Here is a 52,448-nt window from a genome sequence, read left to right as displayed (position 1 = left end):
AAGTCCTGTTTGTGCCATGTCTGCTACAACGGCAATGAATCGAGTTGTTGTCTGAGGGACGGCAGAATGGCGTCAGGTTGAAAACACAGAGAGAACCCGACGATGAAACCAGATTTGTTTACCGCAGTAATGAAAACCATCGGCAGCACGCAGGATGAGAACATCCGTACGGCCATTGACAGCGCACTGGACAGCCTTAACGAGAAAGCAAACCAGAACGCAGAAGCCACGATAAATAATGCGCTTGATGCGTTCAGCAGGGCCAAATCCGCGCACACGGAAAATATGCTGAAACTGAATGATATTGATGCGGCCATTGCCCGCAGTGAGAAAGAGCGTCAGAACGCCCTGAATGAAAGTGCCGAAGCCGAACAGAACTGGCGTACCCGTTTTCGCGAACTGCGCGGCATGATGACCCCGGAACTGAAAGCCGAGCACAGTCAGCAAGTGGCCGGTCGGGAGCTGGCGGAGGAATTCACCGCCCTGATTGATGAACTCAACGATGATAAAGCCAGTACCATGCTGTCCGCCTGTACATCAGGAGATAAGTACGTCGGCACGCATTTTACGGTGTTCTCTGTCTACTCCCGGAATGAGTGGGCGACCGTGATGAAAGACATCCCTCCCTCACTGGTGCGCGCATTTGCGTTACGTCTGCGTGAACTCGAAATGAAAGGAGAAGAACACCCTCACAACGTTCTCATTCAGGAGCTGGGGGAGAATGTACTGGCGCAAAGCAGATACTACACATTCAACATGGCGCAGGAGCCGGTAATTTCAAAAATTGGGCTTCACCGTCCGGCACTCACCGGCGTGGATATGAAGCTCTTTAAAAGCCCTGTTCTCAGAATGGCGCGGGCTAAAGAGCTGGCACAGAAGAAAAAAACGCAGGGGGCTAAGCCATGATGCGCTGCCCGTACTGCAAACAGGCTGCCCATGTCCGTACCAGCCGTTACCTGTCGGATAACGTCAAACAGAGTTACCTCCAGTGCGTGAATGTCTTTTGCTCCGCAACCTTTCGCACCACCGAGTCTATCGACGAGGTGATACGGCCACCGGCAGAAGACAAGCCCGAACCACCACAAACAGTTCCAGAAACACCGCCCCGAATTCTGGACTGTGCCCGCTCATCGCTGCGCCACTGATTCAGGAGAAAAGACAATGGCACGAGCACTACTGGAACAGGCCTTTGAAACCTGTCAGAAGAATAAATCGGACTGGATGAGCAGCAAGTCAGCACTGGCGCGGGCTGAAATGGCGCTGAAGGAGCTGGAGCTGACCTGTACCTGTTATGAACCGGAGGCCGCACAGGCGCTGCGGGATGATATTGACCTGAAAAAATGGGCGGTAAATCAGTCGGCCGGGCAGTACATCCGGTCACATGAGGCCGTGCAGCGTATCAGTATCCGGCGTCAGCTCCACGCCTTTATGCAGGTAAGCGGCGACGCGCTGGCCGCCGCACTGGCACCGGAATTAATGCACCTCAGCGAACAACCTGACATCGTCAGAGAACGGGCTCTCGACCGGGCGGCCGCCAGTGTTCGCGAAGCGCTGTCCGTTCATGTAACCCGCGGAGGAAATATTGATTACGCAGAGGAAGATCGCGACATTCTGACAACCATCGGTTTCCGGCCTGACAGAGCATCGAGAGACGACAACCGGGCAAAATATACGCCTGAACAGAGTCAGATTTTCATGCGCCGACAGGCCGCGCAGACCCGCAAAAAATCCGCATAAAACGCCCCGAAAATACCCGTCTTTTTAATAAAAATAGCCATGCATGCCTACGCTGCATGGCTTTGCATGCAAAAACCTGAATTTTCCACACCCTGCCGCACCAGCACTGGCGCGGCCTGAGCCCCTTCATGCACCTGCATTAAAAGCGCCCCAGGAAGCGGGCAGGCGTGGCGGGGAGAGCATTGCGCGCCAATATTAGATATATATTTATTTTTTTATAGCTTGAGCATGTCGCTATGCTACTCAGATTCACAGGGGGCGATGGATGCCGCAGGGGCTTTTTAAGTTGTAGTGAGGTATTGATGTGGCGAGGGATGGGTGTAAAAAAGACGGGGAATACGTAGTAAATCAGATCCTTTCGATTTCGAGCTACAGTTGTGCCCCCAGCTCCTGCCCGGCTAAGCATCCATCTGACTCATTTGCTCTTCACACGGCTTGATCCATGAATACACACGCATTAAACCCATTCTACGAATCGAACAAGCATGGAGGAAAAGGCATAAAACGTTACATTAGCTCATAACTAATTGACTTGAAGCCCTTATAAGTATATGAACTAACTAAAAAATGAAACTCTTGGGAGAAAAAAATGCGGTTGAAAGCATTTCGTATAAATCACTATCGCTCTATCAACGCTGAAATAAAACTAGACACACTTAAAGGGCTTTCTATCGTTGGCCCTAACAATTGTGGGAAAACAAACATACTAAAAGCTATTAAAACTTTTTTCTCTGCAAAAGATGATGATGATGCATACTCTTATAAAAGAGACATCCCATTTGGTAGTAAGACAGGGCAATCAAGTTTTGTAGCAACATTTGAATTTGATGAAAACGATCCACTTAAAGAGTCCTTTGATGAAATTTTTGAAATGGTAGAAATAACATCTCAAGATTTAAATGAAGTTAATTTATACTTAACCTTTTCAAGCAAAGGTAATCCTTCATATGGTTTTTTTAAAGGCGTAAAAAGAAAAGAAGGAATAAAATCTAACGCCTATACATATATTGAGAGGAAATTAGTTGAAAAACTTTTAAGTTCTTTTGAGTGCGTTTATGTCCCGTCAGCAAAAAGTGTAGAACAACTTTATAATACATTAGTTATACCATACCTCAGAAAAGTGGCTTCAGAGAAGCTTAGCAACTCGCTTTCTGTATTAAAATCAGGATTGAAGGAAATATCTGAAAGTGTTGATACTGAATTGAATTCATGTGGAATTAGTGGATATACAACTGATTTTAAAGTGCCTGAAAATCAGTTGGAAAAGATAATAAGTGGATTTGATTTCACGATTACAGACACAGAAGAAACAGACATATTCAATAAAGGCATGGGAATACAATGCACTGCTTTATTTTCAACATTTTCCTGGATATCAAAAAAGAAAAGAGAAGAACAAAAAGAACTGATATGGCTTATAGAAGAGCCAGAATCATTCTTACATCCGGAGCTTACTAGAAGCTGCAATCAAATTCTTGATAATTTAAAAGATCATGCTTATGTAGTAATCACAACCCACTCACTTTCTTTTGTACATCAGGACACAAAAAAAGTAATAGGGGTTGAGAAAATCGAAGGTAAAACTAATGCTATAAAGTATAAAACTTACCCGGAAGCAACTAAAAAAATACGAGATTCGCTTGGTATAAAGTTCTCTGATTACTTTAACTTAGATAAATATAATATCTTTGTTGAGGGTCCGACAGACAAAGAGTATTTCACTTGGTTTTTAGAAAGCACAGCTAATGATCATAGGCTGGGTTCACAGTGGCCTGAACTCAGAAAAGCGAAGTTTGAAGACTTTGGCGGAGTGAAATTCCTTACTGGTTTTTTAAGGGCAAACTATCAATTCATAGAAAAAGAAGCAATTTGCATCAGTGTATTTGATGGAGATAAAGAAGGCAATGATGAAAGACAAATAATACAGTCATATATTAGAGGTAAGCTACAGTTATCTTTTGAGCCAAATCGTGAGTTTGTCTCCATAAGAAGTGGTTTTTCAATTGAAGGATTATTCTGTGATGAATGGATTTCAGAATTATATGAACAATCACCAAGTTGGTTTGAAAATTATTCAGTTGACGCTGCTGGTACAGTTGAGCCATTCAAAATAACAGATAGTAAAAAAAGACAATTTCTAAATTACATGTGTTCCCATGAAAAAGATAATGATTATATATGGGCTAAACATTGGATTCCAGTCTGCAATGTTCTAGAAGCTGCTATTGCTAGTAAATTATAGCACCATGTCATAATACTGAGGGGCATAACGCCCCTCTTTTGAAATTAAAAAAACAATTCTGAATACCATTGCATCATCACTCTCCTGCCATCCAAATATTGCGCATGATTATATGTCCCACGGATATTATTTTTATCAACATGTGCTAACTGCATTTCAATCCAAGCGGATTCAAATCCTTGCTCATGTAAAATAGTTGATAATGTATGTCTAAATCCATGCCCAGTAACTTTCCCTGCAAAACCAATGCGCTTAATAACTTGATTTATACTGGCTTCGCTCATAGGTTTGTTCGGATCGTTCCTCCCCGGAAAAACATAACGATAGTTCCCTGTTATAGTCTTTAGCTCATTTAGTAGATCTAACGCTTGAATCGATAGTGGCACAAGGTGTGCTCTACGCATTTTCATCCTTTCTGCTGGAATTTCCCAAATAGCGTTATCCAGATCAAATTCCAACCATAATGCAGCACGTAATTCAATGGTTCTTACACCCGTAATCATCAGTAATTTTGTAGCAATCTGGACAAGCCGGCTCCCAGTGTAACTGTCTAAAGCATGCAGAAAATCAGGTATCTCATCAGCTTTTAGGAACGGGAAATGATTGGATTGATGTACTTCAAGAGCACTGGAGAGATCTGCTGCAGGATTAAATTCAGCCCTTCCGGTAGCAATGGCATAGCGGAAAACTTCTGAGCATCGCTGCCGAACTTTGCGCATTTTTTCTAATGCACCACGCTTTTCGATTTTACGCAGCACATTAAGCAGTTCTAGCGGTTTGATTTCGCCTACAGGTCTCGTACCCACGTAAGGAAAAATATCGTTCTGAAACGCTTCCATGATGTCAGAAGCATATCCTTCCGACCATTTGGCAGACTTCATTTGATGCCACTCTGTCGCTATCTTTTCGAACGCGCTTTCAGACTCGGTTTGCAAAGCAATCTTCTGTTCTTTTCGAACCTCACTCGGATTCTTTCCTTCGGCGACCAGTTTTCGGGCATCGTCACGGCGGGAACGGGCATCTGCAAGTGTGATCGTCGGATACACACCCAGCGAGATCATTTTTGGTTTACCAGCAAAACGATAACGGAACCGCCAGCTCTTGCTTCCATTAGGTTCTATAAGCAATGACAACCCTAGCCCATCTCCAAGTGTATAGGCTTTAGCTTCAGGCTTAGCGCGGCGAATCTGCATATCGTTTAAAGGCATGTGTATAGGAATCCAGACCGAACAGGAACATATACACAATCCTATACACATTCAGTACCGGATTCTACTGGATGGTTACGGACTACTATGGACTTAAAAGAATAAAAAACGTTATAAATCAGAGATTTTATGGACTAATACGGACGTTTGAGGAAGTTGAGATGGTGCCGATAATAGGAGTCGAACCTACGACCTTCGCATTACGAATGCGCTGCTCTACCAACTGAGCTATATCGGCCCTGATAAGGACATGCCCACGAATGTGAACACGGGGTAGAAGGTTAAAACTAACCGGGCGATGCGTCAATGGCCTTGCGAATCAAACGCCTATTTTTGCATCATCCGGATTCAATTACGCACGAATCGTGTCGTCACTGGCTTCCTTGTACGCGGCAAGGGAATTCTATAACCAGCGGCGAACACGCTGCTCATAGCGTTTCCATTCCAGCCCGAAATGTTTTCGCAGTTGTTCCTCTTCAAAATCAATATGCAATCTGGCAACCACTAGCATAAACAGCGGTGCAGCCAATATTCCAATCAGGCTACCGACGTAAAGAGCAAAAGCTAACTGGAGTCCACTCATTCCAAGATAGATTGGATTGCGGCTCCAGGCATAACATCCGCCAGTAACAAGTGTGGTCGATTTCTCTGCATGCAGTGGGTTTAGCGTCGTACGTTTCTTCCGCATCTGCCACGCGGTATGCAGTATCATCGCCAGACTGACGCTAGCCAACAATGCACTTATTACGATAGTCACCGCGCCAAATGTGAAACGCGGGATCGCCGTCAACGCATCCGCGATGAGGAATAATACCAGGATGAGTGGTGGTGGAAGCCAGACTCTTAATTTTGTCAGGAAAGGACGCATGGCTACGGGCTAACCTCAGTACCTGTTTGATTAACGCTGATATCACTATAAATACCCCGTTTAAGATACATAAACAAACGGTGCATACTTCACTGTAGGACTTTTTACTTAACCAGACAGACAGGCAGCGATGCAAAGACGCCAATACCAGAGGCGTCTGCCCCTGGTGTTCAGGAAAAAATCATGCTGCAGGCCATGTCAGCTCAGAGCACATACTCGTTTAAAGGTTTTACCCTTCATATGTAAAAACCGTGTCAAAAATGAATTACGTAGATAAAGGTGAATCCGACGCTGATTCAAACAAATCTACAGACTGCTGGTAATACCGGATAAAATCATTAAATGTCACCGGCGGTAGAAACTGATACCCCTGCAGATAGTCAACATTATTTTTTCCCAACCATTGTTGCTGATAGTCATTTTCAACGCCCTCAGCCACCGTACGTAACCCCAGAAGTCCTGAAAGGTGAGTAATTGACTCGAGCATAGGGATATATTGATCAACCTCTTTAATTTCCTTAATGAAGCTTTTATCAATTTTGATTACATCCAGGTCTAACTCATTGAGATAGCAGAGATTAGCGTATCCAGTACCAAAATCATCCAAAGCGAACAAAACACCTTTATTTCGTAACGAACGAATAAGTTCTTTGATTGCAGGAGTGATCGTGAACGTCTGGTTCTCTGTTATCTCTATCATCAATTTTATCGGAAGACCTTGCGTTATCTCCATAAAATTAAGACATTCCCAATAGAATACGGGATTATTTAAACCTGACGGACTGACATTAAAAGAAACGAACAGTGTTTTATTAATGCTCGCGCCTCCAGAGACAAGATTGCTCGCAACAGCGGTCATTAAATAGCTAGTTAACTCATTGATTAAGCCACTTTTTTCAGCCAATGGAATAAACTCTCGCTGAGAAATAGCATAGTTATGTCCCTGTGGCCAACGAGCCAAGACCTCAACGCCACAAACATCGCCCCTGATATTCACGATGGGTTGAAAATAAGGAATGATCTCCTCATTCCTTATTGCCATACTCAGTCTACTAGTATCCGAAACATCATATGCGTCAGTGTAAACTGTATCCTCACTCACATTATTATTGATTATAGAACCTTCATTTAATAAATTATTTCGGGTTAAAAAGATAACAGTTTCATTAAAATTAGAAAAGCCGAGGCGAGCAGTAATTTTATCCCGATATCGATACACTGACTTAATTGTTAGCGAATTAGCAATACAGAAATCATGCAGTTTTTCTTTTGTGAATGATGAATACAGCATTTCTTCTTCAAATTCAGTCAAGTTAAAAGTAAACATCGGTGAGTCTTTATTGACTTCCACAACTTTGTCAGGTGCCAATAAACTCTCTTTTAATTGAGCGATCAACTGCTCCGACAATTCCCCCCCATTGATAAAGGAATAGTCTTCATATCCCCGATTAACAGGCAGGGTTTCGCACATCCGCAGAACAATACAGTGTATGTTGATGAACTGTGTACTGTTTCTCTGAAGCCATTTTTTGACCAATAATAATGGCAACCGGTTATCGATCACCAGCAAGCAGGACGGATATTGCGACATAACTGACTGCGTGCCAGAAATAAATGTCCGTGCATCGATCAATACCAGATTTGGTAACCATGCTTTTATTCCTGAAAAAAGGAAAGTATCATAACTGAGCAGAAAAATTTTTTTCGTATTCATAGTTATCACCAACTTAAATTTATGGCATAGCAGGTCCCTCGCTCTATTCACGAGAGAATATACAACACCTTCGACCTCCAATAATCATAAGGCGATTCGTGATATAACTTTATCCATAAGCCATATCACGTAAATTCAGAATTTATAATCACAGTTATCCATATGAGTATTCTCATCACACCGTAAATTCCATTTAAAAATTGAAAAAGAAAAAACTCAATTTCTTAATCAGTACAAATCCCTTTACTCACTTTCACTTCATTACAAAACAAAAAGCTATAAATACAAAATTTACAAAACATATAACTACAATGACCAACAGAATAACATATTACCGTAATTTATGCTGACCGACAAACTAAGAGAGGATGTCGTAGATCTTGTATTCATAAACATTTCCGGCAATATGCACGACATATTGTTTCATCGACTCTAAATTTATTGCTACATTTTCTATAGCGAGTGACAGTATAGGTTCAATATATAATCAGGGCATATTGGTTCAGACCCAACACCTCTAATGATTAATTTTTGAGCAACCCTGACCCACGGGTAGGTATTTCTGCAACGCTACGATAAATTTCCGGTTTTTTGTTTTCAACTCACTACTATGCCAGGTTTCCCCCGGTAACACATAACGCATGGTGGCTTCATCATCAGTTGAGTGACACCCCTGGTGTACGATAATTTTGAAAAAAGTATTCCCTGTGTTTTTCAACGTCCCGTTTATCTCATCAATGGTGTAGGCCAGGTTCATTTTCCTCGGACGAACGACCAATATGGTATCCATAGCGATCACCGGGAGAGCCTGTCCGCCTTTCCCTTGATTACGCTCGGTAAACAGCGTTATCGGCATTTCACGAAACAGTATTCGGTAATAGCGTTCTTTATCATCCTGCGGGCCACGATAGAAAATCTTAAAAAACTCACTTGCCTGCGGTGCCAGTGAAAAACGGAGCGGAGTAAACAAAAGTTCGCCTTCGGCAATAGCACTTCTGTTTTCACCTCCCGGTCCCGGTTTATCTATTTTAACTGCGCTAATACTGTACACGTTCTGTTTCTGGCTATCGTTATAGATTCGTTTACTGATAAATGATTTATCCGATGGCATCTCATAAATAGTCGACTCCAGATAGACGGCCTGTGCGGAGAACACCGCCAGCCCGGAAAGCAAGGCCAATATCCATCTTAGCGCCAAACGACAGTGGCTCATGGCGTCACTCCCACCCAATTCGCCGTCACTTTTATCTCTCCGCTGGCACTGACAACACCTTCCCAATCTGCACCGGAAACGGTCAACATCGAACGCGAATCATTCATTGGGAAAAGCAATTTTAAATCAGTCGCAAAGTAGCTTCCATCATCTGTATTATTTGCGTCCCAGGGCGTCTGTTGCCATTGCGCATCTCTCATGCTGATCGCCGCTTCACTACAGCTATTTCGTTTCTGTACCACGCCACCCGACTGACTGTTGTACTGAAGAAAGGCGGGAATTGGGACAGATAACCCACCTTGCGTAGAAGTGAACAGGCAATAAGGCACATTGTTTATCGTCGTACTTTCCCCAATAACTTGTGCGGTAATGCTATCAGCCTGACGAGGCCCCGAGACCGTCACGGTGTAATCCATCTCAATCGGAGCGGTCTCGCCAATTGTGCCGCTGCCGCTTGCCGAGGTGCTGTTATCCGATGAGATAATACTGATCCCATATTCCTTTGGAACAATATTGAGCTGTAGCGAAGGAGTAAACTGGTAATACCCCGACTCTGGCGTCACGCTATTTGTAAAAGCAAATGTAAATGGTTGGCTGTTGGTGATACTGACGCCACGATCCACCATATTTTTCAGGAATGTTTTCGACAGAAAAACATAGACATACTCACCACTATTACTAAAAATATTATAATAAACCGACGTCGAGCTAAAGTTAGTCCAGGTTTGACCATCACCAGAATATTTTATTGTGGCAGCCGCAGGTGTAAAACCAAGCAAACCGCTATCCGCATACATACGAATACGTAGTGAAGCCGTCAGGTTGCTGGTTTGATTTAAATTGTATGAAATCATCTTACAGATAACGCCATCTTCACGACTGACCACACCCAGCTCACAATAACCACTGTCTTTAGTGATGCTCGGCGTACCATCACTGGCAACCCATAACTCCTGAAATGCATTGGTAGAAACCAAAGACAAATGACCTATTTTATTTAATGTATAAGGTCTGATGTACCAATTACCGCTGCTCTGGTCTTTACAACGTTGCCCAGCCGCATAATCATAGTCAATCGTGGTTCGACAAAAATTAAGGTTATATGTCTCTGCGCTTCCGACCGACATATTGCGGAAGTATTCATACGCCGAGTCTGTCAGCGATGCAAAACCATAGTATCCACCGGCGATCCCGGATCCGGTTGCTTTAGTGTGATAAAAACCAAATTGATCGGTTAGCTCGGCAGCAATGTAGCCAGATGCTGGGCAATTAGCACCAGTGGTGCAACGAATACCCCGGAATGGTTCACTGATTGGCGAATTATCAATCCACATATCCTTAAAATATGAGGTATTGGCCACCCAGCCAACGATACCTATGTATCCCAGGCTATCCTGATCGTTTCCATATTTTACCCAGGTGTTCGACCCACTAATGCGAGGATCGAGAGAGGACGGGGTAATAAAGTATTCGTTATCAACATTGTTTTCTATAAACAAATAGTTGTTGTTGACCGCCGCCTGAGTGGAAGCCGAGAGCGCCCAGGCGGATGGAGATAACGCGGCAAAGACACAGCCGAGAATAAGGGAAAGAGATTTATTCATTATTAATACCTTATCGTTGTGCCATCGTGGTTTGCGTTGCACATTTCACATCGCCAACCCACGCCGCGCCGCGTGCTTTTTCCAGATCCAGATCGGCTTCACATATCCTGCCATTGGCAGAAATTAACGTAATAACCGGATACTTTTTATCAATATCGATAGCAAACTCACCTTTTGCATCCGTACGTGTTTTACCGATGTGGTTATGAATATCGGTATTTGCAGCCAACTGTCCATCGGGATAACGAATGCGACCGAATACGGTGACCATGCTTTTCACTTCAGGGTTGATAACGCCAACGTTACCCGGATATAGCGTCAGCTCCTGTTTGCGTCCTGAAACAATATCGAAGCTGTCCTCAGAATTTTTATCATTGAGGATTTCCAGCTTGTACTGAGCATAGGGCGGCAGTGCAATGAAGTTTGATTTACCGCTGAGACGATAATTGCGGTTATTAATCTTCGCAGCCAGTTTCCCCTCGCCGGTCAAATCTGTTTTTACGATAACGCCAGAACGCTGCCTCTCTTTACTCAGACCGAAGTCTTTACCTGCCCATGCCAGAGAACCTTGGGAAGAGAAGTTCATATTGGTGGAGTTGTCAGCAGAACGTGTTACCGATACGGTGCCAGCGTTATATTTCGTGTCATAACTTAGATTGCCGTTTACCGAATAATTATTGTCGTAATACTGTTCACCACTCAGACGCGTTGATGCCGATAATCCGACCGATTTAATCGGCCCTTCAGCATACTGTTTTCGTGCACTGAGATTACCCTGGGTGCTGCCATAGCGATCTCGGGAGACGCCCATGCTCAACCAGGTCGCCAACGGCAACGATAAGTCCAGGCTGACATAACGTTCCTGTCGCCCATCGTCATTTCGGTTGTTGTAGTAATAACGCTGAATTCCTGCACGTAACCCAATCGTGGCATACCTTCCAGAATAAAGAGTCGTGTTGTAATCCAGATTACGGTATTTATTGCCTGAGTAACGATTCTCCGTCTGACTAACAGTGAGTGAACCACCATGAGGAATAAACTTTCCGAGGTTAAGAGTTCCGCCAATGGAATAGTTATCACGCTCCTGCATAGGCAAGCGATCGCCAATTTTACTGTCTTCACGAGATGCCCAAAGGGAACCATATCCCTCAGGGACATTGAGATTAATGTTACTGATGTTTCGCCATGATGAATCGTTCGCTACCAACATCTGATTGCCAATACTGACGTATTCATTCACATTCAGCGTGACATCCGTTTCATTAACCGCATTGTTGTCAAAACCGTAGATCGTTGATTTCAGGCCCAGCCCCGACAATATCGCCAGCGTCACCGATGCGGCCCCCCCGGCAATCCAGGTCTGCTCACTACCCAAATCCTGATAGTGGTTACGCTTATAGCTCACCCGATCATAATCCAGCGAACCACCAAAAAACTGCCATGAGAGCTGATGAACTCCGGCAGCTTGTTGGCGAGCAAAGATCTTATTAACCCGGCTGACACGACTATTAATTGTCCGCCCATTGACCACGATATCTACCGTGACGTCGTAAACACCATACGGAAAGCGACTGGTATCAATTTCATAGCTGCCCATATTAAAGTTCTGCACGCTGAGCAAACGTCCATCGCGGAAGACATGAACCTCACCAGCGGCTGGCAAAAATACGGTAATCGGCGTGAGTGAAAGCGCGGTATTCTCAACAACCGTACTTCCTTTGTTCCCGTAGCTCACACCGTAAATTTTCCCACCATTCAGCGCATTCAGGCTGGCAATAGACTGGACATTCCATGTATCAAGCATCCCCAGCGCCAGTCGATACCCTTCATAATCGCGCTCATACATCGCACGATAAAGTTTACTGGTACCATTGCTGTCACCGATGCCGTAAAACGAACCGTTAACATTAATGTGGTGCTCCCGCAGCGATGTTGTATTGTCCATCGTCAGATAGCTGCGGGTACTGCTGCCATTTCGGTAATCGTTATAGTAGGTACCAAAGTTGTAGTTCAGGACGTTAGACAGAGTTTCAACGCTGGAAGGTCCAAGCAAGCTACTGCGCGCGACAATCGCTTCAGTTAACGCATCTTTGCTGACAATCATCTCCAGGTGAAATGATGAGACATTAAGTTGCAGTCGAGCATCATCTGACAGTTCAATATTCGTATTATCGTGAAACTTTACATCACGGATTTTTTCCACTAACGCGCGGGTTTTCTCGGATAACACAGCATTATTGGGCAATTCAGCAAGAGTCAGTGCTTTAACTGTAATATTGCCATCAACAAGCGAAATCACCGCATCGGCAATTTTTTGCTGACTTTTCTCATCAGTCTCGTTGTAACGGATATAAACCGGCACCGTCATTCCCTGCTCCAGTGAACGAGCGAAAGCGCTGGGAATAACGTAATTACCCACTTTTACTGGGGCTGCATGTGAAGTTCCTGGTGTCAGCGCAAGAAAAAGACAAATGCTACCGCCAACAATATATGTTGTTGTCATATGCATCCTTACAATCCGGTATTTTTATTTTTCCCGTACAGATGGCTGCTATTGACCATCACTTCACTGTAATAAACTGCTTACCGTGCCAGATCCCAATGCGTGAGCGGCTATTACTAATGTCGGTGAACTGCAGTTTTATTTTTGTACCTGGCATAATGTAATAACGTTCACGACAGCCCCGCCCCTGATCGCGAGCATTATCTTTGCAAGCCCCATAGGCGATTACTCGAAATGAAACATTGCCAGTATTGCTAATAACATCACCATTACGATTATATTCAAAACGCTCTTTTCGCGGCGCAACAACCAAAATCGTTCCAATTTCTGCTGACGCTGTCGCAACAGCGAATTTATTGGCCCGGGTTTCCGCGCTCTCGGTGACCGGCTCATCTATCCATTGCAGACGATAATAACGCTCGACATCATCAGCTGGCCCTTTATAAAAGAAGCGAAAAACATCCTTTGCCTGACCAGGCAGAATTAGATTGGCAGGCGTAGAGAGTAATTCCCCGGAATTAACGGGTTTTATTTCGACTCCGCCCGCTAAGGGTGATGACAGTTGTTTTACCGATACGCTGACATAACGAGCCGAATCTGTCGTATTAGTGATTTCTTTCGATAATGAACTCTCAGTAGAAGTCATTATCGACGTGATATCACCGACGTTAATTGCCCAGCTGGAAAAAGATATTACCAACCCTACCAACATTGCTGCCGGTAAATATTTATTCATGACACCATTCCTGATAAATTCGGGAGAAATTCTCCTCCCGAACTTTTATTTCTTAGGCGGACGGAGTCGTCCAGGTTGCATTGAACTGTACTTTTACATCCCCAGTCCAATAGCCGTCTGGCAGTGCAGAGTAATCCGTTACCGGCGTGCTACCATCAGAAGTCGCAGACGCAATGGTGAATTTGAAGTTGGATTGATCGCTGACGCGGTCAGCACCGTTGTAAGCGCCATCAGCCATCAGGCTTTCAAGACCAGAAGTCGAGCTGGAATTTACCAGGACAGTATCTGATGAATTAGTCAACGCGGTGCCATTCCATGCCACCCCTACGTTCAGGGTAGACGCATCGCCACTGGCGTTGGTCAGAGTATTGCTAATAATCTGAGCGGTCAGTTCAAAATCAGTTGCCGTTTCCTGGCCCTGAATAGTCACATCAAACGCGCCATCCTGGGAGTTGAAGCCATTCAGACCTTCCGCATACTGGAAAGTCAAAGAGTTCAGCGGAGTGACGACCAACATGCTGGTGGTATCTTTTGTTGCCGTCGCGTCCCACGAGGCCGTTGCAGAAGCAGTGACATCTGCCATTGCATTTGCCGCAACAAATACAGACGCCAGAGAGGTCACTAATAATAATTTTTTCATTTTTATCTTCTCCTAAGAACAAACTCACCACCGAGTCTTATTATTAAGTCACTCCAGCGGTTCCATTAATTGCGAGCCAGAATTGCCGCGCCCAAAAATTATCATTTGAATTAAGTAACATCTCAACAAACCCTGAAACGCAAAAATTACAAAAAGACTAAGAATTTTCCCACCAAAACGATAATCTAAGAAGTTTCCTAAGTTTAATTTACTTAAATAACACCATGAACCAGAACTATCACCCAAATAAATAAGACAAATCAAACATTTCATCTTTTTTATGTTTTTGATAAATATCAAAAAGATCATACAAATACCACGAGAGCAAAACCCTTACAAAACATAAAGATAATTAACACCTCCATAGTTTCTCTATAATGCTTATTATTTGTTGCAATTATGCTAAATTTTTAACGCCGCAAGAAAATTCTCATGATATATCCATTTGCGAGGGAATATTCTTATAAAAAAACATTCACCTACAGAAACCACATTCTAATTGATAATTATTTGACAAAATTAAAACCAGGAATTTTCCATATAAAATGAATATTCCTGGCTTATCAGGAGAGATAATGATTATCGTTAAATAGAAAATTAGATAAAACGTTTTAAACCAAGATAACTATTAATAGTTACGGTACGTACCCTATGTAAGGTAATCAAATTCTGCTGTTCAAGTGATTTTAATGAGCGGCTAACGGTTTCAATTTTAAGATCGAGATAACTGGCAATTTCCTCGCGAGAAAATGGCAAGCGAAGCGTCGTTTCTGGCCTGCCGATGCGCAAATGCATCTCGTAAAATTCCACTAGGAAAGCCGCGATCCTGGCCTCAGCATGTTTATTCGCATAGCGCCGCAGTTTTTCAACAATGAATCCATTGTCCCTGCAGAGAAACTTTATGACTGCAGCAGCAACCGAAGGCTCCTTATCTGCTACCTTGAACAACCGCGCAATATCAATGTGGCAAACCTCTGCAGCCGTTGCGGCCTGGATAGTTGTCAGATACTTCCCTCCTTCGACAGCATCCAGCGCCATGATATCTCCCGGAACATAAAAGCGGCTGATATAAACGTTATCGCCACATTCCACGCTGGACTTGCAGTACCCCTCATGGATAACAAAAAGCATCTCCGCGGTTTCATCCTGCCGAGCGAGTATCTCCCCAGCTTTAAACCGCCTTCTTTTGTCTATTAATTTGTATTGATTATCACGGTCAATCGCCGCTCCCTTTGGGCACAGCGAACAATGACGGGGAGGAAACGGGTTGCCAAGCGGCACAACAGGAATACTAAGTTTGTGAATATCCGATTTCACGCAACAACTCCTCATAAAAAATGAGACTGATTCTAATAGATCGAACCATAGGAACAATACGTGAACGGCAGACCAGGAAAATTCATGCTGGCAGGGAAAATTCTGTGATACGTCGCCTTTCGGGCGCTGGTGAGAGCATAGGTCAAAAACAGACTGATGCGGATGATGTTAAAACGCAGGATAGAAAAATAAATGCGGCAGCGAAGTGAAGGTTAGAATTAAGCGGGAGATGCCTTAATAGCTTTAAAATTAAGAGCGCTATTATGGCATCGCCCGTTTTCAATTACGCCCGGACCGTGTCGTCACCGAAGCCAATCCACTTATATGTGGTCAGTGCTTCCAGCCCCATTGGGCCACGCGCGTGCAGTTTTTGCGTGCTCACCGCCACTTCCGCACCCAATCCGAACTGGCCGCCATCGGTAAAACGAGTAGAGGCGTTTACATACACGGCAGAAGAGTCCACTTCATTCACGAAACGGTTGGCGTTGCTGAGCGTGCGCGTCAGTATGGCGTCCGAGTGCTGGGTACCGTGTTCGCGAATATGGGCGATAGCACCATCCATATTTTCGACCACCACAACGTTCAGATCCAGAGACAGAAACTCGTTATCCAGCTCTTCCGGTTTTAGTGGCACCAGTTTGGCAGGGCCATGCAGAACTTGCATCACGATTTCATCACCGTGCAGCGTAACACCGCTATCCGCCATCTTTTGGCTTAACGCAGGCAGGAAACGCTCAGCAATATCCTGATGCACCAGCAGAGTTTCTACAGTGTTACAGGTGCTTGGACGCTGGGTTTTGGCGTTAACGATAATCTTCAGGGCCGGGGCTATCTCAGCAGAATCATCAACATAAATATGGCATACGCCAATGCCGCCGGTGATGACCGGGATGGTCGACTGCTCACGACACAGCTTGTGCAGGCCCGCGCCACCGCGTGGGATCAGCATATCGATGTACTTATCCATACGCAGCATTTCAGCGACCAGCGCGCGGTCCGGATTATCTATCGACTGCACCGCTGCTGCGGGTAAACCGCAGGCTTCCAGCGCCTTTTGGATAACCGCCACGGTGGCGGCGTTCGTCCGGTAGGTCTCTTTCCCACCACGCAGAATCACCGCATTGCCGGTTTTCAGGCACAGTGAGGCAACATCAACGGTGACGTTTGGACGCGCTTCATAAATCACGCCAATCACGCCCAGCGGGACGCGACGACGCTCCAGACGCAGACCGCTATCCAGCAGGCCGCCGTCAATCACCTGCCCTACCGGGTCGGCAAGATTACAGACCTGGCGCACATCGTCAGCAATCGCTTTCAGACGCGCCGGCGTCAGCGCCAGGCGGTCGAGCATCGCTTCGCTCAGGCCGTTGGCTCGCGCCTGCTCAACATCTTGTATGTTCGCGCTGAGGATGCTTTCCGTTTGCGCTTCCAGCTCATCAGCAATGGTTTCCAGTACGCGATTTTTTTCGCGACTGGAGAGCAGCGCCAGCTTGTATGACGCGGCTTTGGCAGCAATGCCCATTTGTTCCAGCATATGCTTGTTCCTTAACGGGTGATCATGTCGTCGCGATGGACAGCAACCGGACCGTATTCGTAGCCCAGGATAGTGTCGATCTGTTGTGAGTGATGTCCGGCAATACGGCGCAGCGCGTCGCTGTTATAGCGGGTGACGCCGTGGGCAATATCGCGCCCTTCGAGATTGCAGATGCGGATCACTTCACCACGAGAAAAGTTACCTGTCACGCTTTTAATGCCTTTTGGCAGTAATGAGCTGCCGCGTTCCAGAATTGCTGCGGTCGCGCCCTCATCGACGGTAATCTCTCCGGCAGGCGGAGCGCCGAAGATCCAGCGTTTACGGTTCTCCAGCGGAGAGGCTTGAGCATGAAAACGCGTCCCAACGGAAACGCCTTCCATCACGTCGCCAATCACGCCCGGCTTGCTGCCTGCGGCAATAATGGTGTCAATCCCGGCGCGGCATGCGACATCGGCGGCCTGCAGTTTTGTGCCCATGCCGCCGGTTCCAAGACCTGAGACGCTATCCCCGGCAATGGCGCGCAGCGCATCATCAATGCCGTGCACGTCTTTAATCAGCTCAGCCTGCGGGTTGGTGCGTGGATCGGCGGTGAACAGCCCCTGCTGATCGGTCAACAACAGCAGCTTATCGGCACCGGCCAGAATTGCCGCCAGCGCGGAGAGGTTGTCGTTATCGCCGACTTTAATCTCGGCGGTCGCTACGGCGTCATTCTCATTAATGACAGGAACAATGTTGTTATCCAGCAGCGCGCGGAGCGTATCGCGGGCGTTGAGGAAGCGCTCTCTGTCTTCCATATCTGCACGCGTCAGCAGCATCTGCCCGATATGAATACCGTAAATCGAGAACAGCTGTTCCCACAGTTGAATCAGTCGGCTCTGCCCGACCGCCGCCAACAGCTGTTTCGAAGCTATCGTTGCCGGGAGCTCCGGGTAACCAAGATGCTCACGTCCGGCGGCAATCGCACCAGAGGTAACGATAACAATACGATGCCCTGCGGCATGGAGCTGCGCGCACTGGCGAACCAGTTCTACGATGTGGGCGCGGTTCAGGCGGCGGGATCCGCCCGTTAACACACTGGTGCCAAGTTTTACCACCAGCGTCTGGCTGTCACTCATGATTCTCTGCCATTCAAAATTGGGGAAAATGATATCAAACGAACGTTTTAGCAGGACTGGCCCCGGTTGCCAACAACCAGCGCACAAAGCATGAAATTTTATTGCGCAGGATCAGCAAGCGTAGCGGCAGATTTTGACGCATTTATTACAGAAACATAAAAACACTCTTTTTTAAAAATATTCTTACTTTGTCATAAAACGTTCATTGCCAGACGTTAAAAACCCTCCTGTCTTTTAACGGGGATCACACCCAGTGAATATTAGCGCGTACTTTTAATCAGGAATGAAAATGAAAAAGAGCACTCTGGCATTAGTGGTGATGGGAATTGTTGCGTCGGCATCCGTACAGGCAGCGGAAGTGTATAACAAGAACGGTAATAAGCTGGATTTGTACGGCAAAGTAAAAGCCATGCATTACATGACGGATTATGACAGCAAAGATGGTGACCAAAGCTATATCCGTTTAGGTTTTAAAGGTGAAACGCAAATTAACGATCAACTAACCGGTTATGGTCGTTGGGAAGCAGAGTTTGCCGGCAATAAAGCTGAAAGCGACTCTAACCAACAAAAAACACGTCTGGCCTTCGCCGGTGTGAAATTAAAAGATTTTGGCTCGTTTGATTATGGTCGTAACCTGGGCGCGCTGTATGACGTGGAAGCCTGGACCGATATGTTCCCGGAATTTGGTGGCGACTCCTCCGCACAGACCGATAACTTTATGACCAAACGCGCCAGCGGTCTGGCAACTTACCGTAACACCGACTTTTTTGGCGTCGTGGATGGCCTGGATCTGACCTTGCAATACCAGGGTAAAAACCAGGATCGCGATGTGAAAAAACAGAACGGCGACGGTTTTGGTACTTCTGTTACCTATGACTTTGGCGGCAGCGATTTCGCGGTGAGCGGCGCTTATACCAACTCCGATCGAACCAACCAGCAGAATCTGCAAACTCGCGGTACGGGTGATAAAGCTGAAGCCTGGGCAACCGGCTTAAAATATGATGCTAACGATATTTATATTGCGACGTTCTATTCTGAAACACGCAATATGACGCCAATTTCCGGCGGCTTCGCCAATAAAACACAGAACTTCGAAGCGGTTGTTCAGTACCAGTTTGACTTTGGTCTGCGTCCGTCACTGGGTTATGTGCTTTCTAAAGGGAAAGATATTGAAGGCGTCGGCAATGAAGACCTGGTGAATTATATCGACGTGGGCGCAACGTATTATTTCAACAAAAATATGTCCGCGTTTGTTGATTATAAAATCAACCAGTTGGATAGCGATAATAAACTGGGCATCAACGATGATGACATCGTTGCTGTCGGTATGGTCTACCAGTTCTGATATAGCATAAAAAATGCCGGATGGGGTTGCGCCGCCATCCGGCATTTTACTGTTCATTATGCCGTTAACTTAACCGGTTCATCCTTAAAGTCGTCAGCAGGTTCCAGCGCCAGATTCAGCGTCGTTAACAAGCCACGTAATTTTTCATGGAATTCACGTAAGGTGTATTCCAGTCGCTCTACCACTTCAGTCTCTTTCACCGGCACCGCCGTCCAGTTACCGTCTTTATCAAACAAACCAAACTGATAGCTGTACGTGAAACGTTTTTCCTGCGCCTCCAGTTCCATCCACCAGCCCCAGAACTCGCGTTTCTCAGGGGCGGGTTTCACGTTGACGCAAACAGCCAGACAATCGAAAAAAAATCGATTATCTTCGCACTGCCCTTCCCGGATATACGGGCCAAGCGCGGTGAATTTCTTGATCAATCTACTTTTCGGATGCCCACTCGGTAACGTCATTACGATCTCCTTAGGTGAAGCACCTGTTTTACCAAATCGCTAAAATTTAGCAAACTTTTAACACAATCTCTGATTGATCCAACCGGTTATTTCCTGCAACCCTTTGTCAAAATTGCGATACACCGGGTTGAAGGGGATCTCCAGTAGCTTACCGTCTGAAGATGAAGATGTGATTAAACGTGACTCTTCTTCCGGGCTAAACGGATCGTTCTTCCAGAATCCCGAGAGCATTGGCGTCGGGCAGCGTCGCCCCAGCAGGCCCTGCACTTTTAATGAATAGCGATTAAGCTCAACGCGCAGCGCTTCATCGGAGGCGTCGTGCATCCCCAGGCGGCTAGCCAGTACATCAAGGTACATTTCCGGGACGCTCGCCTGACGCTGCGGGTCGCTAAGCAGCGCATGAACCACAGGCCCCAGACAGGCCACCGCCTTCAGACGCGATGATTCCAGATACGCCAGGCGTACCGCCACGTTAGCGCCAAAGCGGAAACCGAAGGCTGCCACGCGGGTGTGATCCACCCAGGGAACATTAGGCAGCGCTTTTAATACATGCTGATGCAGCAGGCTGGAATCCTGAGTCAGTTTCCATTTTGACGAGAACCCAACCGACGGCATATCCAGCGTCAGCATGGCTATACCCCGTGGGGCAAAATAGCGCTCATACAGGGTGTAGTAATCCGTTTGCATGGAATCGAGGCCACCACACATCAGCACCGTCGGGAACGGACCGTCACCTTTTGGCATATGTAAGAAGCCGGTGATCGGCGCACCGCCAGCGACGGGAAACTCCATCTCACGCAGCGTGCCCGGCAATCGCTGTGCGGCCTCTTCATAGGCACGATTCGCCAAAGCCTGTGCCTGCTCTGCCAGCTCATCGCCTTTCAGGTGTGGGTAAGCGGCAATGTTGTACAACGTAGACGCATGCAGCCAGTGGCGTCCGCTCACCTGCGGATCCTCTTCCATAGACGCTTTCTGTTGCCAGTCCATCGCCTGCTTCGCCCACTCATAGATCCAGTTCCCACCGCGATAGCCGATAACCGTATCGTAGAGTTCTTTATCTGTACGCTCGGCTTCGCTCATCACGATACGTGCCTGCACCTCAAGGATTTCGCGCGGGTCGACGCCGCGCCAGATCCACATCAGGCGATTCACCATGCGATACCAGTGCGGAATGGTTTTGCCATCCAGGGCAGATTGTACGGACGGCTGCGCGCCGTGATTAAAACGACGAACCAGTGTTGACGTTTCAGGGTGTTTGAAGCGGGGTTTAAACAGGACTTCGCTGAGGTTAGCCTGTGACATGATTGCAGCCTCCATGAGTACTCACTAAGGCATAGTGTAACCTGACACAGCACAAAAAGAACAACGCCCGGCAGTTGCCAGGCGTTGAAAACTTTTTAGATTAGCGACCAGAGATCGGCGGGACGAACACTACGCCCATATCCCACGGCTGCTCAATCCAGGTATCCTGAGGGATATCAACAACATAATCATTCACCAGCGGGCGACCAGCCGGCTTAGCGAAGATAGTGACGAAATGCGCTTTAGGATACATTTCGCGGATCGCAACGGCGGTACCACCGGTGTCAACCAGGTCATCGATTACGATGAAACCTTCACCGTCGCCTTCGGCACGCTTCAGCACTTTCAGTTCGCGCTGGTTGTCGTGATCGTAGCTGGAGATGCATACGGTATCGACATGACGAATACCCAATTCACGCGCCAGCAATGCGCCCGGCACCAGACCACCACGGCTAACGGCAATAATGCCTTTCCATTGTTCAGAAGGCATCAGGCGGCTTGCCAGTTTACGTGCATGGATCTGCAACATGTCCCAGGTGACGACGTATTTTTCGCTCATGTGAAGTGTCCCAGCCTGTTTATCTACGGCTTAAAAAGTGTTCGAGGGGGAAATAGGTTGCGCGAGATTATAGAGATCTGACGCACTAAAAACCAGTGTTTCGCGGAATCCGCGCCTCTTTTTGCATGCTTTATGCTAGCCGTCAGCGGAGAAAGTGGTATTCTCAATCGCATCGCGCAAGCCTGACTTGTGGTGTTTTTAATTCTGCTAACCCCGTGGCCTGCAAGCAAGTTTTGTAGGACATCGCCAAGGAGACTCAACGTGTCTGAACTGTCTCAATTATCCCCGCAACCGCTATGGGATATTTTTGCCAAAATCTGTTCTATTCCTCATCCGTCCTATCATGAAGAGCAGCTCGCTGAACACATTCTGAGCTGGGCCCAAGAGAAAGGTTTCCACGTCGAGCGCGATCAAGTCGGTAATATCCTGATTCGCAAACCCGCTACCGCAGGCATGGAAAACCGCAAGCCGGTCGTTCTGCAGGCGCACCTGGATATGGTCCCGCAGAAAAACAACGACACCGTGCATGACTTCACTAAAGATCCTATCCAGCCTTATATTGACGGCGAATGGGTGAAAGCCCGTGGCACCACGCTGGGTGCGGATAACGGCATCGGTATGGCGTCTGCGCTGGCCGTTCTGGCTGATGACAGCGTGGTACACGGTCCGCTGGAAGTGCTGCTGACCATGACCGAAGAAGCGGGTATGGATGGCGCGTTTGGTCTGCAGGCTAACTGGCTGCAGGCAGATATCCTGATCAACACCGACTCTGAAGAAGAAGGTGAGATCTACATGGGTTGCGCAGGCGGTATCGACTTTACCTCTAACCTGCCGCTGTCCCGTGAAGCAATCCCGGCTGGCTTCCAGAGCTTTAAGCTGACGTTAAAAGGCCTGAAAGGTGGTCACTCCGGCGGCGAAATCCACGTGGGTCTCGGTAACGCGAACAAACTGCTGGTACGCTTCCTGGCGGGCCACGCTGAAGAGCTGGATCTGCGTCTGGTTGATTTCAACGGCGGTACGCTGCGTAACGCGATTCCGCGTGAAGCCTTTGCCACCCTCGCCGTGGCTGCAGATAAAGTTGATGCGTTAAAAGCGCTGGTCAACACCTATCAGGAAATCCTGAAAAACGAACTGGAAGCCAAAGAGAAGAACCTGGCTCTGCTGCTGGATGCCGTAACTCAAGACAAAGCCGCGCTGACCGCTCAGTCTCGCGACAGCTTTGTGCGTCTGCTGAACGCCACCCCGAACGGCGTAATCCGCAACTCTGACGTCGCCAAAGGCGTGGTTGAGACCTCTCTGAACGTCGGCGTTGTCACCATGACTGACGACAACGTTGAAATTCACTGCCTGATCCGTTCCCTGATCGACAGCGGTAAAGACTACGTGGTGAGCATGCTGGATTCACTGGGTAAACTGGCTGGCGCGAAAACCCAGGCAAAAGGCGGATACCCAGGCTGGCAGCCGGATGCTAACTCTCCGGTTATGCACCTGGTTCGTGAAACCTATCAGCGTCTGTTCAACAAAACGCCGAATATCCAGATCATCCACGCTGGTCTGGAATGTGGTCTGTTCAAGAAACCGTATCCAGATATGGACATGGTTTCCATCGGGCCAACTATCACCGGTCCGCACTCCCCGGATGAGCAGGTTCATATCGAAAGCGTCGGCCATTACTGGACGCTGCTGACTGAACTGCTGAAGTCTATTCCGGCGAAGTAAGATTCTGCGCTAAATGCCGGATGACGCTACGTTTATCTGGCCTACATGCTGATTTGTAGGCTGGATAAAGTTTTTACGCTGCCATCCGGCATGCACGCTGATTTGAAGGCTGGATAAAGTTTTTACGCTGCCATCAGGCATGCTCGCTGGTTTGTAGGCCGGATAAGGCGTTTACGCCGACATCCGGCAATTGTTCTGAATCACAGCCCCAATAGCAGTTGTCTTTCCATTTGTGGATCCAGCAGCGTGACGTGTAATCCCACCAGCCTGACACCTCGCCCTCCCCTACGCTCGTCCCAGGTCTTGCGCGCTGTCGTAATTAAGTCATCTTTATTTAAGCGCGGCCAGACGTGCTCCTGCGTAGTCTGCTGAAAATCATTAAACTTGAGTTTTATCCCCTGGCGAGCGATCAGCAGATCCGGCTTTACCTTTGCCAGACGCCGTTCCAGTTCAGGATAGAGCCGTTCAATTATCGCCTCACACTCCGACCACTCGTGAATATCTTCCTCCAGCGTACGCTCCACGCCGACGGATTTACGCAGCCTGTCGTTGTTGACGTCCCGCTCGTCAATCCCCTGACTGCGCTCCCACAGCACGCGACCAAACTTGCCGAAGCGTTTGAGCAGCATTGCCAGGTCGTATTTTTGAACATCTTCGCAGGTACGTAATCCCATTGATTCCAGCTTAGCGGCGGAGACTTTGCCAACGCCGGGAATTTTGCCTAACGGCAATGTTCTGAGAAATTCAGGAACATCGGCAGGGGTAATCACATATTGCCCATTGGGTTTGTTGAGATCGGAAGCTATTTTTGCCAGAAATTTTACCGGCGCAATTCCGGCAGAGGCGGTTAACTGTAACTCGTTAAAAATTGTCTGACGGATTTCCTGAGCGATCAGCGTAGCTGAGCCGTGGCAGTGGGTGCTGTCGGTCACATCCAGATAGGCTTCATCCAGCGAAAGGGGTTCTATCAGCGAGGTATAGCGAGAGAAAATAGCCTGAATCTGGCGGGAGGCTTCTTTATAGGCCTCGTAACGACCAGGTAATAAAGTGAGATGCGGACACAGCTTTAATGCCATCCCAGTTGGCATTGCGCTACGCACGCCAAATTTGCGCGCCGGGTAATTGGCCGTGCTGATGACCCCCCGACGTTCTCGACTGCCGCCAATAGCAATGGGAATATCACGCAGGGCGGGGTTGTCGCGCATTTCCACCGCCGCGAAAAAGCAGTCCATATCGACATGTATGATTTTACGCATCGTTTGCCTCCCACATCACTGTTTAAGTATACAGTATTTTTATGTTGTGAGAAGTCTGGTTGTACCTAATGCTGGGCCGTTCCTGACCCATTATCCATCCAGCACGATTAAGACCCAATGAAGCGCAATAACCAGCAAAATACGCCAGTGTCTGACTGCCTTTAAGCGCAATTTTCCGTATAAAGAAAAACTAAAGTGTAAACGCCGCACGAGAGACTTGCGAAAAACTCTCTTGGTGCTAATGTGAACGCTCCAGATCCAGATTTATCCGATTTGGGGATTCTTTTTGCCGTCCTGGCGTGTGTGATCGTTTTATCAAGGAATAAGCAGTATGCGTAAAATCGCATTTTTTCTTGCGATGCTTTTATTGCCGTGCGTTTCATTTGCCGGTTTGCTGAGCAGCAGCAGCCCGACTACGCCTGTCAGCAAAGAATATAAGCAGCAATTAATGGGCTCCCCCGTTTATATCCAGATCTTCAAAGAAGAGCGAACCTTGGATCTGTACGTCAAGATGGGCGAACAGTATCAATTGCTCGACAGTTATAAGATCTGCAATTATTCCGGCGGCTTAGGGCCGAAACAGCGTCAGGGTGATTTCAAAAGTCCGGAAGGATTTTACAGCGTACAACGTGGACAGCTGAAACCGGATAGCCGCTTCTATAAAGCGATTAACATTGGTTTCCCTAACGCCTATGACCGCGCACACGGTTATGAAGGTAAGTACCTGATGATCCACGGTGCCTGTGTTTCCGTCGGCTGCTACGCAATGACCGACAACGGCATTGATGAGATTTTCCAGTTTGTGACAGGTGCTCTGGTGTTCGGGCAGTCCAGCGTACAGGTTAGCATTTACCCGTTCCGCATGACCGATGCCAACATGCAACGCCATAAGTTCTCGTATTACAAAGATTTCTGGGCCCAGTTAAAGCCGGGATACGATTACTTTGAACAAACACGTAAACCACCGACCGTTTCCGTCGTCGATGGTCGTTACGTCGTCAGCAAGCCGTTGAGTCACGAAGTGGTTCAGCCGCAACTGGCATCAAACTACACGCTCCCCGAGACAAAATAATGCCCACTCGCCTGGCATAATCTTTTGCCAGGTTTCATTGCCGGTTAACGGTTGAGTGGCAATCACGGTGACCACATCATTGGGTGTGGTCTCTGAGCTAAAATCGATTTCCACGTCCTGATCCAGCAATGTCGCCACGCCAAACGGCGCACGACGCGTGATCCAAAACAGGTTGGTCGAACAGAAGGCCATCACATAGCGTCCGTCAGACAACAGCATGTTGAAGACGCCTTTCTCCCGCAGCTCTCCTGCCAGCATTGCGATGTATTTAAACACTGCCGTCATATTGCCAGGCGTGCGCGGATAACGCTCCGTCAGCTTATGGAGCAGCCAGCAGAAAGCTTTTTCGCTGTCGGTTTCCCCGACCGGGCGGAAATTTCCGGTTTCCAGCGATTTATAGCCACTGAGCTGTCCATTATGAGCATAGGTCCAGTTGCGTCCCCACAGTTCGCGGGTAAAGGGATGGGTATTTTCCAACGCCACTTCGCCACGGTTCGCCTGACGAATATGGGCAATCACGGAACAGGATTTGATGGGGTAGTCTTGTACCAGTTTGGCGATAGGCGAATTAAAGCTGGGTTGCGGATCTTTAAACGTACGGCAGCCCTTACCTTCATAAAACGTAATACCCCAGCCGTCTTTGTGCGGCCCGGTCCCTCCGCCGCGCTGAACCAGCCCGGTGAAGCTAAAGCAGATATCGGTTGGCACATTGGCGCTCATCCCGAGCAGTTCGCACATACATCACCTACCTTAAAACCGTGAACTGCCTGATGGCGCTGCGCTTATCAGGCCTACGTGGCGCTCATGTAGGCCGGATAAGGCTTCAGCCACCATCCGGCAATCGTCTTCTTATGGTTTAACCATCTCTTTTTCGATCAGCTGGATCAGGATATGGATCACTTTGATATGAATTTCCTGAATACGGTCAGCGTAGCCAAAGTGTGGCACGCGAATTTCGATATCCGCGCTGCCCGCCATTTTTCCGCCATCTTTACCGGTCAGGGTGATCACTTTCATCCCTTTCTCACGCGCTGCGGCAATCGCTTTAATTACGTTACCGGAATTACCCGAAGTCGAAATGCCTAACAGGACATCACCTTCACGACCCACGGCTTCTACGTAGCGAGAGAACACATAATCGTAACCAAAATCGTTGCTGACGCAGGAGATATGGCTGACGTCAGAGATAGCGATAGCAGGGTAACCAGGACGGTTTTCACGATAGCGTCCGGTCAGCTCTTCGGCAAAATGCATCGAGTCGCAATGGGAACCGCCGTTACCGCAAGAAAGTACCTTACCGCCCGCTTTAAAGCTGTCTGCCAACAGAACCGCCGCGCGCTGAATGGCGTGAATATTGGCGTCATCTTTAAGAAAATTAGCCAGCGTTTCCGCCGCTTCGCTCAGTTCGTTACGAATAAGATCCTGGTACATGAGGATATCCTTCAGCATGAATGTAAATGACAAGACGCAGTGTACCGGATAGCGCTACCTGCGAGAAGTCCAAGCCACAGGAATGGCTGTCGCTTTTGATTTTTTGTGCCGGTTAAAACAGCAACAATGTGAGCTTTGTTGTAATTATTTTGTAAACACATTGCTAAAAGAATTTACATCCACTACAAACATATCATCACAAGTGGTCAGACCTCCTACAAGCAAGGGAGCTTTTCGTTATGATGATTTTGAGTATTATCGCTACGGTTGTTCTGCTCAGCGTTCTGTTTTATCACCGCGTGAGCTTATTCCTCAGCAGTTTAATTTTGCTCGCCTGGACGGCTGCGCTTGGCGTGGCTGGCCTGTGGTCAGTCTGGCTGCTGGTTCCTCTGGCCATTATCCTCGTGCCGTTTAACTTTACGCCGATGCGCAAATCCATGATCTCTGCGCCGGTGTTCCGCGGTTTCCGTAAAGTCATGCCACCGATGTCGCGTACTGAGAAAGAAGCGATTGATGCCGGTACAACCTGGTGGGAAGGTGACCTGTTCCAGGGCAAGCCTGACTGGAAAAAACTGCATAACTATCCTCAACCGCATCTGACCGCTGAAGAACAAGCGTTTATTGATGGTCCAGTGGAAGAAGCGTGCCGCATGGCGAACGACTTCCAGATCACTCACGAACTCGCGGATCTGCCGCCGGAACTGTGGGCATATCTGAAAGAACACCGCTTCTTCGCGATGATCATTAAGAAAGAGTACGGCGGGCTGGAATTCTCAGCATATGCTCAGGCTCGCGTTCTGCAGAAACTCTCCGGCGTTTCCGGGATCCTGGCGATCACCGTTGGCGTACCTAACTCATTAGGCCCAGGCGAACTGCTGCAACATTACGGCACCGAAGAGCAGAAAAATCATTACCTGCCGCGTCTGGCTCGCGGTCAGGAGATCCCATGCTTTGCTCTGACCAGCCCGGAAGCAGGCTCCGACGCAGGGGCGATCCCTGATACCGGCGTGGTTTGTATGGGTGACTGGCAGGGCCAACAGGTGCTGGGTATGCGCCTGACCTGGAACAAACGTTATATTACGCTGGCGCCTATCGCCACGGTACTGGGTTTAGCATTTAAACTCTCCGACCCGGAAAAACTGCTGGGTGGTGAAGAAGATCTCGGCATTACCTGTGCGCTGATCCCAACCTCAACGCCGGGCGTACAAATTGGGCGTCGTCACTTCCCGCTGAACGTGCCGTTCCAGAACGGTCCGACCCTCGGTAAAGATGTGTTTGTACCGATTGATTACATCATCGGTGGTCCGAAAATGGCCGGTCAGGGCTGGCGCATGCTGGTGGAATGTCTGTCTGTGGGACGTGGTATTACCCTGCCGTCTAACTCGACGGGCGGCGTGAAATCAGTCGCAATGGCCACCGGCGCATATGCGCACATTCGTCGCCAGTTCAAAATCTCCATCGGCAAGATGGAAGGTATTGAAGAACCGTTGGCACGTATTGCCGGTAACGCCTACGTGATGGACGCTGCGGCATCACTGATTACCTACGGCATTATGCTGGGTGAAAAACCGGCGGTGCTGTCGGCTATCGTGAAATATCACTGTACCCACCGTGGGCAGCAGTCAATCATCGATGCGATGGATATCACTGGCGGTAAAGGCATTATGCTTGGCGAAAGCAACTTCCTCGCCCGCGCTTATCAAGGTGCGCCAATCGCCATTACCGTTGAAGGTGCCAACATTCTGACCCGTAGCATGATGATCTTCGGTCAGGGTGCGATTCGCTGCCATCCGTATGTTCTGGAAGAGATGGCTGCGGCACAGAGTAACGATGTGAATGCGTTCGACAAGCTGCTGTTCAAACACATCGGTCACGTTGGCAGTAACAAAGTGCGCAGCTTCTGGCTTGGCCTGACACGTGGCTTAACCAGCAGCACGCCAACCGGCGATGCGACCAAACGTTACTATCAGCACCTGAACCGTTTGAGCGCCAACCTGGCCCTGCTTTCAGATGTGTCCATGGCCGTACTGGGCGGTAGTCTGAAGCGCCGTGAACGTATCTCCGCGCGTCTGGGCGATGTGTTAAGCCAGCTGTATCTGGCCTCTGCGGTACTGAAACGTTATGACGATGAAGGCCGTAATGAAGCGGACCTGCCGTTGGTTCACTGGGGCGTTCAGGATGCGTTGTACAAAGCGGAACAGGCGATGGACGATCTGCTGAAAAACTTCCCGAACCGTCTGGTCGCGGGCTTGCTGAACGTGGTTATCTTCCCGACCGGTCGCCACTACGACGCGCCGTCTGACAAGCTGGACCATAAAGTCGCGAAGATTTTGCAGGTTCCGAGTGCTACTCGTTCTCGTATTGGTCGCGGTCAATATCTGACGCCAAGCGAGCATAACCCGGTTGGTTTGCTGGAAGAGGCGCTGCTGGATGTCATTGCAGCCGACCCTATCCACCAGCGGATCTGTAAAGAGTTGGGTAAAAACCTGCCATTTACCCGTCTCGACGAACTGGCGCACAATGCGCTGGCGAAAGGGCTGATTGATAAAGATGAAGCCGCGATTCTGGTGAAAGCCGAAGCGAGTCGCCTGCGCAGTATCAACGTGGATGACTTTGAACCCGAGGAGCTGGCGACTCAGCCGGTAAAGCTGCCAGAGAAAGTGCGTAAAGTCGAAGCCGCATAACGATATACGCACAACGTTTAGCCCCGCTTAATGCGGGGCTTTTTATTGCCACATTTTCATTAATGCTCATGCTACAGTGTCAAAATGTTGTTCAACGAGGAGCCTCGATCGTGCCTGGTTTGAAAATTACTCTGCTGCAACAACCCTTGATCTGGATGGATGGCCCGGCCAACCTGCGCCATTTTGACCGACAACTGGAAACCGTCGCCGGACGTGATGTCATCGTGTTGCCCGAGATGTTTACCAGTGGATTTGCCATGGAAGCGGCAAATAAATCGTTGCCGCAGGAAGAGGTCGTCAGTTGGATGCGCGCCAAGGCGCAACAGACTAACTCCCTGATCGCTGGCAGCGCTGCTATCCAGTCTGAACGCGGCCCGGTAAACCGCTTTTTTCTGGTTGAGCCCGAAGGTAATGTGCATTTCTACGACAAGCGCCATCTGTTCCGCATGGCGGATGAGCATCAGCATTACCAGGCGGGTGACGCGCGCGTTATTGTTGAATGGCGCGGCTGGCGCATTCTGCCATTGGTCTGTTATGACCTGCGTTTTCCGGTATGGTCGCGCAATCGCAACGATTACGACCTGGCGTTGTATGTTGCCAATTGGCCTGCGCCGCGTTCGCTGCACTGGCAGCTTCTGCTTGCCGCACGGGCGATTGAGAACCAGGCTTATGTAGCAGGATGTAACCGCGTGGGCACAGACGGTAACGGCCACCATTATCGCGGTGACAGCCGGGTGATTAATCCGCAGGGTGAGATTATTGCCACCGCCGAGCCGCATCAGGCCACACGCATTGACGCCGAGCTGTCACTCTCAGCGCTGCGCGAGTATCGCGAGAAGTTTCCCGCCTGGCAGGACGCCGACCCGTTTACGCTATAACTATCGCCTTCACTCCCGCTGCACTACGTTTCTTGTGGCGGGATTGTTTCACTCCGTAACCAACCGCAAAACAAATTCGCGTGGCGACATGCGGTGAGCATCGTATTCTGCAAAGGATAATCACTCGTAACCAGCGGGTGGCAGACAATGTCGATAATTTCCTTATCAGGATTTCAATAATGAAGAACTTCTTACGCATGACTTTGCTGGCGACTACCTTAGCGGGCGCTTCTTTTAGTACGCTTGCAGCAAACGTATCCAATGTTCCTGCTCCAGCTCAGGACCCGGTCGTTCAGCATCTTAAGCTGACCAACGACCAGGTGGCGCAGATTAAAAAACTGCACCAGCAGCTTGAAACCAACGTAAGCCAGATTTCGGTGAAAGATGTTAAAGACGGCGCGTTGATTGACGTCATCAAGTCCGGGAAATGGGATGAAGCTGCCGTTCAGAAACAGCTTTCTGCGTTCAGCAACATCGAACAGCAGGCGCGTTATTATCGCGTAAAATACTATTTTGACCTGAACAAAGTGCTGACCCCAGAACAGCGCCAGCAGGTGCAAAAAGATATCGCACAGACGCTGAGCGAGTAATTGTCAGAGCCTGAGTCAGCAATGATTCAGGCTTTTCGGTAAAATTTCCTGCTCAAACAGAAAGCCCTGCACAGCATCTGCGCCGCTCATACGGCAAATGGCATAATCCTGCGGCGTTTCCACCCCTTCAACAACAACCCGCTCTCCCAGCGCGCGAAATTGATTGACCAGAACCCTCAACTGCCACTCCGATGTTCTGAACTGATGAAACATTCCGCTTTCAATTTTGATAGCATCGAAACGGATGCCCGACAGCCGCCAGACAAAAAATAGCTCAGGCGAAACATCATCCAGCCACACGCGAAACCCGTGACGCACCAGCGTTTTTACGGCAATGCATACGGCCTGCTGCTCTGCCTTATCCAGGCGCATCATGGAGCCCGGATCCTGAATTTCAATAACAATCCTCCCCTGATGCACCTGCTTTGTGAGACGCGTGATCCATGACAGACTGGTCAGCATCCTGACGGATAAATTCAGCGAATAGCTTCCAGAGAGGGCCAGCACCCGCTGCATTTGCCATAGAAAAAGCTGCTGTTTTGCCGTGATGGAAAGGTGCTTGAAAAACAGATCCAGTGGGAGCGGTGTGCGTACCTGGCTTAACACCTCACAGACATCCAGCGATGCGTCATCAAAAAAATGAATGCGCTGCAAACGGATCCCGGTGATCCGCAGCAGTTCGGCGTTGCGGGGAAGTTCTGGCACATAACGGGCCTGTTCACTGAATCTGTTCATATCATTCCATTATTTTATTAAAAGGACGTCGTGCATCCTGCAGCCACGGGATACGGCGATCGTTTGGGTATATCAGGCAAAAGCGCGTCGCCAGACGATGCGCCTCGACCAGGTCGCGCTGTTGCAACGCCAGTAAGATTTGCGTGAAGGAGACATTAGGGTCTGGGTGAACGCGCACATAATCAGGTGCCCAGCGGCGAACCGCTTCCAGCCAACGTGCGTCCCGGGTACGCTGATACCGTTGTAGATATCCCATCTGGACATCAAACCGATAGCGACTTGTAAGAAGCCAGCCTCCGACAGGGAGCGGTTCGGCAAGTTGCCACTGCGTTGACTGCCTCTCCGCCAGCGTCAATTGCTGTTGCGTGTGCAGCGTGAGAAGCAGCAATGGCGCGACGGTCAGTAACGAGATAAACCCTGCCGCGCGAATCAGCGACGTCGACGTAAGCGCCAGGCGTATTCCCGTTCGCGCGTTGTCTGCACATCGAAGCAGCAGGATCAACAGCAGCCAGTGTGGCGTTGACTGCCTGACGGGGTATTCCGTCAACATATGAATAACCACCGGCAGTGCCGCCACCAGGCAGGCGCGACGCCAGCAATTACCGTGCAGCCAGAGCCATAAACCACCCGCTATAAAACAGAGTGCCCCTGCCAGCCCAACCAGACCGCCCTCCACCAACCACTGCACAAGTTCGTTGTGCGGATGCGAAATGCTGCCCAGCCCCAATGGCCCCGCGCGTTCGAGAAACACGGCAGCAAAACTGCCCACGCCCCACCCCATCCACGGACGTTCGGCAAATAATGCCAGCGACGTTTTCAACACCGTCCAGCGCACTTGAGAAGTCGTCAGATGATCGACCGTGACCACAGACAAAAAATGGCGGGCCGTGGCCCCTATCGCTACGCCTAACGCCAGCGGCAGTAGAAGCAGCAGCAGCGTGCGCCGTTGCGCCGGGAAAACCGCCAGCAGCAGCACTTCACCGATTACCAGAGACAGGTAGCCGGTTTGCGACTGAGATTCATGCAGCACAAATCCCATCATTACCAGGCCTATCCCAATGGCAATTCGATACCCGCGGTGCAGACGTAAAAAGAGCGGTGCTGACAGCAGCACACCGCATGCCGTGAAGCTGGCTATCAGGTTGACCTGCTGAAATATCCCGTAGGGTCGCGTACCGCGCCGCCAGGCAAACTCCCAGTATTCAACGCCCGGCAAATGCCAGTACTGATAGACAAACGCCAGACATTCAATGACGCACGCTCCCCATAGCAGAGCCAGCAGTGCCGTTAAGGTGTTTGCCGTGAGCGGAATTTGTAATGTGACCAGATAGACGCTCACACCGCCCAGTAACGCCCCCGCCACCAGCAGTGCCTCGGCCTGCCAGACATCAGGCGTTAGCAGGCAAAGCAACGTCAGGATAAACGCCCCGACTGTAAAACCCGCAGCGGGCACAGTGATGCGCCAGCGTTGACGAGGCACCAGCATCAATACGCTTGCAGCCAGTACAACAGCGTAGATCCAGCTCGTAATATTAAGCGGCAACGACAGACCGCTGCCGCCGTTGTTTGGCCAGTAGAGATGCATGACCCCACACCAGAAAAAAAGACTAATACCGAGCAATAATTTCTGCGCAGGCAGCGGCGCAATGCGATTCAGTACGTTCATCATGCTACTGGTAGTTCAACGTCCAGGTCCCGCTGGCGCTGAACGGACCGTATTCGAGAGACTGATTTTTTATCGCCGATGGTTCCGCAGCGACCCACGCCAAGAAATTCAGCGTCATCGAGCCTTCTGTTATCTCTTTGACTGACGTGCTCTCATCAAGGCGGATTGCCGTGCCGTCCTCTTCGCTCATCCCAATCCCGATCCCTGACGCACCGCCTTGTTCACTGCTATCCAGCGCCAGATGATCGGTCAGCTCCGCATCCTCACGACCGCTGAAGGTAACCGAGATCCCACGGAAAACCTCCGGGTTGCAGTCGCGTAACTGGATGCTGAATTTTTCCGGCTTACTGTGCCCCGAGAGATAGAGATCCTGTGTCGCGATTTGCTTGAAATCGACCTCGATTTTGTCGCCTCCCGGTGCAAGGCTGCAGGCCAGGGCTCTGATGGTGCCGTGAAAATACATATCGCCGCCGACCAGTTTGGTGTCGGCCTGCGCCATGCCACCTAGCAGTAACATACTGGTCGCGAATAACGCCGAGAATCTCATGACATCCCCCTACTGAAACTGCGCGACAACGGTGGCAGAGGCTTCAAATTCACCTTCTTTCACACTTCCCACGCCCGGCTTTGCCACCGGTGCGGCGGTGAGATTCCAGTCGCCCTGATTCTGGTAAAACCCCTTCACGTTGTAGAATTGATTGGGCACGACGGTGCCACCACTCTCGTCTTTAAGCATAATGCCGAGATCGTCGCGCTTTTGTCCGCCGCTCAGCGTGCCAAGGAGATTACCGTTAAACCCCGCCGTGCCTGACGCCGTGGTCGTTTGTATACCAAGATTAATGTTCAGCGCACCCTGATCGAAGCTCCCGCCTTCACAGACAACATGTATAGGGACTGACTTGCTGTAGTTAGTGCCGTTGAGCCGGGCAGCGGATCCAGGCAGATCGCCAAACTCAATGCTGATTTTGTCTCCCCGGTTGAAGGTGCATTTGTCCGGGACGGTAATTAGCCCGGATTTAATCACCACGCGAGAAATCGCCGTGGTTGGCGTAGGTCCCGCGCTTCCCATACGCCCGGCCACCTCCACCAGCGACTGGGAAGTGATATTGATGCCATTGATAATGGGTTTAGTGACAATAAACGTCACTTTCCCTTTTGAACCACTTTCAACGTTAGTCGCTCGCGTGTAGCCCTTACGCTTTTTACAGCTGTTGTTGCTGTTGCGGTTTGAAACGTTGGTAAAAGGCGCCTGCACATATTTTTTATAGCCCCCGGCAACCCACACCTGAACTTCCACATCCAGATACTCGTTTAGCCGAAAACGGTTCGCCCCCTGATTTGAAGGCGGCATCGTGGTTGTGGTGGTGTAGTAAATTGGTGCTCGGGAGATGTCAGCCTGTTCGCAATAGAAATTCACCACATACCAACCGCCCAGATTCCATGGGAACGGCTCCGTTCTGCCCCCCACGTGGTTTTTGCTGACATCCAGCGAGCTCAGTTCAATATCGTACTGATGCGGCGACCCACCTTCCGGCTCACCTTCTCCCTGTGTAAATGCCTGCCCGGCCAACGGACAGCCTGCCAGCACCACCCACAACAGCGTGTTACGTAATACACTCATAGATACTCCAGCTTGAGTCTGACCAGACCGTTAAATTCTCCGGCGGTCACCTCTCGCCCAAAAGATTCCAGCGCGGCAAGAAAATGAATGGCGTTATCGCCCGGTTTGAGGATCCACATGCGTTGCGGTTGGTTCAGGTGGATTAACTGGTTACGTTCAGTCAGTAGCCGGATGCCCGCGCCGCGAACATCGCCACGAATACGCCCCAAATCGCTGTTTTCCGGTGCGCCTTCAGCCATTAGCGTCATCGAAACACCACGCTCCACCGTGCTGTGCGCAAGCTCAGGCATCTCACTGGTCTGCCCGGGGAAATTCCTTAAGGTATGACCGGAGCCCTTTAAACAGCCATTCAGATATAGCGTGACCAATACCGGATCGCTGCGATCGCCGCCCTGGCGAAATCGGCTGGCGGAAATATCACCAAGATCGATAGTCTGATCGCGGGAGGCCATATCCAGCACGCACGGCGAAACGAACACCCGACCATGAAAGCGGACGTTGCCATACTCGCCGGACACGTTGCTCATATCCTGGCGACCGCTTGTGGCCTGAACCGAGCAGGCCATGCCCGCCATCAGCAGAGCGCAAAGCATCTTTTTCATTTATGAATCCTGTTACCGGGGCTGTTGCTCCATCGGCAATGCTTTACACACATTGCCTGTGCAGCTGAATTTCAATTCGGGATGACCGCCAAAATCGTTCACATACATCATGCTGAACTGGCTAACGCCGCCGTCGGCCACGCTGAAATCGAGAGAGGACTTTGGTGAAACCATAATCCCAGGGAAGTCAGTCAGCCTGTCGCCGCCCTGCGCTTCAGGCTTGCGGCTTAAGCCGATTAAGGTAACGAAGTACGGCGTTGGGTTATCCACACTCCAGCGCTGCCCCTGCTTATGAAAGACCAGTTGGTTTTGCCACACGGCGCCCGGTGTTTCCGGCACGATGGCGGTCGGACGGTAGAACAGTTTGATGCGCGACTGCATCGCCAGTTGCAGCACGTTCGGCTTATCCGGCTTGGGCGGAATTTCACGCACATTCAGGTAGAACAGACTTTCGCGATCCTGCGGCAGAGCGTTAATACCGCTGGTTTTTGTCACTCGCGCAATGCCCTTTTGCCCGCCGTTAATCCGTTGTAGCGGCGGTAAAACCATCAACGGCGAGGTAATTTTTGTTCCATTGGCGTCTTCCACCCACGACTGAGCCAGAAACGGAATGCTCGGACTGGTGTTGGTTAAGTTCGCACTGACAGATCGCGCATCACCGGTGATAATCAGACGGGTACGGTCAAGTGCAATGCCCGCCCATGAGGCGTTGATCTCTGCAATAAAAAGCAGACCGCAGACCACGGGTTTGAGCCAACGCTGCACGGAGTAAAATGCTTGATTTTTCATGACAAAATTCATTCAGGTTATTGATATTATTCACAAGGCAACAGCACGTTACCTTCCGGGTTGATTTGTTGCGGCACCTGTAAGTGACACTGCGCGCGACCGCCCCAGGCAACAGAAAGACGCTCGGCTGGATTCACACCCGCAATCCAGGCCATGCCGTTTTCCATCACCATGGCGACGCTGACACCGTTGGCGTTAAACACTTCGGCACCAAACGGCGGTACCGAACCATCTTTCAGGCGCAGCAGCGCCATCATTTTTTGCCCCTGCGCCACCGCGAAGCGCTGATAACCAATCGCGCCTTCCGTCAGAGTGTTGGTGACAATGGCTTTAGTCGCGGAAATGTCCTCGTCCATTGCGTCCACATCGATACGGGTATCAAAGCTGTGATAGCTGACGACGTCCGGTACGACGGCAATACCGAAGCGGTTTGAGTGCGCCTGTTCGCCGTTCAGCGGTACATTCGCCACACCGTCGGTATCAACCATCACCCTGGCGGTATTCATCGACGCCTGGCTGTTGTGTAGTGCCGCACCATGACGCGTTGCGGTAAAGCCGCCGCGCATCGTGCCGCCAACGGATAAATAACGTGATTGCTGCCAGCTGACGTTAGATTCCAGTTCCGCCATCATGCTGCGATGCTTGTAGTAGCCATCAAACGCGGTGTTCCCTTCACCGGAAACCCCTGCGCGCAGTCGCCATGGATTGTTACGGTCGCGGTTATCGGAATACGAAACCATCTGACTGGTCTGGCTGCCGCTGTTTTGCACTTCATAATCCATTGAGCGGCCATCGCTCCATGGCACCGAAATGGACAGCGAAAGGCTGTCGTCCCGTTTGCCCTGATACTCAGAGCGGTAAGCGGCAAGGTTGGCGCTGATCCCCTGAATGCCTGCGAACGAAAAGCTGTGTCCCATCGACACCCCGTAACGATCCTGAGAGCCACGATCCCAGTAATTCTGGTGGGTATAGGTCAGGTACAGCGTGGTCGCTAATTGCGGGTCGTCAGCAAAAAAGGTCTTGTTACCGGTGATGGTGTACATCTCTTTTTCGTTGCCGGCGCTGTTGTTATTTTCATACTGCTCGTCGAGGAACTGCGAGAAGGTGCGGAAGTTACGCTGTGAAAAACGGTAACCGGCAAAAGTGATGGCGCTGTTGTATTCATCAAAGGTTTTGGCATAGCTGAGCTTAAAGGACATCCCTTTTTGTTCAGCCTGATGCTTCACCCGGCTCACGGATTGCGTCGCATCAGCCGACAGCGCGCCCAGCCAGCTCAAATCCCGCCCAATCCCCATCGACCAGGCGTTATAGCGATCGCCAGTCAGTAACGCGCCACCGTACAGTGACCACGCATTGCTGACCCCCCATGAAAAATCACCGCTATAAAATGCAGGTCCCTGGACGTCGTGGTTATAACGCGATGGCTTACCGACAGCGGCGTTGTAACGAACATAGCCCGGGCGCGTCAGGTAAGGGATATCTGCCGTATTGACCTGAAAGGTTTGTACGCTGCCATCCTGCTCTTCGACACGAACATCCAGCGTGCCGCGTACCGAGCCGTGTAGATCCTGAATATTAAATGGCCCTGCTGGAACAGTGGTTTGATAGATAACACGCCCCTGCTGACTGACGGTGACCTTCGCATTACTGCGGGCGATGCCGTGCACTTCGGGCGCGTAGCCCTGCAAATTCGGTGGTAGCATGCGCTCGTCGCTGGCGAGGTTAGCCCCGGTAAATCGCACTGAATCAAACACCTGGGAATTCAGATATATTTCACCGACCGTCAGTTTTGCAGCCTGCATCGGTAACGGGCGATAGGCATAGATCTGATCCCAGTCGATACGCCCACGATTTTCATCTGAAGCATAATTGGCCTGATACTGACCACGAAAGCGCCACGCGCCGAGGTTAAAGCCCGTCTGTCCATAACCAGACAGTGAGCGGTAATGATCGCCACCTTGTTCGTAATGTGTGGCCTGGCCCGAAACGCTGTAGTCGAAAATCAGTCCCGCGACGCCGTTATCCCAGCGCTCCGGCGGCGTCCAGTCTGGATCGGTATATTTCATCCATGCCTGAGGCACGGTAATGTCCAGTACGCCTGCGCTATTATTCAGCACCACACCCGGCAGGCGGGAAATGTCATAGCAGGTCGCGCTAATCGGATGAATATAGGTCAGCGCCTCTTCTTTGAGCGCCAGTAATTCGAGCTGTTGCGGCGTCAGGCACGCCATGGATTTATGCGAGTTGGCAGGATCAACGATATAACGGATCGACTGCTGAGGGATCTCCTGGCTGTTAATACGAACATCCAACAGATATTCTCCGGGAGTCACAAAGTTGCCTTCGGAAAAACGCTGTAAATCGACATTTTGTCTGTCACTGGCATCCAGGACGTCAGTATTAAATTCAATAGACTCATCCGCTTCAGCCCATGAAGAGGCACAGACCAGAGCAATTAAAAGCGCCAGACGTTTTTTATCTGTTTTCAGCGTGATCATTTTCGTTCGCAAACCTTCAGATACCCGAATTGCTGTGCAGCTCAGAGATAATTCACAACAAAATGCGTGACTGCAGTAAATTCACCAGACGTCATTCTTCCGTCGCGGGAGATCAAATAAGCCGTAAAATTGAGCGTGTTTTTCCCGGGGTTAAGCGCATAATCCGGTGATGGCTCACCCAAATGAATTTGCTTGCCTTTGCCGTCATATATTTCTATCGCTAAATTTTCAGTTTCCGATTGCACGCTCAGATAATCAGGATTGTCACTATCCGGTGCGCCGGAAAAGGTAATATTGGCGCGTTGGAACAGATTCCCAGGGTGTTGAGAATCCCCTAATGAACATCCCAGCAAATGAATGCTGAAATCATGCGCAGATACTTTTTCAGGTTTTCCGGAAATATCTCTGGCTGAGAGGTCATCAAATTCAACCAGCAGCGACCGGTCACGTGGATCGACATAACAGGCAGCCTCAATAATATTTCCCCGCATGCGCATTTTGCCGGGCGTACTGACAAGACGATGGGTGTCAGCCAAAACCCATGCAGGCGATATGAAGATAAAAAGCAGTAAAATACGCCATCCAGGCATCACCGCATTTCCTTTCAGTTATTCGCAGGAAGGGTTAAGCAGGCGCATAATTGCGCCCGCAGCAGATCGTTACTGATAATCGATCTGGAAATTAACGGTAGATTCGAAGTCACCCGGGGTTACTGCTGCGGATGCATTGTTGGCCTGCAGATAAGCAACGAAATCAATGTCGGTTTCGCCATCGGTAATGTTGACCTGAGATGCGGCTTCGCCCCATTTCACGTCCTGGTTACCACTGTCAATCATACCGATGCCCGCGCCCTTTGCTGTACCCGAGGTAAATGCAGCCAGCGCATTGTTGTCGGTATCAATCGTTGCCGGGGTGTAGGTTACTGTGGCGGTTTTCGCAACAGTTGTATCGCAGCCCTGCAGAACGATTTTGGCATGCTTAACACCAGCACGTTGGTTGTCTTTTAACTGAGAAGTTGGGATCTCACCAAAATTAACCTGCACCGGGCTGGATTCTGGGGCCAGACCGCATGCGGAATTAACCAGAGAACCAGTGAAGTGAATTTTACCGTTAGTCGGTTCAACATTTTTTGCAGCGAAAGCAGAAGATGCAGTAAAAGTCATTCCCGCCATCAGCGCACAAGCCACAGCCACGTTTTTCATTTTCATATTACTACTTAACCTTATATCTGTTTTTTGGTTATTCCGACGATCTATTTCCACAGACAATTTATGCAAGGGAAACCCTGATCTGCTGGTGGCGGAAGCGCATTTCCTTGCAAACAATCCATCTCAAGCCACCCTGTATTTTGAACTTCATTGGTATTCCATCCGAAATACCGCCCACAGTTGTTTACGCTGTTTCGGGGCTTATATTAAGTCGACGAAAAAATGACACAATGCAAAAATCCGGTATTAATCAAACTCAGGGAATCGTGTTGTAACACTGTCTGTAGAGCGATCGTTTACCTAAAAAATAGCCAAAAAACACGACAATACCAGTGTTAATGTCTATTATTTATAATTTTTATAGAGTTTTTATCTATCAACTATTTTTTTATTTAGCCAGAAGAACAGGCAAAATGTATTTATGAATGTTTTGTAAAAATGAAATTGGGCATCAAAAGCGAGTAATGACAATAAGATAGTGAAAGAGAGGAAGGAGATTGGAGGATTCTATTAGATATATTAAGAGATTGTTATATAAATATTAATAAAGCGATCTATGGTGCAATCATTTTTTATAAATGAATTATGTTATGCTATTGCTTCCCCCACTCGAATGCGAGATATCCTGCTTTAAAGGAGACATCAGTGATTTCTCATATACCAATAAACAAAATTAAATCCGTAATTATTGGTGAAGGCTTAGTTTTCAGACCACATAAAAATACCCTAAAAGACCTGGCATCTGGTGAAATGGCCACATTGAATAATGTGGCAACACAATTACTGCTCTATCTGTTGCAAAATGGTAAAGAGATATCCTCGCGCGATGAAATTCTGCGGAATGTTTTCCAGCATAATGGCGCCAGAGCGACGGATGCTAATCTCAATCAGCACATTTCATTTCTGCGCAAAGCAATAACGTCTACGGGCCATCCTGCAGAACTGATCGTCACCATTCCGCGAATAGGATTTCGGATGAGCGACGCCAGTATCAATATTCAGCAACTGGAGGAATCGCAAGCGCCCACCAGAATAGTCAATGTTGCATTGACGCCCAGGAAAAAGAAACGAAACCTGTGGCCTGTCACGATAACAACGTTAATTACCGGCATCGCCGTGCTGGCGACAGCGTGGTTAACATGGATACCCAATGAAATCGCGATGACGGACGCGGCGATCCTGCGGACTATCGACTACGAGCAATGCCGTGTGCATATATTAGGAAACGCCCTCACCGACACCATAACCGAAAAAAAAGCGCTGGATATTTTCAAGTCCGTGGGTATTAACCCCAACTGTTCGTACCCAAAAGATCTGTATCTCAATACCTGGGCGAGCAACCATAATCTGGTTGAGTGGTCGTTTGCCGCTGAATGCGGGCTAAACCTCGGTTATTACCATTGCATCAGCCAGTATCGCCATCATGAGGAATGATATGAAGCAGGAAAGCGATCACTCTCCTTTACTATGGTCAGTCGTGATTGCCATTTTTGGGCTAGCGGCTATCGCTTTTTTTATTATCGCCGGGAATGCGAAAAAACAAGAAATCAGTTTTTCCTGCTCCTCGGAATTCACGTCGATACTCGACATCCAGAATACAAAAAAGGAACTCCACGGAATAATGCTGATAACCAGCTACAACTCCGGACACCTTTCATTGTCAGTCCAGGGGAAACTCAAAAGTGACGACGGCGAGTTCGCTGTTAACCGAAAACTGTTCTTTCGCTATGCCCGTCCACTCGGCCATACCGCAGGCGTTTTTATGCTCACTCCCGATGGTCGGGAAAAATCCCCCGATGATGACGCAACGGACGCTGTCGACTATCTCTTCTTCGACGCTTACGAACGTGCCGACAAGCTGTATATGCTAAAGCACCTGAATGAGGAAACGGTTCTTATTGGCGATAACTTCTCACCCCGCTTCGCCTGCGTGATGAATCACTTCGCGAGTTAATCGCCTTCTGGATATGCGTCGGGTTAAGGATGACCTGATGTGTTGCCCACCCGAAAGCTCGGGCGCGGTCGATAAAGTATGGTAATGAGATTATTATTTTTGGCGGGCTAAAACGACGAAAGCCTGAATCATTTCTGATTCAGGCTTTCTGAATAGTGGCGGAATGGACGGGACTCGAACCCGCGACCCCCTGCGTGACAGGCAGGTATTCTAACCAACTGAACTACCACTCCGCGTTGTGTTCCGCTTGGGAACGAAGCGAATATTACGGATTGCCTCGCGCCTCGTCAACGCTTTTTCTCACGTTTTTAATCGTTTGCTGCAAAAATCACCCGAATGGCCATTTTCATACGGTAAACGTACAAACTATGCCCGCCAGAGGCAACTTCCGCCTTTCTTCTGCACCAGGTCAAGGCGTGACTCATGGGCCGCTAACTCTTCATCAGTAGCGAAAACAACGCGTAGTTTGCTGGACTGTCGCACAATACGCTGGATCCCCGTGTCATTCTGCTGCTGGCTGTCGCCTTCTATTGAGAACGCCATCGTGGTCTGCCCGCCGGTCATCATCAGATAAACGTCGGCCAGAATCTGGGCATCGAGCAATGCGCCGTGCAGGGTTCGTTTACTGTTGTCTATCTCATAGCGCGAGCATAACGCATCAAGGCTGTTTCGCTTGCCAGGAAACATTTTCCTCGCCAGCGCCAGGCTATCGGTTATTTTGCAAAATTCATTCGTCTTCGGAATATCACGCTTGAGCTTCGCGAATTCGTAATCCATAAAGCCGATATCGAACGATGCGTTATGGATGACCAGCTCCGCGCCGCGAATGTAGTCGAGAAACTCGTCGGCTACATCGGCAAACGTAGGTTTATCGAGCAGGAATTCGTCTGCGATTCCGTGTACGCCGAACGCTTCCGGGTCCACCAGCCGATCCGGCTTCAGGTAAACGTGGAAGTTATTGCCGGTCAGGCGGCGGTTCACCACTTCAACCGCACCGATCTCAATGATCTTGTGGCCTTCATAGTGGGCGCCAATCTGGTTCATACCGGTGGTTTCGGTATCGAGGACGATCTGTCGTGTAATTCCAGTGCTCATAACGGTCATTTATGTCAGACTTATCGTTTGATTTCGATTTGCTAAAACAGGAAGTCTACCAGAGATGCTTAAACAGGTAGAAATTTTCACCGATGGTTCTTGCCTGGGAAATCCAGGGCCTGGTGGTTATGGGGCGATTTTACGCTATCGCGGGCGCGAAAAAACCTTTAGCGAGGGCTACAACCTCACCACTAATAATCGCATGGAGCTGATGGCGGCAATCGTTGCGCTGGAAGCCCTGAAAGAACAGTGTGAAGTGATACTCAGCACGGACAGCCAGTATGTGCGTCAAGGCATTACGCAGTGGATCCACAACTGGAAGAAGCGCGGCTGGAAAACAGCAGATAAAAAACCGGTGAAGAACGTCGATCTGTGGAAACGTCTCGATGCCGCGCTGGGGCCGCATCAAATCAAATGGGAATGGGTTAAAGGCCATGCGGGCCATCCGGAAAACGAACGCTGCGATGAGCTTGCGCGCACCGCGGCCATGAGCCCGACTCAGGATGATATTGGGTATCAGACTGAGGCTTAAGCGTCCGGTTTACGGTATTGCCGGGTCGCGCCAACGGCATGACGGATAGGCGTTTTGCTTTTATTTTGTTTCATCGGGTTGAGCGTAAGCGGAATGGTTCGCTTGCGCGCAACCACCAGCTGTAAACAGCCCAGCGCGGGAATATGGGCGCTTAACATTTTCCCGCCCTTCTTGTTCCAGGGCAGAACATGAAAACGACTATAGTGCAGCACTTCAAAATTCAGTAATGATAGCCAGTCCAGTTGACGCATGAGGGTAAACATCCGACTGTTATAGGGCGATGTCTTGCGCAATACGGGCACCAGTTTACGCAATCCCATCAAGCTTACCGGGTTAAAGCCGCTCAGAATCAACCAGCCGTCATCAATCAACACGCGATCGGCTTCACGCAGTAGGCGATGCGGATCAGAGCACCACGGTAACGTATGGGCCAATAAACAGACATCCACGGACTTATCGGCAAAGGGAAGATGCAAAGGATCGGCCGTCACCTGCATGGGAGATCCCTGCAAAGAAACATTTACCTGATGAGAAACCGCGCACGCTTCAGAATCGATTTCTGCGCTTAAATTACCAACCTTAAGCAGATGAAAACCGTACATTTTTGCAAACCACGGGTTAAGCTGATGCTCCAGCGCCTCACGATAGTGTTCGCCCCAGGGCAAATCATCCCAGCTAACGGGCGCTACGACAGTTTGAGGGAGCCTTGCCGGTTTCATCACAACCTTCCGTTACGCATTGAGAGGTAATATATGAATCTTAACAGTATTCCTGCATTTCAGGACAATTACATCTGGGTCCTGTCAAATAATGACCAGCATTGTCTGATTGTGGACCCGGGTGAAGCGGCTCCTGTTTTGAAAGCCATTGCAGAGCATAACTGGGTGCCGGAAGCCATTCTGCTAACCCACCATCATCAGGATCACGTTGGTGGAGTGAAAGAACTCCTGCAACATTTCCCACAAATAGTGGTATACGGACCGGCTGAAACGCAAGATAAGGGAACGACACACGTAGTCGAAGATGGCGATATTGCACTCGTTTTGGGGCATGAATTTAGGGTAATTGCTACTCCTGGTCACACTTTAGGACATATCTGTTACTTTAGCCATCCTTACTTATTTTGTGGTGACACGCTCTTTTCTGGCGGTTGCGGTCGACTTTTCGAAGGTACAGCAACTCAAATGTATCAATCACTTAAAAAAATAAACGAACTTCCTGACGATACATTAATTTGTTGCGCACATGAGTACACATTAGCAAACATGAAGTTTGCCTTAAGCATTCTCCCGCACGATTCGTTCATAAATGAATATTATCGTAAAGTTAATGAGTTACGCGTAAAAAAACAAATGACACTACCCGTAATTCTGAAAAATGAGCGGCGAAATAATCTTTTTTTGAGAACGGAAGATATTGATTTAATTAATGAAATTAACAAAGAAACAATATTGCAACAACCTGAAGAGCGTTTTGCCTGGTTAAGGTCAAAGAAAGATACGTTCTGACAATTCCGGGTTGCCTTTTGAAAACTTCGCCGTTATGATCGGTCGTCTTTTAAGCAACTATTGACACACACATGAAGGCAAAAGCGATATTACTCGCCTCTGTCCTGCTTGTTGGGTGCCAGAATACTGGTAACGTCCAACAACACGCACAGAGCCTTTCTGCAGCTGGTCAAGGGGAAGCAGGAAAGTTTACAAGTCAGGCGCGATGGATGGACGACGGAACATCTATCGCTGCTGATCAAGATTTGTGGGCTTTCATTGGTGACGAGCTAAAGATGGGAATTCCGGAAAACAGCCGGATTCGCGAACAGAAACAGAAGTATTTACGCAATAAGAGCTATCTCCACGATGTAACTTTACGGGCAGAGCCGTATATGTACTGGATAGCCGGGCAGGTTAAGAAACGTAACATGCCTATGGAACTGGTACTACTACCCATAGTGGAGAGCGCTTTTGATCCTCACGCAACGTCTGGCGCCAATGCCGCAGGTATTTGGCAGATCATTCCGAGCACGGGGCGCAATTATGGTTTAAAACAGACCCGCAGTTATGATGCACGTCGCGACGTTGTGGCTTCCACCACCGCCGCGCTGGACATGATGCAGCGTCTGAACAAGATGTTTGATGGCGACTGGCTGCTGACCGTTGCTGCTTATAATAGCGGTGAAGGTCGTGTCATGAAGGCAATCAAAACGAACAAAGCTCGTGGTAAACCCACTGACTTCTGGTCGTTGCCATTGCCTCAGGAAACGAAGCTATACGTGCCTAAAATGCTGGCATTGAGCGATATACTCAAAAACAGCAAACGCTATGGCGTACGTCTGCCAACAACAGACGAAAGCCGCGCGTTGGCACGTGTTCGCCTGAGTAGCCCGGTTGAGATGGCTCAGGTTGCTGATATGGCGGGTATTTCCGTCAGCAAGCTGAAGACCTTCAATGCAGGCGTGAAAGGCTCCACATTGGGTGCCAGCGGCCCGCAATATGTGATGGTGCCAAAGAAGCATGCAGAGAAGCTGCGTGAGTCTCTGGCTTCAGGCGAAATTGCAGCCGTGCAGTCAACGTTGGTCGCGGATAACACGCCGCTGAACAGTCGTAGCTACAAAGTTCGCTCTGGCGATACGCTTTCTGGCGTCGCGTCACGCCTTGGCGTGAGCACCAATGACCTTAAGCAGTGGAATAACCTGCGCGGGTCATCCCTGAAAGTGGGTCAAAACCTGACGGTGGGTGCGGGTACCAGCGCACAGCGTCTGGCGAACAACAGCGATAGCATCACCTATCGTGTGCGTAAAGGCGACTCGCTGTCGAGCATTGCCAAACGTCACGGGGTTAACATCAAAGATGTCATGCGCTGGAACAGCGATACGGACAATCTACAGCCAGGCGATCAGCTCACGTTGTTTGTGAAAAACAACGGTATGCCGGACTCCTGATAGCATTGTAGAAATGAAGGCACTGGATTCCCCCCAGTGCCTTTTTTATTTATCCCGCTTTATGTGCCTCAACCATTATCGTGTCGCTGGTAAACGAGCCATCTTCCTGTAACGCAAAGTAGGCTTTCACGTCTGCAGAAGCACTTTGTTGGTATGCACGAATCGCGTCGCTCAACGCCGCGGGCGTGCGCATCCTCGCGACCCACGAACTGAACTCCAGTGGCAGGCGATCGGTTAACAAAGTATCGGCAATCAAATTGGCATCGTTGATCAACGACAGCCACTCTCCACTGGAATAGTTACGAACGTGCGAGGTATCGCGTAACGCCTCCACGGTTTGCAACCAGATATCACGTACTGGGTGGCCTGGCGACATCACATCCATCACAATTAATACACCACCGGGCTTCAGAACGCGGTTCACTTCCCGCAGCGCGCGTCCGACATCATGCCAGTGATGCGCAGAATAGCGGCTAATCACCACGTCAAATTCGCTATCTTCAAATGGCAGACTTTCGGCATAACCCTGGCGTGTGGCGACATTCTCCAGGCCTCTGTCATTTGCCGCCTCAGCGACCACCTCAAGCATCTGCGACGATAAATCATAAGCCACAACCTGCTTTACGTGTTGCGCGGCTACAAAGCTGGCATGCCCCGCTCCACATCCCATATCCAACACACGGGCCTGCGGAAATGCCGACAACCTTTCCCCCAGACGCAGCAAGTCACGGCCAGAGGCGTGCACCGCACTGGTTAAATAGGCATTAGCCTGAGAGCCAAACTGTTTTTCGACGTTGTCATGGTGAGAGCGTGTTGTCATTGTGTTGTCCTTCGGTTGTTGTGAAATAGGAAGGGCAACCATCACAGGCCTGCCCTACGGCAGACCTGACACACCGTTATTGTTCAGGTTTGCCGGGACTGAATTCAACGAGTAGCGGGTTGTGATCGGATGCACGGGTGACCAGCACAGAGGCTTCACTCACGTTCAGACCACGATAGAACACAAAATCGAGAGGGCGACCAAACGCGCGTCGGCGCTGATCGTCAGTAAAACGTACCTGGCGCAGCGACATTTCACGCGCAAAGCGGTACAGCGCATTCATCCGTCGACGGCTCCAGGCATTGAAATCGCCGGCCATAATAACCGGACCGCTGTGATGAGCGATCTGATCGCCAATGGGAAGTAACTGCTTACTATAAACATCGACGCCGAGGCTAAAGTTAACCGCGTGGATATTCACCACCATTAATAATCGAGAGTCAGGCAGCGGATACACCGTTACCAGAGCCGATTTCGCCAGCCGTAAAATAGGCTCACGCTCGCGCAATGGACAACAGTAAACAGGATGAGCAGCAGAGAGCGTCATGACGCCAGAGGGATGCTGAGGCAGCACAAAGGCAGGAACCTGATCGGCAGCAAGGTAGTTAGCGGTCGCAAACTGCACCAGTTCTGGCGTGGTTTGCGCTTCCTGTAATAATACCAGATGCGCATCTTTGCCAAAATTCTTCAGCACCGACTGCCATTCTGCGCGCTGCTGTTTAAAAATATTCCATACCAGCACGCGAATGCGGTCTTCACTACTTAACGGAACGCCTGCGGGTAATGCCTGGCCAATATGCGCAAACGACCCCGGCGGTAAAATCCGCTCGGCGGGTTGTCCGGCAACATAACGCATGGCATAGGTGTTTTTTCGCACTTTAGACTTTCAAACCTCTGTAACGTCAACCAGTCCGCAGCCGGACTGGTTCTTCTGTTATAGGGATTTTAGCACTCACTTTCAACGAACAATTGCAGTTTGTTTTGTAAGTGGGCGCTTACATCAATGATTTACCCCAGAGCAACACGCACGGGTTTATCAAGACGACCGCTGACACCCATCAGCAGGAAAGCTACCAGAACAATGAGGCCGCCAATCCACGGCGTCTGCGCTAAACCATAATGCTCGACCGTTTGCCCGCCAATCACTGACCCCAGCGCAATCCCAATGTTAAACGCCGCAATGTTTAGCCCTGACGCCACATCTACAGCATTAGGCGTAAATTGCTCCGCTTTCTGTACCACATAGACCTGCAATCCCGGTACGTTACCAAAGGCAAAGATCCCCATCACCAGAATGGTAGCCAGCGCGGCGTACTGCGTGGAGGCCGTCAGTTGGAAGACCATCAGCAGAACAAACAGCGCGGCGAAAATGAATTTCAGCGCCGGAACCGCACCATGTTTATCCGCCAGCTTACCGCCCCAGATATTACCGATAGCCACTGAAACACCGTAACCCAGTAAGATCCAGCTTACTGCTGCCGGGGAGAACCCCGCCAGATCCTGCATCATCGGTGCAAGGAAGGTGAATGCCGTGAATACACCGCCGTAGCCCAGTGCCGTAACGGCGTAAATCAGCAACAGACGGGGATGAGTCAGCACCTTCACCTGGTCGCGAATGCTGGCGGCAGCACGACCGGGAATGTTGGCAGGGATCAGTAACTGGCTACTGATCAGTGCAATCACGCCTAACATTGATACCGCGAGGAAAGTCTCACGCCAGCCAAAGTGCTGACCGATAAATGTTCCCAGCGGCACGCCGGTGACCAGCGCCACCGTTAAGCCACCAAACATAATGGCAATGGCAGAAGCTGCTTTCTCTTTTGGCACCAGACTTGTCGCGATGGTAGAACCAATCGAGAAGAATACGCCGTGTGCCAGCCCAGTCAGCAGACGAGCAACAATGAGTGTCATATACCCGGGTGCCTGCCATGCCAGCAAATTCCCCGCCGTAAACAGAACCATCAGCGCAACCAGTAACTGTTTACGTGGCAGGCGTCCGGTCAGAGCGGTCAGTACCGGTGCGCCAATTGCCACACCCAGCGCATAGATTGAAACCAGCATCCCGGCGGAAGGTAACGAGATCGCCAGCTGTTGAGCGATGGTCGGCACCAGACCAACAATCACAAACTCGGTAGTGCCTATAGCGAAGGCACTTATTGTTAGTGCAAATAAAGCGAGAGGCATAAATAACTCCGTAACATCAGTAATCAGATGACACGCAGTATGCCTGGATGTTTTAATGACAAAAATATTCAAAATCTCAATATAATTTTGCGTCAGGTGCAAAAATGAAAGCAACCTCCGAAGAACTTGCAATTTTTGTGGCGGTAGTGGAAAGCGGCAGCTTTAGCCGGGCGGCAGAACAGCTTGGACAAGCCAATTCTGCGGTCAGCCGGGCAGTAAAAAAGCTGGAGATGAAACTGGGCGTCAGTTTGCTTAATCGCACGACCCGACAGCTAAGCCTGACCGAAGAAGGAGAGCGCTACTTCAGGCGGGTGCAGCAGATACTGCAAGAGATGGCTGCAGCAGAAACTGAAATCATGGAGTCGCGTAATACTCCGCGCGGCCTGCTGCGCATCGACGCAGCAACACCGGTGATGTTGCATTTCCTGATGCCACTAATCAAGCCGTTCCGGGAACGGTATCCCGAGATGACGTTGTCTCTCGTCTCCTCAGAAACGTTCATCAATCTTATTGAACGAAAAGTGGATGTTGCTATACGAGCGGGTACACTGACTGACTCGAGTCTACGTGCGCGTCCGCTATTTACCAGCTATCGTAAGATTATTGCCTCACCGGACTACATTGCCCGTTTTGGCAAGCCAGAGAGCGTCGAGGAGTTAAACCAGCATCTGTGTCTGGGGTTTTCCGAACCAGTTTCACTCAATACCTGGCCGATTGCCTGTAGCGACGGACAGCTGCATGAGGTCGAGTGCGGAATTTCTTCCAACAGTGGAGAAACGCTAAAACAGCTTTGCCTGAATGGCAACGGCATCGCATGTCTTTCAGATTATATGATAGATAAAGAGATCGCGCGGGGTGAACTGGTGGAGTTATTGGCAGATAAACGTCTGCCGGTAGAGATGCCTTTTAGCGCAGTTTATTACAGCGATCGTGCCGTCAGTACGCGCATCCGGGCATTTATCGACTTTTTAAGTGAATATATAAGAACAGCTCCCGAAGGAGCTGTGAAAGAGGGTTAATGGGTACAGAGGGTCAGGCAATTAATCCCAATCAGGGGCCAGGCCTTCCGGGCTGACCAGACGATCGTTGCAGTCCAGTACCGCGATCGCTTTTTTATCTTCAGCATCCAGATGCAGTTCCAGCGCCAGCAGGTTGCTTGCCAGGTTTTCACGTTTGGTAGAAGAAGGAATTACGGAGTAACCTTCCCCCATTGCCCATGCCAGAATAACCTGCGCCGGGGTCGCGTTATGTTTAGCGGCAATGTGCGCAATCACTTCATCTTTCAGCGCTTTACCGTAAGCCAGCGTCATGTAAGAGGTGATGTGGATACCGTGTGCTTTCGCCCAGTCAACCACCTTACGGCTCTGCAGATACGGAGACAGCTCAATCTGATTGGTCGCAATGTTCTCTGCACCTACTGCGGCAATGGCTTTTTCCATCAGCGGAATGGTGAAGTTTGAGATACCAATTTCGCGAGTCAGCCCCTGCTGTTTTGCTTCGAGCAGCGCCTGCATGAATTCCTCAACAGATACCGCATCACCTGGAGATGGCCAGTGGATCAGCGTCAGATCGACATAATCTGTACGCAGCTTCTTCAGGCTTTCTTTCAGACTTGGGATCAGTTTTTCTTTGCTGAGATTTTCAATCCAAATCTTGGTGGTGATATACAGCTCGTTACGCGGTACGCCGCTTTCGGCAATCACCTGACCAACAGCCGCTTCATTATCATAGATTTGTGCAGTGTCGACAGCACGGTAGCCTAGCTCAAGCGCCGTTTTAACAGAAGCGATAACCACGTCGTCTTTCAGGCGGAAAGTACCTAAACCGAATGCAGGGATAGTCATAGAATTCCTCTTTTTAATCACTATGTTCGTTAACTGAGAGGATTATGAGCTTAAGCTCTTTATAGAAAAAGAGTGAAAAATGCAGAGGATTTTTGCGGATTCAGCAATAATTAAATTGCAGACAAAGAAAAAGCCCTGAGCGTTAGCTCAGGGCTCTTAATAAGTGGCGGAACGGACGGGACTCGAACCCGCGACCCCCTGCGTGACAGGCAGGTATTCTAACCAACTGAACTACCG

The 52,448-nt window shown here is 49.4% G+C and carries 48 protein-coding genes and 2 tRNA genes; 16 read left to right on the top strand and 34 right to left on the bottom strand.

Annotation, left to right across the window (positions count from 1 at the left end; genetic code table 11):
- Positions 1-102 precede the first annotated feature (102 nt).
- From sid to OGY09_RS05975, 4 genes are all read left to right on the top strand, one after another.
- The gene (gene sid / locus OGY09_RS05990; RefSeq protein ID WP_286590096.1) at positions 103-906 is read left to right on the top strand and encodes a capsid size-determining scaffold Sid; all 804 of its coding nucleotides are present in this window, start codon (positions 103-105) and stop codon (positions 904-906) included.
- Entirely contained in the window at positions 903-1,145 is a 243-nt protein-coding gene (locus OGY09_RS05985) for an ogr/Delta-like zinc finger family protein (protein ID WP_048591398.1), read from the top strand. Before sid ends, OGY09_RS05985 begins: the two co-directional genes overlap by 4 nt.
- A gap of 16 nt (positions 1,146-1,161) precedes the next feature.
- Complete coding sequence (locus OGY09_RS05980; protein ID WP_286590092.1) at positions 1,162-1,737, top strand: phage polarity suppression protein; 576 nt, start codon at positions 1,162-1,164, stop codon at positions 1,735-1,737.
- Between the two features lie 589 nt (positions 1,738-2,326).
- Complete coding sequence (locus OGY09_RS05975) at positions 2,327-3,979, top strand: ATP-dependent nuclease (protein WP_181625025.1); 1,653 nt, start codon at positions 2,327-2,329, stop codon at positions 3,977-3,979.
- A gap of 44 nt (positions 3,980-4,023) precedes the next feature.
- Here the strand turns inward: OGY09_RS05975 and OGY09_RS05970 are convergent, their stop codons facing one another.
- The 12 genes from OGY09_RS05970 to proB all read right to left on the bottom strand — a co-directional run bounded on the left by OGY09_RS05970 (position 4,024) and on the right by proB (position 18,431).
- On the bottom strand, positions 4,024-5,187 hold the full coding sequence (locus tag OGY09_RS05970) for a tyrosine-type recombinase/integrase (protein ID WP_181625024.1): 1,164 nt from the start codon (positions 5,185-5,187) through the stop codon (positions 4,024-4,026).
- A gap of 162 nt (positions 5,188-5,349) precedes the next feature.
- Positions 5,350-5,425 (bottom strand) — tRNA-Thr (locus OGY09_RS05965).
- 165 nt (positions 5,426-5,590) lie between these two features.
- A complete protein-coding gene (locus OGY09_RS05960; RefSeq protein ID WP_071444631.1) occupies positions 5,591-6,055 on the bottom strand; it encodes a methyltransferase family protein in 465 nt (154 codons plus the stop codon).
- 265 nt (positions 6,056-6,320) lie between these two features.
- Positions 6,321-7,769 (bottom strand): EAL domain-containing protein, encoded by a 1,449-nt coding sequence (locus tag OGY09_RS05955; protein ID WP_275399188.1) that lies wholly within the window; start codon positions 7,767-7,769, stop codon positions 6,321-6,323.
- Positions 7,770-8,286: 517 nt separating this feature from the next.
- Positions 8,287-8,982: a fimbrial biogenesis chaperone gene (locus OGY09_RS05950; RefSeq protein WP_057068504.1), complete on the bottom strand. Its 696-nt coding sequence runs from the start codon at positions 8,980-8,982 to the stop codon at positions 8,287-8,289.
- Complete coding sequence (locus tag OGY09_RS05945; RefSeq protein WP_275399189.1) at positions 8,979-10,586, bottom strand: fimbrial adhesin EcpD family protein; 1,608 nt, start codon at positions 10,584-10,586, stop codon at positions 8,979-8,981. Before OGY09_RS05945 ends, OGY09_RS05950 begins: the two co-directional genes overlap by 4 nt.
- A gap of 10 nt (positions 10,587-10,596) precedes the next feature.
- Positions 10,597-13,089 carry a CS1-pili formation C-terminal domain-containing protein gene (locus OGY09_RS05940; RefSeq protein ID WP_286590086.1) on the bottom strand — a complete coding sequence of 831 codons (2,493 nt, stop codon included), beginning with the start codon at positions 13,087-13,089 and terminating at the stop codon, positions 10,597-10,599.
- 58 nt (positions 13,090-13,147) lie between these two features.
- Positions 13,148-13,825, bottom strand: coding sequence for an EcpB family pilus assembly chaperone (locus OGY09_RS05935; protein WP_008783793.1), 678 nt, complete (start codon positions 13,823-13,825; stop codon positions 13,148-13,150).
- Positions 13,826-13,877: 52 nt separating this feature from the next.
- Positions 13,878-14,465, bottom strand: a complete 588-nt coding sequence (gene ecpA / locus OGY09_RS05930) for a common pilus major fimbrillin subunit EcpA (protein ID WP_003830835.1) — start codon at positions 14,463-14,465, stop codon at positions 13,878-13,880.
- A 597-nt stretch (positions 14,466-15,062) separates the two neighbouring features.
- Positions 15,063-15,782, bottom strand: coding sequence for a Crp/Fnr family transcriptional regulator (locus tag OGY09_RS05925; protein ID WP_208744662.1), 720 nt, complete (start codon positions 15,780-15,782; stop codon positions 15,063-15,065).
- Positions 15,783-16,065: 283 nt separating this feature from the next.
- Positions 16,066-17,316: a glutamate-5-semialdehyde dehydrogenase gene (proA, locus tag OGY09_RS05920; RefSeq protein ID WP_275399191.1), complete on the bottom strand. Its 1,251-nt coding sequence runs from the start codon at positions 17,314-17,316 to the stop codon at positions 16,066-16,068.
- 11 nt (positions 17,317-17,327) lie between these two features.
- A complete protein-coding gene (proB, locus tag OGY09_RS05915; RefSeq protein WP_003031373.1) occupies positions 17,328-18,431 on the bottom strand; it encodes a glutamate 5-kinase in 1,104 nt (367 codons plus the stop codon).
- A gap of 289 nt (positions 18,432-18,720) precedes the next feature.
- On the opposite strand from proB, the gene phoE reads away from it, so the two are divergent.
- A complete protein-coding gene (gene phoE, locus OGY09_RS05910; RefSeq protein WP_003830831.1) occupies positions 18,721-19,776 on the top strand; it encodes a phosphoporin PhoE in 1,056 nt (351 codons plus the stop codon).
- Positions 19,777-19,832: 56 nt separating this feature from the next.
- On the opposite strand, the gene crl is transcribed toward phoE, so the two are convergent.
- From crl to gpt, 3 genes are all read right to left on the bottom strand, one after another.
- On the bottom strand, positions 19,833-20,234 hold the full coding sequence (crl, locus tag OGY09_RS05905) for a sigma factor-binding protein Crl (RefSeq protein ID WP_008783790.1): 402 nt from the start codon (positions 20,232-20,234) through the stop codon (positions 19,833-19,835).
- A 57-nt stretch (positions 20,235-20,291) separates the two neighbouring features.
- Complete coding sequence (gene frsA, locus OGY09_RS05900; RefSeq protein WP_048214870.1) at positions 20,292-21,536, bottom strand: esterase FrsA; 1,245 nt, start codon at positions 21,534-21,536, stop codon at positions 20,292-20,294.
- A gap of 100 nt (positions 21,537-21,636) precedes the next feature.
- Positions 21,637-22,095 carry a xanthine phosphoribosyltransferase gene (gpt, locus tag OGY09_RS05895; RefSeq protein WP_003031380.1) on the bottom strand — a complete coding sequence of 153 codons (459 nt, stop codon included), beginning with the start codon at positions 22,093-22,095 and terminating at the stop codon, positions 21,637-21,639.
- Between the two features lie 261 nt (positions 22,096-22,356).
- Here gpt and pepD point away from each other — a divergent pair, with 261 nt between their 5' ends.
- Positions 22,357-23,814, top strand: a complete 1,458-nt coding sequence (pepD, locus tag OGY09_RS05890) for a cytosol nonspecific dipeptidase (protein WP_008783788.1) — start codon at positions 22,357-22,359, stop codon at positions 23,812-23,814.
- Between the two features lie 200 nt (positions 23,815-24,014).
- Here the strand turns inward: pepD and dinB are convergent, their stop codons facing one another.
- On the bottom strand, positions 24,015-25,070 hold the full coding sequence (gene dinB / locus OGY09_RS05885) for a DNA polymerase IV (RefSeq protein ID WP_275399192.1): 1,056 nt from the start codon (positions 25,068-25,070) through the stop codon (positions 24,015-24,017).
- A gap of 331 nt (positions 25,071-25,401) precedes the next feature.
- Between dinB and dpaA the strand changes: the two genes are divergently transcribed.
- On the top strand, positions 25,402-26,142 hold the full coding sequence (gene dpaA / locus OGY09_RS05880) for a peptidoglycan meso-diaminopimelic acid protein amidase (protein WP_003830823.1): 741 nt from the start codon (positions 25,402-25,404) through the stop codon (positions 26,140-26,142).
- Here the strand turns inward: dpaA and OGY09_RS05875 are convergent.
- Together OGY09_RS05875 and lpcA are read right to left on the bottom strand one after the other, a co-directional pair.
- Complete coding sequence (locus tag OGY09_RS05875) at positions 26,113-26,880, bottom strand: class II glutamine amidotransferase (RefSeq protein ID WP_003031388.1); 768 nt, start codon at positions 26,878-26,880, stop codon at positions 26,113-26,115. The genes dpaA and OGY09_RS05875 overlap by 30 nt on opposite strands.
- A gap of 111 nt (positions 26,881-26,991) precedes the next feature.
- On the bottom strand, positions 26,992-27,573 hold the full coding sequence (gene lpcA, locus OGY09_RS05870; protein WP_275399193.1) for a D-sedoheptulose 7-phosphate isomerase: 582 nt from the start codon (positions 27,571-27,573) through the stop codon (positions 26,992-26,994).
- A gap of 239 nt (positions 27,574-27,812) precedes the next feature.
- Between lpcA and fadE the strand changes: the two genes are divergently transcribed.
- From fadE to OGY09_RS05855, 3 genes are all read left to right on the top strand, one after another.
- Positions 27,813-30,257 carry an acyl-CoA dehydrogenase FadE gene (gene fadE / locus OGY09_RS05865; protein WP_003830821.1) on the top strand — a complete coding sequence of 815 codons (2,445 nt, stop codon included), beginning with the start codon at positions 27,813-27,815 and terminating at the stop codon, positions 30,255-30,257.
- Positions 30,258-30,367: 110 nt separating this feature from the next.
- On the top strand, positions 30,368-31,135 hold the full coding sequence (locus tag OGY09_RS05860; RefSeq protein WP_048214872.1) for an amidohydrolase: 768 nt from the start codon (positions 30,368-30,370) through the stop codon (positions 31,133-31,135).
- 179 nt (positions 31,136-31,314) lie between these two features.
- The gene (locus OGY09_RS05855; RefSeq protein ID WP_195995129.1) at positions 31,315-31,725 is read left to right on the top strand and encodes a Spy/CpxP family protein refolding chaperone; all 411 of its coding nucleotides are present in this window, start codon (positions 31,315-31,317) and stop codon (positions 31,723-31,725) included.
- Between the two features lie 15 nt (positions 31,726-31,740).
- Here OGY09_RS05855 and OGY09_RS05850 read toward each other — a convergent pair whose 3' ends face one another.
- The 9 genes from OGY09_RS05850 to OGY09_RS05810 all read right to left on the bottom strand — a co-directional run bounded on the left by OGY09_RS05850 (position 31,741) and on the right by OGY09_RS05810 (position 40,844).
- Positions 31,741-32,460 carry an EAL domain-containing protein gene (locus tag OGY09_RS05850; RefSeq protein WP_275399194.1) on the bottom strand — a complete coding sequence of 240 codons (720 nt, stop codon included), beginning with the start codon at positions 32,458-32,460 and terminating at the stop codon, positions 31,741-31,743.
- A 1-nt stretch (position 32,461) separates the two neighbouring features.
- Entirely contained in the window at positions 32,462-34,129 is a 1,668-nt protein-coding gene (locus OGY09_RS05845) for an O-antigen ligase family protein (RefSeq protein ID WP_275399195.1), read from the bottom strand.
- Between the two features lies 1 nt (position 34,130).
- A complete protein-coding gene (locus OGY09_RS05840) occupies positions 34,131-34,673 on the bottom strand; it encodes a fimbrial protein (RefSeq protein WP_275399196.1) in 543 nt (180 codons plus the stop codon).
- A gap of 9 nt (positions 34,674-34,682) precedes the next feature.
- Complete coding sequence (locus tag OGY09_RS05835; RefSeq protein ID WP_125363544.1) at positions 34,683-35,747, bottom strand: fimbrial protein; 1,065 nt, start codon at positions 35,745-35,747, stop codon at positions 34,683-34,685.
- Positions 35,744-36,349, bottom strand: coding sequence for a fimbrial protein (locus OGY09_RS05830; RefSeq protein ID WP_267454817.1), 606 nt, complete (start codon positions 36,347-36,349; stop codon positions 35,744-35,746). Before OGY09_RS05830 ends, OGY09_RS05835 begins: the two co-directional genes overlap by 4 nt.
- A gap of 12 nt (positions 36,350-36,361) precedes the next feature.
- The gene (locus OGY09_RS05825; protein WP_406585002.1) at positions 36,362-37,138 is read right to left on the bottom strand and encodes a fimbrial biogenesis chaperone; all 777 of its coding nucleotides are present in this window, start codon (positions 37,136-37,138) and stop codon (positions 36,362-36,364) included.
- 26 nt (positions 37,139-37,164) lie between these two features.
- Complete coding sequence (locus OGY09_RS05820) at positions 37,165-39,636, bottom strand: fimbria/pilus outer membrane usher protein (RefSeq protein WP_275399197.1); 2,472 nt, start codon at positions 39,634-39,636, stop codon at positions 37,165-37,167.
- A 41-nt stretch (positions 39,637-39,677) separates the two neighbouring features.
- A complete protein-coding gene (locus tag OGY09_RS05815) occupies positions 39,678-40,226 on the bottom strand; it encodes a fimbrial protein (RefSeq protein WP_020996612.1) in 549 nt (182 codons plus the stop codon).
- A 69-nt stretch (positions 40,227-40,295) separates the two neighbouring features.
- Positions 40,296-40,844 carry a fimbrial protein gene (locus OGY09_RS05810; RefSeq protein WP_003830808.1) on the bottom strand — a complete coding sequence of 183 codons (549 nt, stop codon included), beginning with the start codon at positions 40,842-40,844 and terminating at the stop codon, positions 40,296-40,298.
- A gap of 750 nt (positions 40,845-41,594) precedes the next feature.
- Here OGY09_RS05810 and OGY09_RS05805 point away from each other — a divergent pair.
- Both OGY09_RS05805 and OGY09_RS05800 read left to right on the top strand, forming a co-directional pair.
- A complete protein-coding gene (locus tag OGY09_RS05805; RefSeq protein ID WP_008783775.1) occupies positions 41,595-42,278 on the top strand; it encodes a winged helix-turn-helix domain-containing protein in 684 nt (227 codons plus the stop codon).
- A gap of 1 nt (position 42,279) precedes the next feature.
- On the top strand, positions 42,280-42,798 hold the full coding sequence (locus tag OGY09_RS05800; protein ID WP_003830806.1) for a FidL-like protein: 519 nt from the start codon (positions 42,280-42,282) through the stop codon (positions 42,796-42,798).
- A gap of 156 nt (positions 42,799-42,954) precedes the next feature.
- On the opposite strand, the gene OGY09_RS05795 is transcribed toward OGY09_RS05800, so the two are convergent.
- Both OGY09_RS05795 and dnaQ read right to left on the bottom strand, forming a co-directional pair.
- Positions 42,955-43,031, bottom strand: a tRNA-Asp gene (locus tag OGY09_RS05795).
- A gap of 133 nt (positions 43,032-43,164) precedes the next feature.
- Complete coding sequence (dnaQ, locus tag OGY09_RS05790; protein WP_100247263.1) at positions 43,165-43,893, bottom strand: DNA polymerase III subunit epsilon; 729 nt, start codon at positions 43,891-43,893, stop codon at positions 43,165-43,167.
- Positions 43,894-43,957: 64 nt separating this feature from the next.
- Between dnaQ and rnhA the strand changes: the two genes are divergently transcribed.
- Complete coding sequence (rnhA, locus tag OGY09_RS05785) at positions 43,958-44,425, top strand: ribonuclease HI (protein ID WP_003838896.1); 468 nt, start codon at positions 43,958-43,960, stop codon at positions 44,423-44,425.
- On the opposite strand, the gene OGY09_RS05780 is transcribed toward rnhA, so the two are convergent.
- A complete protein-coding gene (locus OGY09_RS05780) occupies positions 44,422-45,144 on the bottom strand; it encodes a class I SAM-dependent methyltransferase (protein WP_032942417.1) in 723 nt (240 codons plus the stop codon). The two genes, rnhA and OGY09_RS05780, sit on opposite strands and share 4 nt — an antisense overlap.
- A 33-nt stretch (positions 45,145-45,177) precedes the next feature.
- On the opposite strand from OGY09_RS05780, the gene gloB reads away from it, so the two are divergent.
- Both gloB and mltD read left to right on the top strand, forming a co-directional pair.
- Positions 45,178-45,933, top strand: coding sequence for a hydroxyacylglutathione hydrolase (gloB, locus tag OGY09_RS05775; RefSeq protein WP_008783773.1), 756 nt, complete (start codon positions 45,178-45,180; stop codon positions 45,931-45,933).
- Between the two features lie 71 nt (positions 45,934-46,004).
- On the top strand, positions 46,005-47,363 hold the full coding sequence (gene mltD / locus OGY09_RS05770; RefSeq protein ID WP_032942416.1) for a murein transglycosylase D: 1,359 nt from the start codon (positions 46,005-46,007) through the stop codon (positions 47,361-47,363).
- A gap of 49 nt (positions 47,364-47,412) precedes the next feature.
- Here the strand turns inward: mltD and OGY09_RS05765 are convergent, their stop codons facing one another.
- The 3 genes from OGY09_RS05765 to OGY09_RS05755 form a co-directional block, all read right to left on the bottom strand.
- On the bottom strand, positions 47,413-48,183 hold the full coding sequence (locus OGY09_RS05765) for a class I SAM-dependent methyltransferase (protein ID WP_032942414.1): 771 nt from the start codon (positions 48,181-48,183) through the stop codon (positions 47,413-47,415).
- Positions 48,184-48,259: 76 nt separating this feature from the next.
- A complete protein-coding gene (locus OGY09_RS05760; RefSeq protein WP_008783770.1) occupies positions 48,260-49,060 on the bottom strand; it encodes an endonuclease/exonuclease/phosphatase family protein in 801 nt (266 codons plus the stop codon).
- A 131-nt stretch (positions 49,061-49,191) separates the two neighbouring features.
- Entirely contained in the window at positions 49,192-50,367 is a 1,176-nt protein-coding gene (locus OGY09_RS05755; protein ID WP_032944308.1) for an MFS transporter, read from the bottom strand.
- Between the two features lie 104 nt (positions 50,368-50,471).
- Here OGY09_RS05755 and yafC point away from each other — a divergent pair, with 104 nt between their 5' ends.
- Positions 50,472-51,386 carry a DNA-binding transcriptional regulator YafC gene (yafC, locus tag OGY09_RS05750; protein WP_008783768.1) on the top strand — a complete coding sequence of 305 codons (915 nt, stop codon included), beginning with the start codon at positions 50,472-50,474 and terminating at the stop codon, positions 51,384-51,386.
- A gap of 21 nt (positions 51,387-51,407) precedes the next feature.
- Here yafC and dkgB read toward each other — a convergent pair whose 3' ends face one another.
- Complete coding sequence (gene dkgB / locus OGY09_RS05745) at positions 51,408-52,211, bottom strand: 2,5-didehydrogluconate reductase DkgB (protein ID WP_032942413.1); 804 nt, start codon at positions 52,209-52,211, stop codon at positions 51,408-51,410.
- Positions 52,212-52,448 lie beyond the last annotated feature (237 nt).

Source organism: Citrobacter sp. Cpo071, from assembly GCF_030332765.1.
Taxonomy (GTDB): Bacteria; Pseudomonadota; Gammaproteobacteria; order Enterobacterales; family Enterobacteriaceae; genus Citrobacter; species Citrobacter portucalensis.
This window is presented reverse-complemented; position numbering and strand designations above follow the sequence as displayed.

Excerpts from the sequence above, each read along its gene's own strand:
- sid (WP_286590096.1), top strand. The coding sequence starts at position 103 with ATGAAACCAGATTTGTTTACCGCAGTAATGAAAACCATCGGCAGCACG.
- OGY09_RS05985 (WP_048591398.1), top strand. The coding sequence starts at position 903 with ATGATGCGCTGCCCGTACTGCAAACAGGCTGCCCATGTCCGTACCAGC.
- OGY09_RS05980 (WP_286590092.1), top strand. The coding sequence starts at position 1,162 with ATGGCACGAGCACTACTGGAACAGGCCTTTGAAACCTGTCAGAAGAAT.
- OGY09_RS05975 (WP_181625025.1), top strand. The coding sequence starts at position 2,327 with ATGCGGTTGAAAGCATTTCGTATAAATCACTATCGCTCTATCAACGCT.
- OGY09_RS05970 (WP_181625024.1), bottom strand. The coding sequence starts at position 5,187 with ATGCCTTTAAACGATATGCAGATTCGCCGCGCTAAGCCTGAAGCTAAA.
- OGY09_RS05960 (WP_071444631.1), bottom strand. The coding sequence starts at position 6,055 with ATGCGTCCTTTCCTGACAAAATTAAGAGTCTGGCTTCCACCACCACTC.
- OGY09_RS05955 (WP_275399188.1), bottom strand. The coding sequence starts at position 7,769 with ATGAATACGAAAAAAATTTTTCTGCTCAGTTATGATACTTTCCTTTTT.
- OGY09_RS05950 (WP_057068504.1), bottom strand. The coding sequence starts at position 8,982 with ATGAGCCACTGTCGTTTGGCGCTAAGATGGATATTGGCCTTGCTTTCC.
- OGY09_RS05945 (WP_275399189.1), bottom strand. The coding sequence starts at position 10,586 with ATGAATAAATCTCTTTCCCTTATTCTCGGCTGTGTCTTTGCCGCGTTA.
- OGY09_RS05940 (WP_286590086.1), bottom strand. The coding sequence starts at position 13,089 with ATGACAACAACATATATTGTTGGCGGTAGCATTTGTCTTTTTCTTGCG.
- OGY09_RS05935 (WP_008783793.1), bottom strand. The coding sequence starts at position 13,825 with ATGAATAAATATTTACCGGCAGCAATGTTGGTAGGGTTGGTAATATCT.
- ecpA (WP_003830835.1), bottom strand. The coding sequence starts at position 14,465 with ATGAAAAAATTATTATTAGTGACCTCTCTGGCGTCTGTATTTGTTGCG.
- proA (WP_275399191.1), bottom strand. The coding sequence starts at position 17,316 with ATGCTGGAACAAATGGGCATTGCTGCCAAAGCCGCGTCATACAAGCTG.
- proB (WP_003031373.1), bottom strand. The coding sequence starts at position 18,431 with ATGAGTGACAGCCAGACGCTGGTGGTAAAACTTGGCACCAGTGTGTTA.
- phoE (WP_003830831.1), top strand. The coding sequence starts at position 18,721 with ATGAAAAAGAGCACTCTGGCATTAGTGGTGATGGGAATTGTTGCGTCG.
- crl (WP_008783790.1), bottom strand. The coding sequence starts at position 20,234 with ATGACGTTACCGAGTGGGCATCCGAAAAGTAGATTGATCAAGAAATTC.
- frsA (WP_048214870.1), bottom strand. The coding sequence starts at position 21,536 with ATGTCACAGGCTAACCTCAGCGAAGTCCTGTTTAAACCCCGCTTCAAA.
- gpt (WP_003031380.1), bottom strand. The coding sequence starts at position 22,095 with ATGAGCGAAAAATACGTCGTCACCTGGGACATGTTGCAGATCCATGCA.
- dinB (WP_275399192.1), bottom strand. The coding sequence starts at position 25,070 with ATGCGTAAAATCATACATGTCGATATGGACTGCTTTTTCGCGGCGGTG.
- dpaA (WP_003830823.1), top strand. The coding sequence starts at position 25,402 with ATGCGTAAAATCGCATTTTTTCTTGCGATGCTTTTATTGCCGTGCGTT.
- OGY09_RS05875 (WP_003031388.1), bottom strand. The coding sequence starts at position 26,880 with ATGTGCGAACTGCTCGGGATGAGCGCCAATGTGCCAACCGATATCTGC.
- lpcA (WP_275399193.1), bottom strand. The coding sequence starts at position 27,573 with ATGTACCAGGATCTTATTCGTAACGAACTGAGCGAAGCGGCGGAAACG.
- fadE (WP_003830821.1), top strand. The coding sequence starts at position 27,813 with ATGATGATTTTGAGTATTATCGCTACGGTTGTTCTGCTCAGCGTTCTG.
- OGY09_RS05855 (WP_195995129.1), top strand. The coding sequence starts at position 31,315 with ATGAAGAACTTCTTACGCATGACTTTGCTGGCGACTACCTTAGCGGGC.
- OGY09_RS05850 (WP_275399194.1), bottom strand. The coding sequence starts at position 32,460 with ATGAACAGATTCAGTGAACAGGCCCGTTATGTGCCAGAACTTCCCCGC.
- OGY09_RS05845 (WP_275399195.1), bottom strand. The coding sequence starts at position 34,129 with ATGATGAACGTACTGAATCGCATTGCGCCGCTGCCTGCGCAGAAATTA.
- OGY09_RS05840 (WP_275399196.1), bottom strand. The coding sequence starts at position 34,673 with ATGAGATTCTCGGCGTTATTCGCGACCAGTATGTTACTGCTAGGTGGC.
- OGY09_RS05835 (WP_125363544.1), bottom strand. The coding sequence starts at position 35,747 with ATGAGTGTATTACGTAACACGCTGTTGTGGGTGGTGCTGGCAGGCTGT.
- OGY09_RS05830 (WP_267454817.1), bottom strand. The coding sequence starts at position 36,349 with ATGAAAAAGATGCTTTGCGCTCTGCTGATGGCGGGCATGGCCTGCTCG.
- OGY09_RS05825 (WP_406585002.1), bottom strand. The coding sequence starts at position 37,138 with ATGAAAAATCAAGCATTTTACTCCGTGCAGCGTTGGCTCAAACCCGTG.
- OGY09_RS05820 (WP_275399197.1), bottom strand. The coding sequence starts at position 39,636 with ATGATCACGCTGAAAACAGATAAAAAACGTCTGGCGCTTTTAATTGCT.
- OGY09_RS05815 (WP_020996612.1), bottom strand. The coding sequence starts at position 40,226 with ATGCCTGGATGGCGTATTTTACTGCTTTTTATCTTCATATCGCCTGCA.
- OGY09_RS05810 (WP_003830808.1), bottom strand. The coding sequence starts at position 40,844 with ATGAAAATGAAAAACGTGGCTGTGGCTTGTGCGCTGATGGCGGGAATG.
- OGY09_RS05805 (WP_008783775.1), top strand. The coding sequence starts at position 41,595 with ATGGCCACATTGAATAATGTGGCAACACAATTACTGCTCTATCTGTTG.
- OGY09_RS05800 (WP_003830806.1), top strand. The coding sequence starts at position 42,280 with ATGAAGCAGGAAAGCGATCACTCTCCTTTACTATGGTCAGTCGTGATT.
- dnaQ (WP_100247263.1), bottom strand. The coding sequence starts at position 43,893 with ATGAGCACTGGAATTACACGACAGATCGTCCTCGATACCGAAACCACC.
- rnhA (WP_003838896.1), top strand. The coding sequence starts at position 43,958 with ATGCTTAAACAGGTAGAAATTTTCACCGATGGTTCTTGCCTGGGAAAT.
- OGY09_RS05780 (WP_032942417.1), bottom strand. The coding sequence starts at position 45,144 with ATGAAACCGGCAAGGCTCCCTCAAACTGTCGTAGCGCCCGTTAGCTGG.
- gloB (WP_008783773.1), top strand. The coding sequence starts at position 45,178 with ATGAATCTTAACAGTATTCCTGCATTTCAGGACAATTACATCTGGGTC.
- mltD (WP_032942416.1), top strand. The coding sequence starts at position 46,005 with ATGAAGGCAAAAGCGATATTACTCGCCTCTGTCCTGCTTGTTGGGTGC.
- OGY09_RS05765 (WP_032942414.1), bottom strand. The coding sequence starts at position 48,183 with ATGACAACACGCTCTCACCATGACAACGTCGAAAAACAGTTTGGCTCT.
- OGY09_RS05755 (WP_032944308.1), bottom strand. The coding sequence starts at position 50,367 with ATGCCTCTCGCTTTATTTGCACTAACAATAAGTGCCTTCGCTATAGGC.
- yafC (WP_008783768.1), top strand. The coding sequence starts at position 50,472 with ATGAAAGCAACCTCCGAAGAACTTGCAATTTTTGTGGCGGTAGTGGAA.
- dkgB (WP_032942413.1), bottom strand. The coding sequence starts at position 52,211 with ATGACTATCCCTGCATTCGGTTTAGGTACTTTCCGCCTGAAAGACGAC.